This is a genomic window from Shewanella sp. c952, from assembly GCF_019654975.1.
Classification (GTDB): domain Bacteria; phylum Pseudomonadota; class Gammaproteobacteria; order Enterobacterales; family Shewanellaceae; genus Shewanella.
On record NZ_BPEW01000002.1, the window covers coordinates 1 to 57,671 of the forward strand.

The 57,671-nt window shown below is 43.9% G+C and carries 41 protein-coding genes and 1 pseudogene; 23 read left to right on the forward strand and 19 right to left on the reverse strand.

Annotation, left to right across the window (positions count from 1 at the left end; translation table 11 throughout):
• The 11 genes and pseudogenes from K5R16_RS01860 to K5R16_RS01910 form a co-directional block, all read left to right on the forward strand.
• Positions 1-208: pseudogene (locus K5R16_RS01860) on the forward strand (IS4 family transposase); the annotation flags it as partial.
• A gap of 171 nt (positions 209-379) precedes the next feature.
• Positions 380-1,318, forward strand: a complete 939-nt coding sequence (locus K5R16_RS01865; RefSeq protein WP_220735859.1) for a hypothetical protein — start codon at positions 380-382, stop codon at positions 1,316-1,318.
• 424 nt (positions 1,319-1,742) lie between these two features.
• Positions 1,743-2,861, forward strand: a complete 1,119-nt coding sequence (locus K5R16_RS01870) for an acyltransferase (RefSeq protein ID WP_220735860.1) — start codon at positions 1,743-1,745, stop codon at positions 2,859-2,861.
• A gap of 62 nt (positions 2,862-2,923) precedes the next feature.
• The gene (locus K5R16_RS01875) at positions 2,924-4,012 is read left to right on the forward strand and encodes a shewanella-like protein phosphatase (protein WP_220735861.1); all 1,089 of its coding nucleotides are present in this window, start codon (positions 2,924-2,926) and stop codon (positions 4,010-4,012) included.
• Between the two features lie 318 nt (positions 4,013-4,330).
• Positions 4,331-5,434, forward strand: coding sequence for an efflux RND transporter periplasmic adaptor subunit (locus K5R16_RS01880; protein WP_220735862.1), 1,104 nt, complete (start codon positions 4,331-4,333; stop codon positions 5,432-5,434).
• The gene (locus K5R16_RS01885) at positions 5,435-8,542 is read left to right on the forward strand and encodes a multidrug efflux RND transporter permease subunit (RefSeq protein WP_220735863.1); all 3,108 of its coding nucleotides are present in this window, start codon (positions 5,435-5,437) and stop codon (positions 8,540-8,542) included. It abuts the gene before it with no gap.
• Positions 8,543-8,744: 202 nt separating this feature from the next.
• Positions 8,745-9,230 carry a VOC family protein gene (locus K5R16_RS01890; RefSeq protein WP_220735864.1) on the forward strand — a complete coding sequence of 162 codons (486 nt, stop codon included), beginning with the start codon at positions 8,745-8,747 and terminating at the stop codon, positions 9,228-9,230.
• Between the two features lie 422 nt (positions 9,231-9,652).
• Entirely contained in the window at positions 9,653-10,198 is a 546-nt protein-coding gene (locus tag K5R16_RS01895; protein ID WP_220735865.1) for an MAPEG family protein, read from the forward strand.
• Between the two features lie 346 nt (positions 10,199-10,544).
• Positions 10,545-12,038: a hypothetical protein gene (locus K5R16_RS01900; protein WP_220735866.1), complete on the forward strand. Its 1,494-nt coding sequence runs from the start codon at positions 10,545-10,547 to the stop codon at positions 12,036-12,038.
• 284 nt (positions 12,039-12,322) lie between these two features.
• Positions 12,323-12,502: a hypothetical protein gene (locus K5R16_RS01905; protein ID WP_220735867.1), complete on the forward strand. Its 180-nt coding sequence runs from the start codon at positions 12,323-12,325 to the stop codon at positions 12,500-12,502.
• Between the two features lie 119 nt (positions 12,503-12,621).
• The gene (locus K5R16_RS01910) at positions 12,622-13,095 is read left to right on the forward strand and encodes an NYN domain-containing protein (protein WP_220735868.1); all 474 of its coding nucleotides are present in this window, start codon (positions 12,622-12,624) and stop codon (positions 13,093-13,095) included.
• A 344-nt stretch (positions 13,096-13,439) separates the two neighbouring features.
• Here the strand turns inward: K5R16_RS01910 and K5R16_RS01915 are convergent, their stop codons facing one another.
• The 6 genes from K5R16_RS01915 to malQ form a co-directional block, all read right to left on the reverse strand.
• On the reverse strand, positions 13,440-15,125 hold the full coding sequence (locus tag K5R16_RS01915; RefSeq protein ID WP_220735869.1) for a glycogen synthase: 1,686 nt from the start codon (positions 15,123-15,125) through the stop codon (positions 13,440-13,442).
• Between the two features lie 66 nt (positions 15,126-15,191).
• Positions 15,192-16,457: a glucose-1-phosphate adenylyltransferase gene (gene glgC / locus K5R16_RS01920; protein ID WP_220735870.1), complete on the reverse strand. Its 1,266-nt coding sequence runs from the start codon at positions 16,455-16,457 to the stop codon at positions 15,192-15,194.
• A gap of 55 nt (positions 16,458-16,512) precedes the next feature.
• Positions 16,513-19,041 (reverse strand): glycogen/starch/alpha-glucan phosphorylase, encoded by a 2,529-nt coding sequence (locus tag K5R16_RS01925; protein ID WP_220735871.1) that lies wholly within the window; start codon positions 19,039-19,041, stop codon positions 16,513-16,515.
• Positions 19,038-21,263: a glycogen debranching protein GlgX gene (gene glgX / locus K5R16_RS01930; RefSeq protein ID WP_220735872.1), complete on the reverse strand. Its 2,226-nt coding sequence runs from the start codon at positions 21,261-21,263 to the stop codon at positions 19,038-19,040. The genes K5R16_RS01925 and glgX overlap by 4 nt, the downstream gene beginning before the upstream one ends.
• 3 nt (positions 21,264-21,266) lie before the next feature.
• The gene (gene glgB, locus K5R16_RS01935; RefSeq protein ID WP_220735873.1) at positions 21,267-23,519 is read right to left on the reverse strand and encodes a 1,4-alpha-glucan branching protein GlgB; all 2,253 of its coding nucleotides are present in this window, start codon (positions 23,517-23,519) and stop codon (positions 21,267-21,269) included.
• Positions 23,512-25,890 (reverse strand): 4-alpha-glucanotransferase, encoded by a 2,379-nt coding sequence (gene malQ, locus K5R16_RS01940; RefSeq protein ID WP_220735874.1) that lies wholly within the window; start codon positions 25,888-25,890, stop codon positions 23,512-23,514. Before malQ ends, glgB begins: the two co-directional genes overlap by 8 nt.
• Before the next feature lie 447 nt (positions 25,891-26,337).
• Here malQ and yiaY point away from each other — a divergent pair, with 447 nt between their 5' ends.
• A complete protein-coding gene (gene yiaY / locus K5R16_RS01945) occupies positions 26,338-27,486 on the forward strand; it encodes an L-threonine dehydrogenase (protein WP_220735875.1) in 1,149 nt (382 codons plus the stop codon).
• A 1,118-nt stretch (positions 27,487-28,604) separates the two neighbouring features.
• On the opposite strand, the gene K5R16_RS01950 is transcribed toward yiaY, so the two are convergent.
• The 3 genes from K5R16_RS01950 to K5R16_RS01960 all read right to left on the reverse strand — a co-directional run bounded on the left by K5R16_RS01950 (position 28,605) and on the right by K5R16_RS01960 (position 30,576).
• The gene (locus tag K5R16_RS01950) at positions 28,605-29,516 is read right to left on the reverse strand and encodes an FRG domain-containing protein (RefSeq protein ID WP_220735876.1); all 912 of its coding nucleotides are present in this window, start codon (positions 29,514-29,516) and stop codon (positions 28,605-28,607) included.
• A 308-nt stretch (positions 29,517-29,824) separates the two neighbouring features.
• Entirely contained in the window at positions 29,825-30,184 is a 360-nt protein-coding gene (locus K5R16_RS01955; RefSeq protein WP_220735877.1) for a hypothetical protein, read from the reverse strand.
• Positions 30,185-30,216: 32 nt separating this feature from the next.
• Entirely contained in the window at positions 30,217-30,576 is a 360-nt protein-coding gene (locus K5R16_RS01960; RefSeq protein ID WP_220735878.1) for a hypothetical protein, read from the reverse strand.
• A gap of 554 nt (positions 30,577-31,130) precedes the next feature.
• Here K5R16_RS01960 and K5R16_RS01965 point away from each other — a divergent pair.
• Positions 31,131-33,515 (forward strand): DUF4238 domain-containing protein, encoded by a 2,385-nt coding sequence (locus K5R16_RS01965; RefSeq protein ID WP_220735879.1) that lies wholly within the window; start codon positions 31,131-31,133, stop codon positions 33,513-33,515.
• A gap of 837 nt (positions 33,516-34,352) precedes the next feature.
• Here K5R16_RS01965 and K5R16_RS22605 read toward each other — a convergent pair.
• From K5R16_RS22605 to K5R16_RS01980, 4 genes are all read right to left on the reverse strand, one after another.
• Entirely contained in the window at positions 34,353-34,652 is a 300-nt protein-coding gene (locus tag K5R16_RS22605) for a hypothetical protein (RefSeq protein WP_308440781.1), read from the reverse strand.
• Entirely contained in the window at positions 34,645-35,724 is a 1,080-nt protein-coding gene (locus tag K5R16_RS01970; RefSeq protein WP_308440782.1) for an endonuclease/exonuclease/phosphatase family protein, read from the reverse strand. Before K5R16_RS01970 ends, K5R16_RS22605 begins: the two co-directional genes overlap by 8 nt.
• A 767-nt stretch (positions 35,725-36,491) precedes the next feature.
• Entirely contained in the window at positions 36,492-39,614 is a 3,123-nt protein-coding gene (locus tag K5R16_RS01975; RefSeq protein ID WP_220735880.1) for an efflux RND transporter permease subunit, read from the reverse strand.
• Positions 39,615-39,623: 9 nt separating this feature from the next.
• Complete coding sequence (locus tag K5R16_RS01980; protein WP_220735881.1) at positions 39,624-40,784, reverse strand: efflux RND transporter periplasmic adaptor subunit; 1,161 nt, start codon at positions 40,782-40,784, stop codon at positions 39,624-39,626.
• Positions 40,785-41,334: 550 nt separating this feature from the next.
• On the opposite strand from K5R16_RS01980, the gene K5R16_RS01985 reads away from it, so the two are divergent.
• The 3 genes from K5R16_RS01985 (at position 41,335) to K5R16_RS01995 (ending at position 43,866) form a co-directional block, all read left to right on the forward strand.
• Positions 41,335-41,697: a cytoplasmic protein gene (locus K5R16_RS01985; protein ID WP_220735882.1), complete on the forward strand. Its 363-nt coding sequence runs from the start codon at positions 41,335-41,337 to the stop codon at positions 41,695-41,697.
• 408 nt (positions 41,698-42,105) lie between these two features.
• Positions 42,106-43,407: an NAD(P)/FAD-dependent oxidoreductase gene (locus K5R16_RS01990; RefSeq protein ID WP_220735883.1), complete on the forward strand. Its 1,302-nt coding sequence runs from the start codon at positions 42,106-42,108 to the stop codon at positions 43,405-43,407.
• 240 nt (positions 43,408-43,647) lie between these two features.
• Complete coding sequence (locus K5R16_RS01995) at positions 43,648-43,866, forward strand: hypothetical protein (protein WP_220735884.1); 219 nt, start codon at positions 43,648-43,650, stop codon at positions 43,864-43,866.
• Between the two features lie 12 nt (positions 43,867-43,878).
• Here K5R16_RS01995 and K5R16_RS02000 read toward each other — a convergent pair whose 3' ends face one another.
• Positions 43,879-44,247 carry an acyl-CoA thioesterase gene (locus K5R16_RS02000; protein ID WP_220735885.1) on the reverse strand — a complete coding sequence of 123 codons (369 nt, stop codon included), beginning with the start codon at positions 44,245-44,247 and terminating at the stop codon, positions 43,879-43,881.
• A 291-nt stretch (positions 44,248-44,538) separates the two neighbouring features.
• Between K5R16_RS02000 and K5R16_RS02005 the strand changes: the two genes are divergently transcribed.
• From K5R16_RS02005 to K5R16_RS02015, 3 genes are all read left to right on the forward strand, one after another.
• Positions 44,539-46,044, forward strand: coding sequence for an alkaline phosphatase (locus K5R16_RS02005; protein ID WP_220735886.1), 1,506 nt, complete (start codon positions 44,539-44,541; stop codon positions 46,042-46,044).
• Between the two features lie 77 nt (positions 46,045-46,121).
• Positions 46,122-47,756: an alkaline phosphatase gene (locus K5R16_RS02010; RefSeq protein ID WP_220735887.1), complete on the forward strand. Its 1,635-nt coding sequence runs from the start codon at positions 46,122-46,124 to the stop codon at positions 47,754-47,756.
• A 186-nt stretch (positions 47,757-47,942) separates the two neighbouring features.
• Positions 47,943-48,713 carry a hypothetical protein gene (locus tag K5R16_RS02015; RefSeq protein WP_220735888.1) on the forward strand — a complete coding sequence of 257 codons (771 nt, stop codon included), beginning with the start codon at positions 47,943-47,945 and terminating at the stop codon, positions 48,711-48,713.
• Between the two features lie 97 nt (positions 48,714-48,810).
• Here the strand turns inward: K5R16_RS02015 and ltaE are convergent, their stop codons facing one another.
• Positions 48,811-49,824, reverse strand: coding sequence for a low-specificity L-threonine aldolase (gene ltaE, locus K5R16_RS02020; protein WP_220735889.1), 1,014 nt, complete (start codon positions 49,822-49,824; stop codon positions 48,811-48,813).
• Between the two features lie 372 nt (positions 49,825-50,196).
• Between ltaE and K5R16_RS02025 the strand changes: the two genes are divergently transcribed.
• On the forward strand, positions 50,197-50,835 hold the full coding sequence (locus tag K5R16_RS02025; protein WP_220735890.1) for a trimeric intracellular cation channel family protein: 639 nt from the start codon (positions 50,197-50,199) through the stop codon (positions 50,833-50,835).
• A 55-nt stretch (positions 50,836-50,890) separates the two neighbouring features.
• Here the strand turns inward: K5R16_RS02025 and K5R16_RS02030 are convergent, their stop codons facing one another.
• The 3 genes from K5R16_RS02030 to K5R16_RS02040 all read right to left on the reverse strand — a co-directional run bounded on the left by K5R16_RS02030 (position 50,891) and on the right by K5R16_RS02040 (position 53,026).
• Positions 50,891-51,715 (reverse strand): mechanosensitive ion channel family protein, encoded by an 825-nt coding sequence (locus K5R16_RS02030; protein WP_220735891.1) that lies wholly within the window; start codon positions 51,713-51,715, stop codon positions 50,891-50,893.
• 31 nt (positions 51,716-51,746) lie between these two features.
• Entirely contained in the window at positions 51,747-52,310 is a 564-nt protein-coding gene (locus K5R16_RS02035; protein ID WP_220735892.1) for an OmpA family protein, read from the reverse strand.
• A gap of 260 nt (positions 52,311-52,570) precedes the next feature.
• A complete protein-coding gene (locus K5R16_RS02040) occupies positions 52,571-53,026 on the reverse strand; it encodes a YaiI/YqxD family protein (RefSeq protein ID WP_220735893.1) in 456 nt (151 codons plus the stop codon).
• Positions 53,027-53,247: 221 nt separating this feature from the next.
• On the opposite strand from K5R16_RS02040, the gene K5R16_RS02045 reads away from it, so the two are divergent.
• The 3 genes from K5R16_RS02045 (at position 53,248) to K5R16_RS02055 (ending at position 55,865) form a co-directional block, all read left to right on the forward strand.
• A complete protein-coding gene (locus K5R16_RS02045) occupies positions 53,248-53,919 on the forward strand; it encodes a DUF2461 domain-containing protein (RefSeq protein ID WP_220735894.1) in 672 nt (223 codons plus the stop codon).
• Positions 53,920-54,151: 232 nt separating this feature from the next.
• Positions 54,152-55,504 carry an RsmB/NOP family class I SAM-dependent RNA methyltransferase gene (locus K5R16_RS02050; protein WP_220735895.1) on the forward strand — a complete coding sequence of 451 codons (1,353 nt, stop codon included), beginning with the start codon at positions 54,152-54,154 and terminating at the stop codon, positions 55,502-55,504.
• A 175-nt stretch (positions 55,505-55,679) separates the two neighbouring features.
• Positions 55,680-55,865, forward strand: coding sequence for a hypothetical protein (locus tag K5R16_RS02055; protein ID WP_220735896.1), 186 nt, complete (start codon positions 55,680-55,682; stop codon positions 55,863-55,865).
• Between the two features lie 43 nt (positions 55,866-55,908).
• Here K5R16_RS02055 and K5R16_RS02060 read toward each other — a convergent pair whose 3' ends face one another.
• Positions 55,909-57,579: a 7TM diverse intracellular signaling domain-containing protein gene (locus tag K5R16_RS02060; protein WP_220735897.1), complete on the reverse strand. Its 1,671-nt coding sequence runs from the start codon at positions 57,577-57,579 to the stop codon at positions 55,909-55,911.
• Between the last annotated feature and the right edge of the window lie 92 nt (positions 57,580-57,671).

A 57,671-nucleotide genomic window follows, 5' to 3' on the forward strand; every position in this document is an offset into this window, starting at 1 on the left:
GCTTTATCTTTTAGGATTAGCGGTGAAAGCTGCTGGTAAACACTGGCAATATCAAGCTAACTCAATAAAGCACCGCAACGTACTCTCAAACCAATTCATAGGCTTGAGAGCATACAAAGATAGGAACATGAAGCTGTTGAAATTGCATTGGCAGGTAGCAATCAAAACACTACAAGGCTTAGTTCGGGAGCCACAAGCATGCTATTAAATTCGTGGGGATCCCTCAGACTCTGAGCTGATCTCTGTTAATGATAAATTTTCACAATTAAATAAGCGCTCCTACGATATTCAAGAATTAAAAGACAAAATTGCGCTTAACCAAGCACAATACCAAAAGCTTATTACTCAGCTACCCAACAAAATTTTAGCTAAAAGTAATATGAGTAATTTCTATGCCCAGATAGAAGACAATATCAATTCAACGGCTAACTTAACCCTAAAGACAGAAATAGATACTGCTGCATTAGAGCGCCAAAGCCTCACTATCCAAGAAGAATTCGAGACGGTTAATAAGCGTAGACTACAAAAGAACCAGCAACTTTTTGAACTCAAAACAGACATAATTAATCGATTAATCAGCGACCTATCAAAATCGACGAGTAGCCTGCCTATTAATATTAATGGCTCCACAAAATGTTCTAAGTTTCAATCTATCTCTGATTGTTTGAAAGAATCGAAGAGCCAAATTCTGTCGAGTACCCGCAACAAGTCACCATTTCTGAACGACAAAAGCGTTTTACTTTCTTATCAAGTTGTTGATGCGAATATGAACATGGCAGGCGATCTGCGCTATAACGTTGCAATGCATTTTAAGCCCTCTTATAACAGCAAAATAGATACCGTTTTAAATGAAAAGCTAGGATTGCGCTCGGCAATGGTGACACTCGTCAGTAACGTACCAGCAGATTGGTTTATCAATGGTAAAAAAATCGGCTCAGGAAAAGAGTTATTCCATGAAATTCCATTAGGAAAACATGGTATTTTGGCTTCATACCAAAATAACGATAAATCCAGCGTTGAGAAGATTGAAGGTAACGGTGTGTTTAGCTATAACTTCAAAGATCACAAGCAGACAAAAATACTCAAAGTAAGTAATAGTGTTGAGCGCTTACCTAGCGTTGAAGTCGCAAAAGGCAGTATTAAAGCTAAGAAAAAAGCCAAATTCACTCTGCTCGCCGATAACACCACAATACCAACACCAGAAAAACAAAAACAGGCAGACACTGAGTCTGAAAAAGGCTATGAGTATTTTATGGGGGTGGCACCGTCATCAAAGCAACAAAATATCGAATTTACCAACGAGCCTATTAATAAGTGACCTAGGTTAGTGGCCTGTTATTAGCCTAGCTTACTAGGGTCTGTTGATCTTTCATGGTTGTTTTTGCCGCCGATTAATGGCTATTTTGACAAGGCCAAGACTATGCGGTTTAGTCATTCTCTACAAATTGGCTTCAACGCAATAAAAATAGCCAAGAAGCACGGCCCTTCGGGTTCGTTTCAATGCTTTTATTACAGTGTTATTAGCTTTTCGCTTAGCGAGCTAAAGCCTTGTACTAAAAGCATTATTCCTTGCGGTAAAGAATCGAATAAAAACTAAGCTCGAAAGGTAAACTGACTCTAGACACAAAGTAAGTTAACTTAAGCTCTATTCACTTCATCGCTGCATTTTCACAACAAAATAACTCTAATTATGAGATGCTAAGCATTAAACCAGTGAATTAACAATAATAAGAGCCAATGCCATGGATGAAAAACTCACTCAAGCTCAAGACAGTCCCTCCTCCGCAACAACAGAGCCTGTAGCCACTGAAAAGAAGCCCAAAAAGTTCTTAAACAGCATTAACCACTTCCGTGGCATCGCTATTATTTTCATAGTAATGGCACACTGCTATAGGCCTGCGGGATGGGAAATTGAAACCTTCGCCGACAAAGCATGGTTTAACTTAATGATGAACGGCACCGTATTTTTTGTCTTCATTTCAGGGTTTCTGTTTCACCATGTGTTTTATCATCGCTGGGACTACAAAAAATATATGAAAAGCAAAACAAAATTTGTTTTTCTGCCCTATTTACTATTATCACTACCATGGATTGTTTGGCACTTAACTGTTGGCACTGAACCGGCATTTCATGTGCTATATGCTGATATTACAGCGCCAGCTCAGGCTGCTAGTTGGTATGTCATCACCGGCCGCACCTTAACCGCATACTGGTATATTCCTATGGGAATGATGCTATTTGCGCTATCTCCTTGGGTCATGTATTTGATCAAGAAGCAGCAGGTAATGTACTGGGCTTTGGCGCTACTTGTGGTTGCCATTCTGGTTCATCGCCCTATTTCAAACCTCAATGCTATCCAATCATTAGTCTATTTCTTACCATGCTATTTACTCGGGGTTTGGGGATCGGCTCATCGCGACAAACTGTTTCCATTCATCGATAAGTATTGGCTATTAATGCTGGTTGCTGCGATTGCATTAGCACTGATCCAAGCACAATTTTTTGGCGCTGGAGTGCTCAACAAAGCCCCGTTTGAAATGACCGTTCCCGATCTAATGTTGCCGCAAAAACTGTTGCTAACTTTAGTCATATTGGCACTACTCAATAAGTTTGAACATATCTCGATTGCTCCATTACAAAAACTGGCTGAAGTCAGCTTTGCAATTTACTTTATCCATCCGTGGCTCACCACCCCGTGGTGGATGATATATGACAGCCCAGATCTGTTTGGACTGGCTGGTAAAGGGAACATTTTTACCACGCTTATCGTCACTTTAGTCGTTGTCGCTATCTCATATATGATTGCGTTGCTGATTAAAAAGCTTATGAATAAACGCAGTCGCTACCTGATAGGTTGGTAGTGACCATCGTTAAGTGTATGCCAATTATCATTTTCAAATATAACAAGAAGAAGTCGTTAATAATGGATAATATCTTTCGTCTTTCGATACTCGTGCTTACTTTATTAAGCCCTATCGCTGCAGCAAATAGCCCGCTATCGACGGCAAATAGCACTGCTGAGTTTGATGGTCCTTATGTGATAACACCCACACCATCAAGCCAAAGTACTGCTTACTGGGTGTGTAACAACAAACTCAAGACCACCTCAGTCATAGCACAGCAGGTAAAGCGTCCACAAAGCTGTGGTCAACTACCACAAGCCACTATCTCAGCCGAGATAAAACAGATAATGCCTGATACATACTCTGGCATTAAAAAAGTTGTCGCCCTAAGCGATGTACATGGCCAATTTGATGTACTGATTACACTGCTGACCAACCAAAAAATTATCGATGATGACGGTAATTGGGCTTTTGGTGACGGTCATATGGTAATGACAGGCGATATCTTTGATCGTGGCCACCAAGTCAATGAAGTGCTGTGGTTTATGTATAAACTCGACCAACAAGCAAGAGATGCTGGCGGCATGGTGCACCTGTTAATGGGCAACCATGAGCAGATGGTACTCGGCGGTGACTTACGTTATGTACACCAACGCTATGATGTTGCGGCAAAACTGCTCGATCGCTCCTACGACAAACTTTATGGCGCCGATACAGAAATAGGCCAATGGCTCAGAAGTAAAAATACCATCATCAAGATCAATGATGTGCTTTATATGCATGGAGGGATCAGCAGCGAATGGATAAGCCGAAACCTTACATTAGCAAGAGCCAACAAGCTTTATAGACAACATGTGGACGCTTCAAAGCAATCACGTAAAGCCGATGAAGAGCTTAACTTTTTATTCTTTGGCAATGGTCCTACATGGTACAGAGGTTACTTTTCAGAAGAGTTTACCGAAACAGAACTCGACACCATCCTCAACCACTTTGATGTCAAACGAATTGTAGTTGGTCACACATCTCAAGATAGAGTGTTAGGGCTGTTTAATAATAAAGTGCTTGCTGTTGATACCAGCATCAAAAAAGGTCAATCAGGTGAACTGCTTCTGTTAGAAAACAAGCAGCTTACACGCGGCTTGTATAACGGTAGCCGTGAGGATCTATAACCAACACCTGTAACGACATAGCACCAGTGACCAAATTACAACTGAGTAACCCACTGGTGTAAAATTCAACTCAGCATAACGTCGCAAGGGCTAAACCTTATCGTTAGAAGCAAATTAAAGCACTTTGCACTTTAAATAAATCCAACAGATGAAAACAGAAAGATCATTCCACCACCTCAAATGTTAAAAGATAAACTTTTAAGTTAGCCACTTGTAAATTATTAAATGCTAATTTTCTTTACTTTACATTGCTTTACCCTACTCGCGCTGTTTTTTTCTTAAAATAGGCTCAACTTTGGCAGCGTTAAGTAATCACTCATGAAAGCATCATCTTTTGTTATACCTATCTTTCTCGTTTTAGCGAGTACGCTAACCTATAGCAGTCTATCTGAAGCAAAAAGGCCTGCGACAAAAGATCGTGCGGTGCGCACCGTTCCTGTTATCACTGGCATTGTCGACCAGCACGAGTTAGCTCAGTCTCTCTCTCTTGTTGGTAAACTTGATGCTGAAGAGTCAGTCTTCATCGCGCCGCAGATTGCTGGCAAGATCCGTTCAATTAACGTCAGCTCAGATCAAGATATCACTGCAGGGCAACTGCTAGTTCAACTCGATGATGCTAAAGCCCAAGCAGCGCTCGCTGAAGCAGCAAGCTACCTCGCCGATGAGAAGCGTAAACTGGCTGAGTTTTCAAAACTGATTAGTCGCAATGCCATTACTCAAACAGAAATTGATGCCCAAAAAGCCAGTGTTGATATCGCAGCCGCTAGACTCGCTGCAGCTCAAGCCGATCTTGACTATCACTACCTAAGTGCGCCCTTCTCTGGCACTGCTGGATTAATCGATTTCAGCCAAGGAAAAATGGTCACCGCTGGCGCAGAACTGCTTACACTCGATGATCTTTCAAGCATGCGCTTAGATCTACAAGTCCCCGAGCATTACCTTGCAATGCTGAGCCCAGGCATGAACGTGCTGGCCACTAGCAGAGCGTGGCCAGATACTCACTTTGCCGGCAAAGTGACTGCTATTGATTCGCGTGTTAACCAAGACACCTTAAACCTTCGAGTCAGAGTACAGTTTGACAACCCACAACATCACCTAAAACCTGGCATGATGATGTCAGCAACCCTGGTGTTTCCTAGTGTTTCAGAACCTGTTATTCCGGTGCAGGCACTTGAATATTCCGGCACTAACCGCTTTGTATATGTTGTCAGTGAAGACGGGCTAGCTAAGCGCACCAAAGTCACCCTCGGCGCACGTATAGACAACGAAGTGTTGATCACCGATGGTCTAGCCATTGGTGATAAGGTGGTAGTACAAGGGCTAGTTAATATGCGCGATGGCTTACGGGTTGAAGACCTCACTAATTCAGCGATTGCCAAAGATGCAGAACAACAGACAGAGCAAGCGCGAGGTAGCATCTAAATGTGGTTATCTGATGTATCCGTCAAGCGCCCTGTTGTTGCCATTGTTTTAAGCTTATTGCTGTGTGTCTTTGGCGCAGTCTCGTTCAGTAAACTCGCTGTTCGTGAAATGCCAGACGTTGAAAGCCCTGTTGTTACTGTGATGACAACCTATGACGGTGCTTCGGCTACCATCATGGAAAGCCAAATAACCACCGCATTAGAAGATGAGCTCACCGGTATTAGTGGCGTCGATCAAATCGAATCCGTCACCCGTAATGGTATGAGCCGCATTACTGTCACCTTCTTCTTAGGTTGGGATCTCACCGAAGGCGTCAGTGACGTTCGTGATGCAGTTGCGCGTGCGCAGCGTAGACTCCCCGATGAAGCTAACGATCCTATCGTGTCGAAAGATAACGGTACAGGTGAGCCATCGGTGTACGTGAACCTCAGCTCATCCATTATGGATAGAACCCAGCTTACCGATTACGCCCAGCGTGTACTCGAAGACCGTTTTAGCCTAATTAGTGGCGTTAGCAGTGTCGATATTTCTGGTGGTCTATACAAGGTGATGTACGTCCAGCTCAAACCTGAGCTAATGGCAGGCCGACAAGTTACCGCTAGCGACATTATTCAGGTACTCAACCAAGAGAACGTCGAAACGCCAGGCGGTGAAGTCAGAAACGACACCACTGTTATGGCAGTAAGAACCGCAAGGCTGTATCAGAACCCAGAAGACTTTGACTATTTAGTACTACGCCGCGCAAGCGACGGTACACCAGTCTATTTAAAGGATGTTGCCGATGTATTTATTGGCGCAGAAAATGAAAACTCGACCTTTAAAAGCGACGGCGTGGTTAACATCAGTTTAGGTGTTGTGCCGCAATCAGATGCTAACCCGTTAGAAGTTGCCCAAGATGTGCATAAAGAGGTCGACCGCATTCAACAATTCCTGCCAGAAGGCACCAAGCTTATTGTTGATTATGACTCTACCGTATTTATCGACCGCTCGATTGATGAAGTGTTTAACACCTTAGCCGTCACCGCACTACTAGTAATATTAGTGTTGTACATTTTCATCGGACAAGCACGCGCAACGCTTATTCCGGCTGTCACGGTGCCAGTTTCATTAATCTCAGCATTTATTGCAGCCAATAGCTTTGGCTTCTCAATTAACTTGTTGACCTTAATGGCACTTATCCTATCGATTGGCCTAGTGGTCGATGACGCTATTGTCGTCGTCGAGAACATATTCCATCACATCGAAAAAGGTGAGCCTCCTATTCTGGCAGCCTATAAAGGTACCCGTGAAGTTGGCTTTGCTGTTGTGGCAACCACTGCAGTGTTAGTGATGGTGTTTCTACCGATCTCATTTATGGAGGGGATGGTTGGCCTACTGTTTACAGAGTTCTCAGTCATGCTAGCGGTCTCAGTCATCTTCTCTTCAATTGTGGCGCTGACCCTAACCCCTGTACTGGGTAGTAAATTACTCAAAGCCAATGTAAAGCCAAGTCGTTTTAACCTGTGGGTTGAAGCTAAATTCGCCCGATTAGAGCAACTCTATCGACGAGTGGTCAGCAAAGCTGTGTCATTCAGATTGGCAGCGCCTTTAGTCATCATCGCCTGTATTGTCGGTAGTGGCTTGTTGATGAAACAAGTACCGGCTCAGCTAGCACCGCAAGAAGATAGAGGCGTAATATTTGCCTTTATCAAAGGCGCAGAAGGCACCAGTTACAACCGTATGGCCGCTAATATGGAGATAGCTGAGAAAAAGCTAATGCCACTTTTAGGCCAAGGGGTAGTCAAGTCTTTTAGCATTCAAGCACCGGCTTTTGGTGGCCGTGCCGGCGACCAAACTGGCTTTGTTATTATTCAGCTAGAAGACTGGAATGAACGAACTGTTAATGCCCAACAAGCACTGGGCGTTATCGCCCAAGCGTTAAAAGGGATCCCCGACGTGATGGTGCGCCCAATGCTACCAGGCTTTAGGGGTGGATCCAGCGAGCCGGTACAGTTTGTACTTGGTGGCTCTGACTATCAAGAGCTATTCAAATGGGCAACCGCATTAGAGGAAGAGGCACTGTATAGCCCAATCCTAGAAGGCCCTGAAATTGATTATAAAGAGACCACACCAGAGCTAGTGGTCACCGTTGACCGTGAACGTGCAGCCGAACTGGGAGTTAGCGTCGCAGAGGTGTCAGAAACACTTGAAGTGATGTTAGGTGGCCGCAGTGAAACCACTTTTGTGGAACGGGGTGAAGAATATGACGTGTATCTTCGTGGTGATGAAAATAGCTTTAATAGCGTGGCGGATCTAAGCCAGATCTACATGCGCTCAGCCAAAGGAGAGCTTATCACTCTAGATACCATCACCCATATTGAAGAGGTCGCGTCGGCGCAAAAACTGAGCCACAACAACAAGCAAAAGTCGATAACCCTTAAAGCCAACTTAGGTGAAGGCTATACCTTAGGTGAAGCGCTAGACTTTCTAGATCAAAAAGCCATTGAAATGCTACCAAGTGATATCTCCGTTGCTTACACCGGCGAATCTAAAGACTTTAAAGAAAATCAAAGCAGTATTTTCATGGTATTTGGCTTAGCCCTGCTGGTAGCTTATCTAGTGCTAGCCGCGCAATTTGAAAGTTTCATCAACCCATTAGTGGTGATGTTTACGGTACCAATGGGTGTCTTCGGCGGCTTCTTAGGACTCTACTTAACTGGGCAAGGACTAAACATCTATAGCCAAATTGGTATGATAATGCTGATTGGCATGGTGACCAAAAACGGCATTCTAATCGTCGAGTTTGCCAACCAACTAAGAGATAAAGGTTTAGCGATAGAACAAGCCATTATTGACGCCTCAGCGAGACGTCTACGCCCTATTCTGATGACAGCATTCACCACCTTAATTGGTGCGATACCGCTCATTATGTCTACCGGCGCAGGCTCTGAAAGCCGTATCGCAGTGGGTACCGTGGTGTTCTTCGGTATGGCATTCGCCACATTCGTCACCCTACTGATCATACCCGCCATGTACCGATTGATCTCTGGCGCAACCAAATCACCGGGGTACGTCGAAGCCCAGCTGGATAAAGCGATTGCTGAACAGGCACTAAAGCAACAGCAATAGCGACAGCACTAACAGCAGCATTGTCTAAAAGGGCTTATCATTACTGGTAAGCCCTTTTTTCATCTCAATTCTGCCGCACAAGATACATAACGTAAAATTATTGTTTTTATAAAATTTGATAATTTTTATAAATAATGAAGAACCCCTATAATTCTTCCATCGAAACAAACAAGCAATTACACAACAGAATTTGGGGTAAGTTATGAAAATGAATCATATAGGCATCATGGTTGGCAACATGGACCAAGCCGTTGAGTTTTACACTAAAGCACTTGGTCTTAAAGTCGTCATGGGAAATACTCAAGTTAAAGAAGAGCGCGAAACCGCAATCGGTAGAATGTGCGTAGCAGTATTTGGTGAAGGCTTTAAAGGTTTCAATATCGCTCACTTAGTGACTACCGACGGTATTGGCGTAGAGCTATTTGAAATGAAAGAGCGCCAAGAGCGCCATGAAGTCGACTTCTCACGTATTGGGATCTTCCACTTCTGTTTGCAAACAGATGACTTCCACGGTGTTATCGAACGCACTCAGCAGCTAGGCGGGAAAGTGCGCATGGACATCATGCGTTACCACCCTGAAGACGATAGCAAGCAAGCTAAAATGGTCTACCTAGAAGACCCATTTGGAAACCTGTTTGAACTGTACTCGCATACATACGAAGAAACCTACGCGTCTGATTACGAGTAAGTGGCATAACAGCTAGCGCTAAAAGCCGCTAGCGTTAGCGATGACTCACATAAAAACGTAGTAAACGGGCTGGCCACGTGTCAGCCCTTTTTATGTCTGATTGCGGCCCATTTTGACGATACTGAATAACAAACTTAGCGACCACAACCCGCACTTCACGGTTAATATTTTAATCGAACAACAAAAGTGATATTTGAGCTGCAGTATAGGCATCCAGATTGTGGCGATTGTGGCGATTGTGGCAAAGAAGAATGAGTCTACACTGAACCACCACACAAATTTACCTATCCACTAATAAACACCTACAGTAAAACACCAACAAATACTTGTTTACATAACCAAAGTGAGTTGCTAATTTTTGATGCGTTAACATAATAGATTGCTAGAATAAAGCCGCACTCAAGGTTTTTTTAGGAGGCTAAATGACATTATCAATCAAGCAAAAAGGTGTATTAAAAGGCATGGCCATGGCTATGTTAACCTCGGTGATTGTAATTGTTTATGCTATTAACGCCGATCCGTTCAGCTATGCTCAAAACAGCCAAGTATCAGACAGGCTATCAATCTTGGGCTTATCACTTATTCTGCCAATCCTATTATTAATCGCTTCAATAGGACGCTTAGCTAAGTATCGTTTTTTTAGCCCTGAAGACATTGACGGCAGCGGTTTAACATCAGCCACGAATACAGCGCTTATCCTACAAAGCCTACTACAAAACACCCTAGAGCAACTTGTGATTGCTATTGGCGTATACAGCGCATGGTGCATACTGATGCCCAGCGTTTGGCTATCTGCAGTGCCTTTATGTTCAGTGCTTTTCGTAATAGGTCGAATTTTGTTTTTCAAAGGTTACAACCAAGGTGCAGCTACAAGAGCATTTGGTTTTGCACTAACCTTTTACTCAACGATCATTATGTTTTTAGTGCTGCTAGGGTATCAATTAATGCATTGGATAAGCTCGTTCTGATCCAAATTGAAGCTTAGCATTAAGAGTATAACCACTCTCACCAAGTGCTTTTGGCGTCATTTTTCTGTCTTTAAGCAAAATGGGCAACTAAACCTTCAAAAGCAATAGCCATACAAACTGATACACTTAAAAAAATAAAGATTGTATTGTAAAACAACGCCCCTTCACACACCAAAATATAAAACATTAACCCTACCCAAACCTTAATCACAACAAATGTTTTTAAACAATAGCTTAACAAAAAAATGCTTTTACTATGTTTAGCAGTCAAGTTTGTAATATTGGCCAAGTATTTGCTAATAACAGTGCAATATAAAACATACGTAACTTTTTTAAGGTATAACTGGTGAAAAAACAACTCTCTTTAGCAGTATCAATCGCATTAGGCTTAGCAGCATGTGGCAGCAGTGATAGCTCATCTTCACCAGAACCAGCCCCTAAATACGACTGGCAAATAATCAACCTCTATGCAGCAAACCAAAGTGATGTCGCTAAAGGCTGTATCATTTACGACAATGCTATTGCTGAACCAGAGAAGGTCATTACTGCATCGATTGCATTTTATGGCTATAACATCCTATTTCATAACCGCGATGGTAGCGTGATCAGCAAGCACACGATTAAAGCAGCTGATGTGCCAAGCACTGGTATTGTTACCATTGATAGTGCAAATGTGCCTGACGGTGGCTACGTGTCACTGGAAGAGGTTGATGGCGGCATAGGCGGTAACGCCGACGTCTATATGTTCACTGTGCAAAAAGAGCTATTGTCTGATCTAGTACTCAATGTTCGTCAACCACAGATGGGAGCCAGCTGCTTTAAAGGTAGCCAAGACTTGCCTGTAGAGACCGTTAAGGGCGCTGCGGTATCCGTGCTACAAGAGAAAAACATTAGCTTTTATCAATCAAGCTATGGAGTGGATGTTGACGGCCACAGCATCTCTTCACATATCCCGGTTAAGTCTGAACTCCCCGCTAAAAAGCAGGTACTCGTCACCGCCTATGAAAATGATAATAGCGGCAATGCCACTATTATGAGTCATTACGGCTTAATCCAGTCTGGGTATATCTACGATAGTAATAATCCAGGCTCAATTGTCGCCAGACCGTTAACGAGTGAAAACTTAATCTACCAACCGTGGGCTTCAGAAAATAACCTCAGCATTAGCCGAGATAGCGCCATCTATATGGTTAGCAACCAAGAGACTTATCTATGGCAGTCAATTTTTGAAGATAACCAACAGTTTGCTATCGTCGATGGCAGTAGCACCATGCAGCAATGGTCAGCCTACTTTGCTGGGACTGAAACAAACTACCTCTGGGATTATCACTCTTACATGCCACTTGATGGCAGTAATAGTGCCATTGTAAATGTGCTGCCGGAATTGTATGACTTTAATGACATGGGGATTGTTAGCAGTTGTAGTGCAGAGACATCTGCAGACTTGTGCATCGATACGTCAAGTTTCAGCACTAATGACTTTGATCTACAGCGCACGCAAGTCCGTTCGACAGCAACCATTGGCGGCCGTAATTTCTACCAATCTATCTATGCTGTTCCGAGTGCTCAACAAGTGTTGATGAACAGCAGTGTAGCAATCATGAACCCTAGTGAAAACAATCGTGTAGAAGTAGGTCTAACAAAATCAGATAACCTACCACAAGCACTTAGCTATATGATGGCAGAATCAGTGAACATACAAACGGCAGCTAAAGACTCACCAATAGTGCCAAATTTCACTGACACAAACGGATCTATTTTGACCTTAGCTGAAAAGACCGCTGCCCAGCAGATTATCCTTGGAACAAACAGCACTATGGTGTCAAACAGCAAAAACTAACCTATCGCTTTAGTTAGCTCACTGCACTCAATAAAAAGGACGCTATGTAGCGTCCTTTTTTTGTCCGTTATCTACACCGATGTAAAACATTTAGGCGCTCGAATCACATAAAACAATTAATCAGTTAAAGGCTAACAACCCAGCATTTACATCTATAATCCAACCAGCATAAAGCTATAAAAACTAATCGTTCAGGCAGTATCTTCGCAACGGACTATAATTAACTACATTGATAGCAGGTTGAAACTAAGTCGTCTTTCACCTTACCAGCAAAGGATATGCAAATGATTAAGCCCCAAATGCCCTCAAGAGTGATTGAAACAATCAATGTCAATGGTCAGTTTTTAGCTGATAGACGCAGACCTGAACCCGAAGATATCACTGAAAAACCGCAACTTGCAGCATATGAGCGCCGCCAAGAAAATCTCGCTTACCTCGAAACAAGCATCGACGTTTGGGTTTAACTGCGGCTAATTTCAATCAAAGCCCTACGTCTTCCAACGACCAAATGGCTGCATAACACTTCACTCCACTCGCTAGCTCATGTATTGTCTTGAGGCTACTTGCCAACTATGGACACTCTGTGAAAAAAATCGCTCTGTTTGTTGATGTTCAAAACATTTACTACACCTGCCGCCAAGCCTATGGTCGCCAATTTAACTACCGAAAACTATGGCAACATCTAGGTTATGAAGGCGAAATAACAAACGCAACTGCGTATGCGATTCATCGAGGCGATGACGGTCAACTAAAGTTTCAAGATGCGCTAAAGCACATAGGTTTTGACGTCAAACTAAAACCCTTTATCCAACGCAGCGACGGTTCAGCAAAAGGTGATTGGGATGTCGGAATTACTATCGACATCATGGAAGCCGCCGGCGAAGTCGATTGCGTTATTTTGCTCTCAGGTGACGGTGACTTTGATCTATTGATGCTAAAAATCTATCAGAAGTACGGTGTCGAAACCCAAGTCTATGGCGTACCAGGCTTAACGGCTAAATCCTTGATCGATTCAGCCAGTCAGTACCATGAAATTGACGACAGCTTACTGCTCTAATCACTAGAGCTTAAAGCCGATTGCACACAGCCCCTAGTAATACCAATCAGTATAAGTAGTTGATCTACTCAGAGTGTTTTTGGCGAACTAATTCAAGGCGGGCTAATTCAAAGTGAGTAATGACACAATGGTTATTCCCTTATGAGTTTATTCAACGCAGAAGTAGGAAGCTAAACACACTCCTTACAGGCGAGTTTTAGAGGCTTTGATGCTGTGTTAATGAACTTGAATGTAGAATAACTATGTTCTTCATTCATTGCCTTACCTCAAAGCCGCTAAACTCTCGCTGAGCGATCAAATCTTTATACTGATTGGTATAAACTAGAAGCGGTGTGCCATATACATTAAAGACAGTAAAGCTGGTCTACATATTGCTTTGCTTGGCTATGCCAATCAAAGCGTTGCTGCTTTGCTAACAGCTCCATTGCACGCCATTTGTCACTAGCGTGAAGCGCTAGCGCCGCTTCAAAGCTTGTGATTAGCGCAGCTCCCTGCTCATACATGTCGCTTCCCTCAAAGACAAAGCCTGTTTCCATATGTTGCACCGTATCTTTAAGCCCACCAACATGATTGACCAAGCACAGCTGGCCTTCTCGCATAGCTAACATTTGACTAATACCGCACGGCTCAAACGAGCTTGGCATCAGAAATAGCGAGCCTGATTGATACAGCGAGGAGGAGAGCTGCTCATCATAGCCATCAAGAAACACAAAGTTGTTATGCTGAGCGGCTAGATCAGAGAACTCTCGCGCTATTTGTTTATCACCACTGCCGAGTAAAATAAATTGCCCATTTGGCTTTAACAAAGTTAACCGTTCAAGCATCACTTGCAGTACCGTCTTAGCACGAAAGCTTTCGTTGGCCGCTGCGCCTGGAAAGCGATAACGTAAAATCATCACTTTTTGATCGGTTAGCCTGCCAACAGAGGTCATTAAAAATGGCGCTTCATCTGCTAGAGCTGATTGCTGCTTCGCCAACTGTGCACTGTTTTGCCACTGCTGTAATCGAGACTGCGCCACAAAGTGTTGACTGCTCACCTGCTCTTTACCCACTTGCCAGCGTAACAACGCTGACTCAGCCTGCAGAAGCAATGCTTGCCAACCGCTTACTGAGCACTTCGCTCGCGCTGAAGGCTGGCAAGCTTGGCGGTCATCAATATCAGTGTCATACATACAACCATTTAAGATCCCGATAACCCTGCCCTGCTCAAGCTTTGCCTGCAGATCAACCTCTAACCCTTCACCACCAAAGAAACCTTGTTCGGGTATTGAAGGTTTTAACACTTCAGTCGCATAACTTGGTGAGACGAGATGTACTCGATCTGATAGCACGATGGCCGCTCTTAGAGGATTAACGCAATGGCGATAGCGTGGATCAACTATCGCGGCTAATTGCTGCTCATCGAGCTTGGCGGTCAATTGAGGAAACCATGCCGCCAACGATGACGCCTCATCTGCTAGCGGTCTTATCCCTTGCAGTGCTAAGTTGTGAATGCTGAACACGCAAGGCGTTGCAGCGAGTGCCTCAAAGCTAGGATCGAACGCCCGCAATATGGCGAAGAAACCACAATGCCAATCATGTAGATGGATGATATCTGGCGGTGGCATTATCACGCTGCCTGTTTCATTAGCGTCGATTGCCTGTGAATCAGCAGTTAATGCTGTCGCTACAGCTAAACTGAACAAAGCAAACTTGCTCGCATCGGTAGCAAAAGGGCGAGATGCATCGCCTTGAGAGTAGATCTCACCGCCAGCATTAAACAGAGGGTGTGAGAATAGGTAACAATAGCAATCATCAAGACTTGGATGAGCCGCCTTATAAACGCTGATTTGCTCCTCTCGCCCCGCAAAGTTAACTCTAAGCTTACTGATCAGCTTTGCAGCGATAGTATCTTGCAAAAATCCATAGCTGGGCATGGCCACATCCACCGCCACATTATGCTGCGCCAATGCTAAAGGTAGATCGCGCACAACATCAGCCATACCGCCAACTTTTGCGCCAGCAATAGCACCATTTTCTGCCGCTAGCATTAATACTCGTGGCCTATTTTGCTTGACGCTCGTCTGTATTTGCACTTGGTATTTGCCCGCCATTTTCTACTCATACCCCACAGGTAATCCCAACATGTCACGAGTCACCAGTACCACTCCTTTCTCGGACACCCTATAACCCTTAGCGCGGTCGTGGTCATGGTTATAGCCAATAACACTTCCTTCGGGAATGATGCAGCCGCGGTCGATAATGGCATTTTTAATCTTACAATTTCGTAGCACGACTACGTCAGGCAAAATCACCGAATCTTCAACCGATGAGTAAGAGCACACTCTCACCTCGTTAAATAGCACGCTACGGCGCACTGTCGCGCCAGAGATGATGCAGCCTCCAGAGATAATAGAGTCGAGAGCCATACCGCGCCTATCGTCATCATCGAACACGAACTTTGCTGGCGGAAGTTGCTCTTGGTAAGTCCATATGGGCCATTTGGCATCATAGAGATTTAGCGCCGGGGTTGGCGACAACAACTCCATATTGGATTGCCAAAAAGAGTCTAAAGTCCCCACATCACGCCAGTAAGCTTCCTCGTTAGGAAAGACACTTCTAAAGCGGTGTGCGTAGACTTGATGATCTTCAATTATCGACGGAATAATATCTTTACCAAAATCTCTGTCTGAGTCTTCATTTTGCGCATCACGCTTAAGTTGCTCGAACAAAAACTCGGTGTTAAACACATAGTTTCCCATCGAGGCGAGGCACTTTTCAGGGTCTTCTGGCAGGTGTTTAGGTAATTCAGGTTTCTCTTCAAATCCCAATATTTTGCCAGTATCATCGACCTCAACCACCCCAAATGCTCCCGCAGCTTCAGGCGTTGGCACCTCTAAGCAAGAAACGGTCATATCAGCACCAGATTCCGCATGGGTTGCCAGTAAGCCCGCATAATCCATACGGTAAACATGATCACCCGATAAGATCATCACGTACTTAGGCAGCTCATGGCGAATGATATCGATATTTTGAAATACCGCATCGGCGGTGCCTTGATACCAATTTTCAGAATAACGCTGAGAGGCTGGCAAAATCTCAACCGATTCACCCAGTTCTTTTTTAAAATGTCCCCAGCCGCGCATAACGTGGCGTATAAGCGAGTGAGATTTATACTGAGTCACCACGCCAATACGACGGATCCCCGAGTTAATACAGTTCGACAATGGGAAGTCTATAATCCTAAATTTGCCACCAAAATAGAGTGAAGGCTTAGCACGCCAGTCCGTGAGTTCATGCAACCTAGAACCGCGTCCACCGGCTAAAATAATCGCATAGGTATCGCGGGTTAAATTACTGATGTAGCGAGGGTTATTACTCATGTAAGTTCTCTCCTTGAACGTGCGTTAACAACATGCTTTTTCAACAGAATGCGCATCATGCTCTCCAAATTTCGTCACGGTAACCAGCAATCGTCATATCACTCGAAAAACGACCGCTCGCGGCGGTGTTTCTAATACTCATTTGTGTCCAACTCATTTGATCTTTATAGGCGTTTGCAGCATCAACTTGGGCTTGACGATAGGATTCAAAATCGGCGGCAGTCATCCAGGGATCATTAGGGCTTTTAATGCTGGCGATAATTGAGTCGAAAATCTCAGGTTCTTGCAGATTAAAATGTCCGCTCTCTAATAGCTCCATCACCTCAGACAGTGCGCTCAACGGCGGCATAAATGAGTCAGGTTGATAGTTCAATCTAAGGGACGCCACCTCATTAGCATTAAGGCCAAACAGGAAAAAGTTCTCATGGCCGACCTCTTCTAACATCTCAACGTTGGCGCCATCTAAGGTGCCAATTGTCAGCGCGCCATTCATCATGAACTTCATATTACCTGTGCCTGATGCCTCTTTGCCTGCGGTTGAAATCTGCTCAGACAAGTCCGTTGCGGGGCAGATTTTTTCCATCGCGCTGACGTTATAATTAGGCAAAAAAGCAAATCGGAGGTATTGACTCACCACCGCATCAGAATTGACCATGTGAGCAACATTATTAGCCAGTTTTATCAATAGCTTTGCCATGGCATAACCGGGGGCTGCTTTGCCGCCTATTAACACACAACGCGGCACTAAATCATCGGTATTGCCTAGGCGGATCTGCTGATATAGATGGATAACATGTAAGATATTGAGCAGCTGCCGCTTATACTCATGAATGCGCTTAACCTGAACGTCAAACATCATTTCAGCATCGAACTCGACGCCACACTCGCGACTTATCAACAGTTGTAACTCAGCTTTGTTAGCCTGCTTGACTGCGGCCCATTCTTTGATGAATCCGACATCATCAGTAAAGGCATTTAGCGCATTTAGGTGGCTAAGATCCGTTATCCACTCATCACCTAAGCGCTTACTCAGCAATGCACTTAACTTAGGGTTACACTGAGCAAGCCAACGCCTAGGCGTCACACCATTGGTGCGGTTATTGAACTTATGTGGCCACAGTTGATAAAAATGACGAAACAGTCCTGAAGTCAAAAGTTGGGTATGTAACCCTGCGACGCCGTTAATTGAGAAACTGGCAACAATGGCCAGATAGGCCATACGTACATGAGGCTCGCAGCCCTCTTCAATAATCGACATATCGGCAAGTTTGCTGGCATCTCCCGGCCACTGATGGGCAACATGTTCAAGGTAACGGGCATTGATCTCAAAGATTATCTCCATGATGCGCGGCAGCATATGTTGCATCATTCTTACAGGCCAGCGCTCTAATGCCTCAGGCAGCAAGGTATGGTTGGTGTAAGCCATAGTTTGATTCACTACCTGCCAAGCCTCATCCCACTCAAGAAAGTACTGATCCACCAGCAAGCGCATCAACTCGGGGATGGCGATAGCGGGGTGGGTATCATTTAGCTGCATCACATTAAACTTGGCGAAATCACTAAAGTCGTTGCCATGTTGATTAACCCAAGTATTGAGCAAATCTTGTAAGCTGGCAGATGAGAGGAAGTACTGCTGCCGTAGTCGCAGCTCCTTGCCATTCTCGCTAGCATCATTGGGGTAGAGCACCATAGTGATCTGCTCAGCCATATTTTTACGTGCAACCGCTTCGCTGTAATCCCCTTGATTAAACTCTGTTAAATCAAAATCATCGGTGGCTTCCGCTTTCCACAGCCTTAAGGTGTTGATACGACCATTTTTATAGCCCGGAACTGGCATGTCGTAAGCTACGGCCAGTACATCTTGGGTATCTGACCAAGTGACATTATTACGTCCGTCGCGGTCGATATAACTGCTAGTACGGCCAAAGAATGGCACTTTAACGTTGTGATTGGCGGCTCTCACTTCCCATGGATTGCCCTCTCTGAGCCAACGGTCAGGGCGCTCTACTTGAAAACCATCCACCAGCTTTTGAGCAAACATACCGTACTCATAACGAATACCGTAACCAGTCACCGCCAGATCCATAGTGGCGCAACTATCTAAGAAACAAGCAGCTAAACGCCCTAAACCACCATTGCCCAGCCCAGCATCGTGCTCTTGCTGTTCAATATCCTCTATGGTGACCGCATATTCTTGTAATGCATCACGGGTGGTTTGCTCTATATCAAGATTGAGCAACGCATTGCCGAGAGAGCGTCCCATTAAGAACTCAAGTGATAAGTAAGCAACCTGCTTACGCCCTTGCGAGAGATCATCAATACGAGTTTGACGCCAATCCGTGAGCATCTGCTCCTTGACTGTTGTGGCCAACGCTTGAAACAGATCTTGTTTATCTCGTTCATCTCGAGTCAGGCCATTGCTAACATGCCGCCCCATCACCAGATGGAACGCATCACAGGGCTCACACTGGTGCTTAGCTGCAGATCCGCTATTGTTCACAGCATCCTTCTTCGGCACTTTCTTGGCCGATGTCGCTTGCTTAGATTTCGCTTTAGGCTGAGTCGGTTTTACCGGTGTCGTCATGGGGTTGATCCTTTTAGCTGGGCGGAAAACAACATTAAACTGCGATCTTTTAGCGGGTAAGTTGGGCTGGCGTTATGGGCAGCAGATGAAGCTGAAACCACAGCAGATAGTGGCAACTCACTTTGTACTATTGGCTCAACTTGCCAGCTTTCAACGTCTATTGATTGAGCGCTTTCAGCGTCGATTGATTGGGTATGCAGCAGACATTGCCAAGATTCAAATCCTTCAATATCAGGTGCAGTAAAAACAAGCGCTTGTTCATCCGCATTAAGCATCAACAGCAACGCTTGTTGCTGCGAAGGCTCTGATGGATTGCCGCCAGTAAGCACCAAACTTAAACTACGGGTATGAGCGTCACTCCAAAGCACTTTAGTCATAGGCTCGCCATTTCGGCAAAACCAACTGAGGCCAGCGCCGTAGCTTGATGCTGGCTGATGAATAAATTGCTGAGTGTACAGCGCGGAGAATCGTTTACGGATGGCAATAAGCCGCTGTACAAAACCAAGCAAGCTTTGCTGCTCAGCGGTATCGTTCCAGTCACGCCAGTTGATTGAATTATCTTGGCAATAGGCGTTGTTATTTCCCTTTAAACTATGCCCGACTTCATCGCCAGCAAGTAGCATAGGAACGCCTTGGGACAGCAGTAAAGTGGTGAGCATGTTACGCACCTGGCGTTGCCGCAATGCGTTCAGCGCAGCATTGCCACTTTCGCCCTCCTCACCATAATTGTGACTGTAGTTTTCTTGATGGCCATCGCGGCTTTGCTCGCCATTTAGATCATTGTGCCTTTGGCTATATCTGACGATGTCATGCAAGCTAAACCCATCATGGCTGGTGATAAAGTTAATTGTAGAGTCAGCATCCCTATCAGCATGTTCAAACAAGTCACTGGAGCCATGAAGCCTGCGGGCAAGTTCAGGTAGCATGCCAAAGTCACCGCGCCAAAAGCGCCGTACTGTATCTCGAAAACGGTCGTTCCACTCGCTCCAACCCTGAGGATAACCTCCAAGCTGATAGCCACCAGGACCGATATCCCAAGGTTCTGCAATCAGCTTGACCCGACTAAGCACAGGATCTTGCAACAAAGCATCAAAGAAACCTGCACCCTTATCAAAACCGTGTGCTTCACGCCCTAAGCAGCTAGCTAAATCGAATCTAAAGCCATCCACGCCCATCACTTCAACCCAGTAGCGTAATGAGTCCATCACCAGCTGTAACACTCTGGGCTGATTGATATTAAGGGTATTGCCACAACCAGTATCATTGATATAAAAACGCTTATCGCTTGGGTGTAAGCGGTAATAACTGAGGTTATCGATGCCCTTAAAGCAAAGCGTTGGCCCAAGGCGGTTCCCCTCAGCAGTATGGTTATAGACCACATCTAAAAGCACTTCGATGCCAGCTTGGTGCAGTGAATTCACCATGGTTCTGAACTGAGTAATATCATCGGGCGCAGATACCGCATGACTTGTATATTGCCCGTGAGGTACAAAAAAGCTCAGGCTGTTATAGCCCCAATAATTGCTCAGCGCTTTATCTTGTAAAAATGCTTCACTGATAAAACCATGAACCGGCAAGAGTTCGACACAAGTCACCCCAAGAGCGACTAAATAATCCAATACCTTTGGCTCAGCCAAGCCCAAATATGTCCCACGCTTGGCGCTATCAATATCAGCACATTGCTGAGTAAACCCCTTTACGTGCATTTCATAGATGACATGACCATTAAGATCATTCGTTGCAATAGGTTGAGAGTCTGCCGCCTTAACAACTGGCGCTATAGGCGCTAAAACAGAGGTATCAACCACCTGACATTTAGGCATATAGGCTGCGTTATCAGTGTCATCAAAGGAGAGATCTTCTAGGGCGTGATCGACGCTATAACCATAATGGCTTTGATGCTCAATAAACTGACCGACCCAGCGCTTAGCATAAGGATCAAGTAGCAACTTATTGGCATTAAAGCGATGGCCAGAATGAGGCGCAAATGGACCATCAACCCGATAACCATAAACCAGCGCTTTATCAGCTGTTGCCAAATGCAGATGCCAAATCTGCTGACTCTTTTGCAGCATGGGATAGCGAGCAATCTCATGAGTGCCGCTGGCATCAAATATACACAAAGTGACTGAAGTGGCATGGGCGGAAAACAGCGCAAAATTAACACCAAGTTCATCGACACTCGCACCAAGTGGATAAGGTTTGCCAGCAGTATTAAGCATCAATTAGCCCTTACCAATAACAAGGCAAGCTAGCGGCGGCACAGTGATCAACGCACTATAGGGCGAGCCTTGATATGCGTAACTCTCTGCATTGATAACCCCTTGGTTACCCACATCGCTACCACCATAAAATGCGCTATCACTGTTAAGTTTTTCGCGATATTCACCAGCCTGAGGCAGACCAACTCTAAAGCCGTGATGCACCTCAGGGGTCATGTTGACGATGAAAATCAATTCATCACAAACGTCCGCCAATGGTGCATCACCGTAGCGGATAAAACTGAAAATACTCGAGTCAGCATTGTCACAATCTAACCAGCTAAAACCGCTCGGTTCATTGTCCTTTAACCACAGTGCTGAGGACGCTTTATATAGCTTATTTAAATCTTTTACCCACGCTTGCATGCCTAAATGCGGCGGGTATTGCAGTAGATGCCAGTCTAAGCTTGCATCGTGATCCCATTCGTCACGCTGGGCAAACTCGCCGCCCATGAACAATAACTTCTTGCCCGGATGCCCCCACATAAAGCCGTAATATGCCCGTAAATTCGCAAACTTTTGCCAGTCGTCGCCGGGCACTTTGTGTAGCAGAGAACCTTTACCGTGCACCACTTCGTCATGACTTAATGCCAAGATAAACTGCTCGGTATATTGATAAACAAGGCTAAAGCTAAATTCATGGTGATGATGGCGACGATGAATAGGGTCGCGGCTTAAATAGCCTAAACTGTCATTCATCCAACCCATGTTCCATTTAAAACCAAAACCAAGGTTTTGCTGTGTTTGCCCGCTTTCTGGTGCCTGCAAAGGCTTATCAATGATATGAGTCACCCCCGGCCAAGCCGTTGATTCCTCGGCAATCATGCAGATCCCAGGAAAGCTTTGATACAAGCGTTGATTAAGGTTTTGTAAAAAGCTAATCGCGGCTAGGTTCTCGCGGCCACCGTACGCATTGGGTAACCACTGCCCCGCTTCGCGGCTGTAATCTAAGTAAAGCATCGACGACACAGCATCAAGCCTTAAGCCATCAAAATGGAACTCCTTTAACCAGTAACAAGCGTTGCTCAACAGGTAACTTTGCACCTCACCGCGCTCATAGTTATAAATGAGAGTGTCCCAATCAGGGTGTTCGCCTTGGCGAGGATCATCATGTTCATAAAGACTCGTACCGTCGAACTGCTTTAAACCATGTGGGTCTTTAGGGAAGTGAGCCGGCACCCAATCAAGTAATACCGCAATTCCAGCTTGATGGCAGGCATCAATAAAGGCTTTCAATCCGTTAGCATCACCAAAACGGTAGGTAGGAGCATAAAGCCCTACAGGCTGATAACCCCAAGAACCATCAAATGGATATTCGCTTAACGGCATAAGCTGTATATGGGTAAAGCCCATTTCTAACACATAGGGAACAAGCTGCTTGATTAGCTCTGAATAATCTAAGTAATCAGCGCCACTTTCACCTTGTCGGCGCCAAGAACCTAAGTGCACTTCGTAGGTCGACATCGCCGCCTGATGCCACACTTTGTCACACCGCTGTTTCAACCATTGCTTATCTTGCCAAACATATTGAGCTTGTTCGGGCACTACCGAGGCATTTCCAGGAGCACTCTGCATCGCTTTAGCATAGGGGTCAGCTCGCTCGATGCATTGTCCATTCACATCAATTATCTCAAACTTGTAATAAGCCCCCGCACTCACTTGGGGAATAAAAATCTCCCACAGTCCATTAGCAAGGTGTTGGCGCATCACATTCACAGCGCCATCCCAGTGATTAAAGTCACCGATCAGTGATACTCGCTGAGCATTCGGCGCCCAGACACAAAACTGCACCCCAGTAACACCTTGATTGACCTGCCAGTTAGCCCCTAGAAACTGATAACTTTGCTGTTGCTGACCTTCACCAAAAAGATAAAGGTCATCGGCATCAAGCAGGCTCGAAAATTGATACGGATCGATGATCTCTTGTATATCTAACGGATACCTAATCCGCAATTTGTAGAGAAATGGTTTTACCCTGCGGCCCATTTTTCCACTAAAAAGTCCTTGGTCATTACACTTGTCTAAACTGGCAACTTTGCGCGATGTTTTCATACAGATAACATCTACGCCCAAGGCTCCACGCAAAAAGCAACGCACAACCAGCGACTTGCCGTCATCACTGCCATGCATTCCTAAAAGTGCAAACACATCGACATATTCACCGTTAAGCAGGGCGACATCGATACCATGTTGAAATTCGGGCGCGTTGTTAGTCATAGCGGTTTAATCCATTTGGTTGTAGTGACGAAGTTGCATGAGACGGTGTTGAATTCGTGCGATTGGGATGAGCATTGGTACTAGTATTGGTTTTTGTGCAGGCTTGTGTCCTTGCATGAGTGCCAATTGCCCGATCACTCACCACACCTTGCTGACGAGAGTTTTGTAACTGTTGTAGCAATCCTTGCACTTGTTTATCAACTGCTAATTCGGTTAAAGACACTGCTAATCGGCGCTGCCAATTAGGATATTGCAACCAGGTACCAGGGATATTAATAGGTTGATTATCAGAGACTAAATCACAAAGTTGCACGCTAAAAAGATGCGCATTACCCGCAGCGGTGACCGCTAACCATGCCTTAAGTAATTCAGGGTAATGAATGCTAGTTACATCACGACCGTCAAACTGACCCTGCGTTTGCAGTAATTTCAATAACTGTTGTTTATCGAACTCACGCTGTGACATCAGCGATTGCAGCAATTCATCATTATCGATAAGGCCAATACTGCGCCTAAGCTGCAGATCATCAGCTTGCCACCAGGCTAATAACGGTGGAACATCGTGATTAGCCAACATCATTAAGCTGTGTGCTGGATAGTTTGCAGGCACGGTGAAACCGTCACCATCTTTGCTAAAGTAGAATAAGTCGTTAGATAACACGCCCGCTGCCGAGAGTTTGCTAACAATTTCAGGAGGAATTAAACCTAAGTCTTCACCAATAATTAAGCACTGAGCACGTTGGCTTTCAATACACAAAATAGCCAATAACGCATCAAGTGGATAATAAACATAGGCGCCGTGACCTAAGTCTTCCGACCTTGGCCACCACCACAAACGCAGTAGCGACATAACGTGGTCGATTCGTAGGGCACCGCAAGATTGCATATTACTGCGCAGTAACTGGATAAAATGCTGATAGCCGTCGTGTTTTAGCGCAATAGGGTCATAGGGTGTTAAGCCCCAATTTTGCCCTTGTGGAGCAAAGGGGTCCGGCGGCGCACCAATACTGGCATGTTGGCAAAAAGGGCTGTTATCTGCTCGAACCTCAACACTATTGGAAGCCACCCCAACCGCCATATCGCGTACCAGTCCAATTGCCATCCCCAATTGCTTTGCTTGGCTCTGGCATTGGCTTAATTGCTGCTCAGCGACAAACTGCAGGTAAGCAAAAAAGCGACAATCTAACCCAGAAAACTCGCTCAGCTCGGCGGTATCATTAAGCTGCTGCTCACAAAACTGCCGCAAGCTATCGCCATTATCAGTAATAAACTGACTAAATCGCTGTCCTCTTGCGCTATTGGGCTCAACATGAGCCACTATAAACTGCCGATAAAGCAGTTTAAAAACCCGATATTTATGGAGACTTACCAGCTGATAATCGAGCCAATCTGCACTATTAACCTGCTGTTTGATTGCTTTAAATTCAATCGCCACCTCAGATGCTGTTCCATCGGCAGCGTAAAGCTCCGCTTCACAAAATAACTGGGAATACTCCGGCACCATTTCGAAGTTAATATATAGCGGGTTAAGCCTGCGCCTATCAGAGGGACTATAGGGACTACACGCTTGAGGGTTAGCAATATCCAGAGCATGTAACGGGTTGAGTTGAATAAAGCTGCCGCCCTCTTTAGCCACCAGCTCAATAAGCGCTGCTAGATCGGCAAAATCACCAATGCCCCATTGCGTATCGCTGCGAAGGCTAAACAGTTGAATACTGAGGCCCCATAATCGGTTATTGCTGAGTGAGCGAGTATTGCCGCTGTGGTAACTCGTCACGGGAGCAACCAGCCATTGCCCTTCAACAAACTTGCTGCAGACTGAACCAAACTCAACTTCATCACTGATCCGCACCCGATGATAGCCAAGGCCTATATAAGGTAAAACTGACATTTGTAATGCACTGCAACAGATATCAGACGCGAACAATGCTTGAGTGATTAACAGTCGATAGTGCAAATAGTCGCAATCATCGACATGGTAATGGCCTGTAATTTTGGCGATATGAGGATTCGCTGCAAACTTGGCAGTATCGATAAACAATTGAAACTGCTCACCGCCCTCTAACTGCACCTCAATCGTCAACCGGCAGTCACTGTTACTAGGGATGAACATACTCAACTCGGGATTATCTATCGTTGTATGTTGAAACAAAGGCAACCGTTGAGTCCACGGCATCGCATCAAGTTGATATATTTTTTCAGCTATCTGCTCCGCTGACATCACAGGCTCACATCCCTCTTGAGCTGCGCTAGCTAGCATACAGCGCAAAATGCCAATACGATCTTGCTCTGGGGTAACGATGTTATCGCCATTACAACTGACAAACTCAGCACCAACGCCTTGCAAATACAGTAACTTTTTTAACCCCATGCTTCTCATCCTTGAATTTAGCAATGCACTCTCTAGATGGAGCAGTAACCATGCCAATAACAAGTAACAGCTTGAAGACAGTTTTATTTCATTGGGGTGACAATTCGCATTCGATGAAAATCAGCAGCTTAAATAAAAATATAGATTTCCTCCTTATCAGTAAAAAGCAGACAAATAGCGTTAAGCTACTTTGTGATTGCACGATAAACGCGCAGAAATTGCATCAATAAGGCACATTCACTTAGCGGAAATAGTGCTTGTACCAGCGAGCCACACTCGCAGGTGTCGTAAAATTACAGAATTAGCTACCTAGATCTAGTTTTGAAGTCATTTACACTACATTTGAGGCTAATTTAGAGCCAGATCACACCTTTACCCCACAAGTGTTGGTACTTTAATTACCAGAAAAGATAACAAACTTTAACATTAAGCTTATAGGTGGATTTTATGGCTGCTAAATTTTTCATCCCTTCTGTCAATGTCTTAGGTAAAGATGCGGTTACTGAAGCGATTGGTGATATCAAAACTCTGGGCTTTAAAAATGCCTTAATTGTTACAGACAAGCCGTTAGTTGAAATTGGGTTAGTAGCTCAAGTGACTGACAAGCTTGCAAGCAATGATATTGCTTCAGTTGTGTTCGACGGTGTTCAACCAAACCCAACCACTGGTAACGTTGTTGCAGGTCTTGAATTGCTTAAAGCAAACAACTGTGACTTTGTTATCTCTCTTGGCGGTGGCTCTCCTCATGACTGTGCTAAAGGTATTGCATTAGTTGCAACCAACGGCGGCAGCATTAAAGATTACGAAGGGCTAGATGTGTCTACTAAGCCACAACTGCCACTTGTTGCTATCAACACCACAGCGGGTACCGCGAGTGAAATGACTCGTTTCTGTATTATCACCGATGAAGCACGCCACATAAAAATGGCCATCGTTGACAAAAACACCACACCGCTGCTTTCTGTGAATGACCCAGAGTTAATGCTACTTAAGCCTGCAGGCCTAACAGCAGCAACCGGTATGGATGCACTGACTCACGCAATTGAAGCTTATGTTTCAATCGCTGCAAACCCAATTACAGATGCCTGTGCAATCAAAGCGATTGAGCTCATCAAGGGTAACCTAGTTGAAGCAGTAGAAAACGGTCAGAGCATCGAAGCACGTGACCAAATGGCTTATGCACAGTTCCTAGCAGGTATGGCATTTAACAATGCCAGCTTAGGATATGTACACGCGATGGCGCATCAGTTAGGTGGATTCTACGACCTACCACACGGTGTATGTAATGCTTTGCTACTACCACATGTACAAGCTTACAACGCACAAGTGGTACCAGAGCGCTTAAAAGATGTTGCTAAGGCAATGGGTGTTGAAGTGAGCGCCATGAGCGACGCCGAAGGCGCAAGCGCTGCACTAGAAGCAATTAAAGCACTTTCAGTTGCAGTGAAGATCCCAGAGAACCTCACTAAACTAGGTGTTAAAGCTGAAGATATCCCAACACTTGCAGATAATGCACTTAAAGATGCTTGTGGATTCACGAACCCTAAGCAAGCGACTCATGAAGAGATCTGCCAGATCTTTACTAACGCTTTGTAATTAGACACTGACAAAGCCTGTTTAGTAAAAGGTGAACGGATAGCAAGCGTATCATCGCTCCCTTGATGTTGCTTGCTATCTTTCATTGCTAAAGGCTACTTTAGCGCAATTAAAAGACAAGAATACCGTCAGTTTTACCGAGGTATTTGATCCGAAGCGTTTTAGAGCTTGAACAAATTGATACATTTGTGTGACAAACCTTCAAAAATATCAGTCAAAAGCCCATAAACAGGCTGTTTCTGGTAGTAATACTGGATACAAATTACTGCAATTGCGATATAATTAAAGTGTTCGCTTTTTCCCTGCAAAAGTTAAAGCAAGCTTTAAAGCCCACTCTTCGGAGTGGGTTTTTCCTTTCTGATAGCCCTCTCTTATCGCATCGAGCCCTAACATTTACCATTCAACTTATGTAGTCCCCCTCAGCAAAGTATCAGCTTATTTATCCATGATTTTAGCTATTGCTTTAATACAGTCAGTCTACTGCTGGCAGTGAATAACATCACTCTGATTGATACCGCGCCGCGTGTAAGAAGAACATGCTAACAGCAAGATAGTTAGGATAGGTTTGGACAAAAGTTTGTTTGTGCTTGAGCACTTCGACATCTAAAAGCCAAACCAATCAAACTTCGTTTGATATAAGATCGTGGCGCTTCGCCCACACCCGAGCCAAGGGGCAAAGCGCTTGCGCCCCTTAACAATCCCTCAGCGCCCCAAACGAAGTTGTCTTCCTCATACTTATTCGAAATAGCCTAACGCTTCCGATGGGACATCCTGTCCCGCGAAAGCTATGCCCACGTCCGTGTGGGCATTACGGCTATTTCTTCAACGTACTTCGGCAACTTCGATGGGGAGTGTGTGTATTAGGTGAGTCTGTAATGGCTGTTAGTCACTAGGTATCTGCCCAACGGGGAAGCTAATTATTGGACAAAAGACTGTTAGTGTTAAAGCTCAGGAAGTGATAATTGTCATTAGTGAAAGTATGGCAACTAGGTATTTGCTAACGTCGTATTAAGAGGGGGAACGCCTCCACTAAACCATTGCACGACAAACACGAAACCCAACCTTGGGCTGCAAATGCGAAGTGTTGGGGATCACTCTTATTACCCTTCGCTACAGTACTACTCAAACAGTTTATGAATAAAATCTTTTGTGTTTTCCACAGCCTTTTTCAGCACATCAAGATTGATGTCGATTTCACTGTTTGGATAGATAAACTCTTTGTTGATACCATACTTTGACTCCAAAACATCCAGGATTTCGGACTTAAGAATAGATGGTATTTTGTATACATTACGACCTGGGTGAACAGTCATTTCTGAGATATTAAACATTGAAATATCGTAAGGCAGTAAACCACCATTATAAACAAATACACCTTCTTGATGCTGAATTCGCTTATTGTACTTAACATTATCTACTTCCAGTATCGGTGTAACCAAATTTAAGCCAGTTGGGGAAATGGTAGTTTTTAGATCTATAACCCATTGCTTTAGCTCCTCCGCACTCATTTTTATATAACCCGCTCTTCCTGAAAGATAGATATCGAGTAACGTTTCGATATGCTCATTTATATTAGATTCATACACCACACAGTCTTTATCAGGATTCGCTTCACATGCAAAATACAAAGCAATTTTTGCATTAAGAGTGAAATCAATAACATTTGTAGGTAAGCCATAATGTTGAGCCAAATAGATAAGTGTATTAGTTGGCAAGTCGATAGCACCAAGCTTTTCTAACTCCTCATTAAATTTTTCAATAACTTTAAATGACTTATCTATATAGTCTTCTTGAACAATATCAGGAAAACTTTGACTTCTGGCAGGGTCAATAACCACATCATGCCACTCTAAGCCTTTTTTATTCCAAACATAGTGTCGATAGAAACTAGAAATGCAGATATAGCTACTATCAGACATTCCTCTATAGTAATACCCGGATGAAGTTTCAGGCATCAATCTGCCGATAACGTCTTCAATTGTAGATAGCTCTTTCGTATACCAAGCTCGATAGGGAAAATCAGGTAGCATAATCGTTCATCCTAAAAGTAAGAAATAACAGAGTAAACACATCGCAAATAGTTTAATCCGATGATTTATATAATAATTTCAGCATCTGCAACAGCTTGTTATATATCTGTTTGATTATGTTCTGATTAAAATCAGACTTAATAAAAACACCTAATTAACTGTTTAATAAGGTGTTTAATATCAAACCTGGACACTTGAACAACTTGTTGTTGAGGTATCTACAAGCAATAAGTTTCAAATGCTTACAGAGTTTACTGGGAAGAGCATTAACGATGAACAGCCCCATTCTTCCTGGCATCATCCAGTATTTAGGCTTTCAAAAAGTAATAGTAACCACCTAAATTATTAGAGTGCCCACCAGATGTACTCGTAAATGCCCAATCTCGTTCGTCAGTTGCGAAGAAACTCCAAATCGTCATCCCTATAAGACTGCCTAACTGATCCGGGTGATACAGATTAATAACTTCTGGCCTTTCACTAGACAGTTTCGTCAAGATTTCTTTACCAGCTTGAGATGATTGCAAAGGTTTTCCATCTTCTACCTTTTGATCAACTTCATTGATAAACAGTTTATGAAGAACGCTACTTTCAAATTCAACAAATTCGTTCCAGTAGCTATTCTTTCCAATAGCTGACTGTAATTTTCCTTCAATACTGGATAGACTCATATAATTCACCTTATTCATATTAGTGTTGCAAATTAAACAGAAATAAAAACATTAAATCCACGGTTCTTCAGTTCTTCTAATAATTCCTTATCAGAGAATAATCCAATATCAGTTGTCGTCAAAATAGACTCTGAACTTCTAGGGCTCGCAAGATCTCGATTGTATCTAGAGGTCAGCTTTATCAGAGCTTCTTCGCCTCTTTTAGATATTCCGTTGGCTCCAGCAACGTAGTTTTTCAAAGCGCTGCGACTCACGTTAGCAATATCTTTTATCTGACCAGCAGAGTATTTTTCTAAAATTCTATTAGTACCTGTCATTCCAAATTCAGACAGAACTACAACACCTTCCCCATTTTTTGAAAAAAACAAATCTACTTCTAATTCAGTATTCATAAATCTCCTTTGTAACATTCAGCAACTAACCAGCTTTCAACTCACTCCGATATCTTTTGATATCTTTTGATATCTTTTGATATCTTTTGATATCTTTTGATATCTTTTGATAGGCAAACCTTAGCTTAAAGTTGGCTTTCGCGCAACAACTATTGAAATCTTTCCGCATCTTTCGGTAGATGAGACCTGTATGTGTGATATTAGTCCTGCTTTGGGGCACTCAACTAGATTGTTCCTGCATATTTACCACAGGGATCTGGCCATTCTATTGGAGGTGGCATTACATTTTTGAGGGGAAATGCAACTGGCTTTACCTCAAGAGATATCAATCTTAAACTCATTTTTGGGCATAAGCGATTTACGACCTCGAACCCATTACTGGACATAAACGCTTTATATCATTGAGTCGAATAAGCCTGACATAGACTAGAAAAGTATCTTAGTTAATCTAAAACCCCTAATTCGTTCTGACCTCATTGTTGCACTTTCGGTGAATAACTTATTGATATACGCTATCCATATTCATAAAGCCTATTTAGATTTGGTAGCAGTAAATGACAAAAACTAGGGATAACCATTATGTGCCACAATGGCATCAGAAGGGCTTTATAGATGAGCGAGATAATCAACTCTGTCATTTGACTCGCCGAATCATCGATCTAAAGAATGGTCAAACCAAGGTTGTCAACTCTAAAAAATGGTATACATCTACTCAGCAGTTTTACAAAAAAGACCTTTATTCGACATTCTTTGGTACGAAAATTAATGATGATATTGAACAGAAACTCTTTGGCCCGATTGACGATAATGGTTCTAAAGCGATCCGTGCATTTTTAACTGATGACCAATCTCAATGGCATCACAATTTTCAAGATCTTTTTACTTACCTTGATGCTCAAAAGCTACGAACACCTAAGGGTTTGGACTGGATTCAGACAAAATACCTAGAACTAACCCAATTGCAGCTAATGACGGAAATGCAGTCTCTACGCTCTATCCATTGTACCTTTTGGGCTGAAGGAGTTAGAGAATTGGTGTCTGCTGAAAATTCTGATGTGAAGTTTATTGTATCTGACCATCCAGTAACGATTTACAACCATGCCTGTCCTCCTGACTCTGAGTTATGTCGTTACCCGAATGACCCTGATATAGCGTTAAAGGGGTCACAAACGATATTTCCACTAGATAAAAATCGTTGTCTGATTTTGACGAATCTAGAGTACGCTCAGGACCCTGAAAACTCCAATCCACTTGAGCAACGAGCTAATGCCACTCGCTTACGCCATAGCATGGTTAGCACTATTGAATTTATCAAAACACGCAAGTTGACGGTTGCTGAAGTTACACAGATTAACCACGTTATCAAAAGTAGATCTCAAGTGTCAGTTGCTGCGGGGAAAGAGGATTGGCTATACCCTGAAAATGATGTGACTTGTGAATGGGGTGACTTGCGACATGTGCTGTTACCGCCCAAAAATGAAATAAATAGTTACACTGATATGTATGCAAAATTTGAGGATGGCTCCATTCATTATCAAGATGCATATGGTCGAACTGCGCCGCAAAACCAATATTTGAATAAGTATACTGATGAAGCTAAGTTAGGCGTTAATGACCCTTGTGGTTGTGGTAGTGGTAGTGGCAAAAAATATAAAAAATGTTGCCGTACAGTTTCTTCTGCCTTACGTACTACATGGGATGTGGCCAGTATTCGTGAGCGAAATCTGGCATTTTGCAAATGCATTCGCGACAAGCTTGGCCTGGATCGCGGTAAAACATGGTTGGACGTCAGACGAGAGCTATCTGATGTACAAATATCGGAAATTTACGGCTTCTACTCAGTGCTTTGGCCTCTTGATACTGACATTTACTCGCTTCTGCCCAAGTCAGATGGGAAGTTTCGAGGATTATATACAGGCTCACTAGATGTACGGACTATCAGTAAACTTGCTCTGCCTATGGCATCGGTATTTGATGAGTTCTTGATTGAGACTCCTATTACAAATCCGAATAATGTAAAGCCAGAATTTAGTCCAGTAAAATCACCAAGTAAATATAAGTATCAAGCGTTGAAAGATTTTATGTTCATGTTGGAGCTAGAGCCATTTATTGGTCTCGGTTTAGTAAATCTCATCCCTGATCCCAGTGAGTTTGACCTCGAACTAATGAGAAATATGATGGATATGGCACGAGATCGAAGCTCGTCTGGAAAGTATCTGTGCGAGCAGGACCGTAAATTACATTTTCATATGATGATTGAAGATTTTTTGAACTCAATATCAATGATGCCTAAAGATGCGAAAATCCGAATGCTGATGCATCAATTCGAAATGGATGAAAAAGTCGCTGGTGAAACTATTGACGTATTAGAACTTAATGCTGAAGCTTCGCCATTAATGATGTTGCAAAAAGTGAATTTTGGCGAAGGGGGTCAATTTTACCAGCTTCGTATGGGACCTAACTACGAAATGACAATGCTAATTGCACAAGTCACAGGTTCTGTGGTGGTTACTGATAGCGGTTCTAGATGGCAGGAAATGATATTAGCACAACATAGAAATCAAGGCATTGTCACTTACCCATGGAGTGAAACTGTTTGCCAGCTAAATACACTGCCGATTGATTATCAACTCCTAAAAACGTTACGTAAATCTCATGGTTATTTTGCAACGGCCAGAGATCTACTTAAGAGCTCTGATCGCTTAGTCTTAAATGATAATCGTAATGAAGCCCAATTAGCTAGGCTATCCGCTCAGATATCCAATTTTGTCTGTGAGATTGGAAAGGGTGAAGAGCCATCAGTCATGAGTAACCTGAAGATCTTGAGTCCTGATGGTGGTTTCCACGATGCTATGGTTCAGCGGTTACTGGCTAAATCAAACTGCCCTAAATATGATAATAAAGTGAGGTCTGTTTATGGAGTTGGAATTCCTGATTAACCCATTCTCCACAAAAACTCACTGACGGCGTAGAAACAAAATCGCCAACGTCGTCAACTGAAAAGACGGGACAGCCATAACTTCTAGATTGTGCAAAAACCTTTCAGATTAGTTTTTTTATAGCCAAAGCTATACTAGCCCTATTTAGCTTTTGAACTACGAAACTAACTTTGGGGCAAAATTGAGTTACAAAACTAACAGAAAACACCTATCCCCCATCGGAGTTGCTGAAGTACGTTGAAGAAATAGCCGTAATGCCCACACGGACGTGGGCATAGCTTTCGCGGGACAGGATGTTCCATCGGAAGTGTTAGGCTATTTCGAATAAGTGCGAGGGAGACAACTTCGTCTGGGGCGCTGAGGGATTGTTAAGGGGCGCAAGCGCTTTGCCCCTTGGCTCGGGTGTGGGCGAAGCGCCACGACTTTAATCAGACGTAGTCTTATGCATTAGAGGTTTTGCAGGTCGCTGGCGATTAAATACACCTTCATTCGAAGGCTAACCAACTTTGGGGCAAAACCAAGTTACAGAACTAGCAGAAAACACCAACTCCCCACCGGAGTTGCCGAGGTACGATGGAGATACCTTCGCCGGGGGCACTGCGGGGTTGACTCTTATTAAATCAAGAGCGAGGCGCCACGACTTTAATCAGATGCAATCTGATACATTGGAGAACTGCCCACAGCAGACGATTAGATACACCTTTTATTCAAAGATAACCACGTTTTGAGGCAAAATGAACCAACACTCTAGCGCGGGATAAAGGAGTCTCCTCCTTTAATCACAAAAAAGCCCCGAATAATCGGGGCTTTATCTGTTCAACTAGAACTTAGTTCTGATTAAAACTTAGCTTTAATCCAAACCATACGATGGTCTGAAGATACGTCTTTACCTGTACCCCATTGTCCAATACGAGCATCGTTAAATAGCATACGACCTTCTTGGTAACTGGCTTGCCAGTATACACCTGAGTCGACAATATTTAGCGAAGCTGATGGAATAGCGTGGTCAGCATTAATACCGCCGAACGCAGTGTGGAATTCAGCAGTAATGCGGTTCGGGTATGGATGCTCAGAGCTTCTGTCAGCGGCATATTCTGCTGTGCCGAAGCTTGTTGGGTACAAATCGCCGTTAGTCACATTTTGTGTTTACGACAGGGTCAGCATGTAGTGCTGCCATGACTTCGGTAAAACCATCACCCGCGCCAACTGCAGCATCTAAGTTTTGGTCACCTACGATAACAAAATGAACACCTTCTTTTAGGGCACCAGTGTTACCAGCATCAAAATAAAAGTCTTGTGAGTTTGTGACATAGTTATGCCAAAACTCAACTTCTGCAGCGTTTTGAAGTTTGTTCTTGCCAGTATCAAACACTGGAGGTGTTGGATGAGACATAAGAATGTGGATAGTCTCAGTGCCATCTTTAGTCGGAACTAAAATCGGTACGTCGACGTGGTTTTTAGAGGATAAAGTCATTTGCTGCCACTCTTCATAGGTATACCAATTTTCGCCATCGAGTAATGGGTTTTCAGCACTGTCTAGATCTTTCCATTTGAAGTCTTGGAAAGTACGAGTATTTTTAGCATCAATTTCGTATTTAGACATTAACGCAAAAGCGTACTGTCCGTGATACTTACCAAAACCCCAAGCATCGCCAGCGTACTCGTTAGTACCAACATCTTTAGCCGTCGCGATGTAGCCATCGTTATTTAAGTCGAATCCGCTTAGCAGACCAGTGTTAGTGCCATAGCTTTCAGCGAATGGGTATTCAATAGGCTCTAGATCAGCTTCACCACCTGCTCCCTCAATACTTTGGGCGACAGATAGATAGTTTGCTTGGAAGCCTTCGAGTGCAGATAAACCTTCACCTGTGCCATCATTGTTATATTCACCCATCATTAGTACATCTGGGCGAGTCTTTTGAATGATTGCCGCTACGTTACGAATTTGAATAACTTTCTCTGCAGCTGTTTTGTCTGCTGGGTCCATCGCATCACGATCTGCAAGGTAGGCGTCTACCAGCGTCTTTTGCTCTGCTGAGGTAATAGCCATCTCTGCAACTAAGTCAGCAAAAATCGCACGATAAAAAGAAAGGTTATAAGCAGCAATTTTAACTTCAGTATGATCAACATACTTGACGTCGTCATCATTACAGCCTGTAAGCAGTGCAACACCAACAGCTAAGGCTGCGGCAGTTTTTAGTATTTTCATGTTTTGACCAATCAATTGTAACTATAATAACGAGCTCATTTAGTTGAGCTCGTTATTATTCAATACAGCAGTAGATTGCATGAAAATGTATCTAGGTTAAGGTTACGTTCAAGTGTTGCATTAACCACCACTATTAACCAAGTCGTTCCACAACTGTTGCCAAGGTGTTTATTTACGGGTTGTTGTTACTTAATTGATTAGCGCTAGCTTAAGTTATTTTGCAGTTGAATAGGACTTGATCGTGTTATGAGTTGTCTGAGAATTAGGTGACGTCTCTATACCTACTCCATTAAAGAGTTGCTCATGCAGCGGGAATTAAGATTACTTTAGACGAGTAGTGGGGTTTGAGCTAATCGTTATTCTCGGCTCTGGCATCCTGCTCCGCTCTCGATAATTGCTCCTGCATTATTCTACCTTCGACGATCCTTGGTCTCGCACCTCCTAAATCTGACTGCCAAGGAGGGCCGGAATGTCTTATTTTGTATGGAACAAAATAGACCATTTAGTGGTATCTCGAACGCCACATGCGCTGCATTAAGTGATTTGCCCATGCCTTAAATATCAGCCGCACGTTGTCAGCGTTTAAGGACTTTCATTGCTACGTTGCATTGTCCCAAAAGGGAATAACCCTTTCTTCCACAATGCGCCTTGAATTGTAAGCCCTGAACTGAGTATATCTTTAATGGAATTGGTATTACTTAAAAAGCCGGCATAAAAAGGCCCGCTCAAAGCAGGCCTTAATCTTATTTAACTTGCTAAGCTAGCGCTTAGCTCTCTACTTTAGCCTCGCCTTTAAACTTTTCGCGCAGTGTTTGCATCATCACGTAGAAAACAGGTACTAGCAGTGTTCCTACTATTGTTGCTGCTAACATGCCGCCAAATACCGAGTAACCCAACGCACGGCGACTACCCGCACCAGCACCAGTGGCGATGACCAAAGGTAATACCCCGAGTAAGAACGAGAAAGCGGTCATCAATACCGCACGGAAACGTAATCTTGCTGCCGTTTCTCCTGCATCGAGAATGCTCTTGCCCTCTTCTCTGAGCTGCTTAGCAAACTCTACAATCAAGATAGCATTCTTACAGGCGAGTCCTATCAATAGCACCAAACCAATCTGTGCGTACAGATTAAGCTCTGCGCCCACCAGCCAGATATTGAGGAACGCTCCCAGTATCGCAATCGGCACAGCTAACATCACCGCAAACGGAATGGTCCAGCTCTCGTATTGCGCCACCAAGAATAGGTAGGTAAATACCAATGCTAAAGCGAAGATTAATGGCGCTAAGTTACCCGCTTTAATCTCTTGGTAAGTTTGCCCTGTCCACTCATAGCTGTAACCTGTCGGTAAAGTCTCTGCCGCCGCTCGTTCCATGGCACGAATAGCATCACCAGAGCTAAAGCCTGGCGCAGGGAAACCGTTAATCGTGGTTGAACTAAACATGTTGTATGAGTTCATCACATCAGGCCCGAGGATCGGTGTCACTGTCACTAAGGTACTCAGTGGTACCATCTCACCGGTCGAGGATCTTACGTAGAAACGGGCAATATCCATATCGGAGTTACGGAAATCAGCTTCTGCTTGCAAGATGACTCTGAAGACCTTACCAAAGCGGTTGAAGTCATTGACATACATCGAACCAAGCATGGTCTGCATGGTAGTGAAGATCTCGTTTAGCGGTATCCCCAATGCTTTAGCTTTGTCACGGTCAACATCAACAAACATCTGCGGTACATCGGCGCGGAAATTACTAAACGACATGGCAATTTCTGGCTGCTCATTGGCTTTCATAATGAGCGCACGCATCACCGATGCTAACTCCTGTGGACTACGACCCTGCGTGTCTTGCAACACAAATTCAAAGCCACCCACACTACCGACACCAGGAATAGGCGGCAACGAGAATGCCATCGCTTTCACTGACGGATTGGCAGCGTATTTGGCCTGCAGCTTTGCCACAATAGCATGTTCTGCCATATCTGGCGTATCACGCTCAGACCAAGTCGACAGCGTCACAATCATCAAACCTCCGTTTGATGCAACTGAGCCAGTTAGGATACTAAAGCCACTGGCATGGATGACATTTTCAACGCCCGGTTCAGCTAACGTTAACTCAACTAGATCACGCATCACATCTTCTGTACGGTTTAATGACGCACCATCAGGAAGTTGAATATCTACCATAAAGGCTTTTTTATCTTCCATAGGCACAAAACCTGATGGCAAGATTTTAGCTAAGCCACCCGTTGCGACTAGCAGAGCAATAAAGACCACCAGCACTAGCATTAGCTTACGAGTCAGCACATGGACTAATTTGGTGTATTTTCCTGTAAAGACATTAAAGTGCTTGTTGAATTTGGCATGAAAACCTTGAGTATGCTCTTTAGGTGGACGCAATACCGAGGCGCACAATGCCGGACTTAAGGTTAATGCATTAACCGATGAGATAAGTACCGAGATACAGATGGTCACAGAGAACTGCGCATACATCTGCCCGGTGATCCCTGGCATCACAGCCGTTGGCGCAAACACGGCAAGCAATACCAATGTGGTCGCAATAATTGGGCCGGTAACCTCTTGCATCGCTTTAGAGGTTGCTTCTTTAGGCGATAAGCCCTCATCTTGCATTAGACGTGTGACGTTCTCGACCACCACGATAGCATCATCGACCACAATACCAATGGCTAAGATAAGTGCGAATAACGAGACGGTATTAATGCTCATGCCAGACAGTAGCAAGAAGGCAAAGGTACCAATCAAAGATACCGGAATCGCGATACCTGGGATAAGTGTAGAACGTACATCTTGCAGGAAGATAAACACTACAAAAATCACCAACGCGACAGAGATAAACAGCGTCTGCACCACTTCTTTGATAGAGGTTTCAACAAACTCTGTAGTGTCGTAGAGCACTTCATACTCTAAGTCTTTAGGGAAGTTTGCCGACAAGGCTTCCATCTGCGCACGAATACCTTTAGCCACGTCTAACGCATTGGCATCGGGTGATTGATAGATAGAGATAATCGCAGACGGTTTGTTATTGAGCTTACCTTGAGCGTCATAGGTTTGTGAGCCAAGCTCAACCCGTGCCACGTCGCCAACAATGATTTTAGAGCCATCGTCATTGGCTCGTACAACAACATTTGCAAACTCTTTCGGGTTCTTCAAACGCCCTTTTGTTTGCAAGGTATATTGAAACTGCTGATCGGGATCAACCGGTGCGGCACCAATTCGCCCTGCTGCCACTTGAATGTTTTGCTCTTGCAGCGCGCCGATGACATCGGTTGCCGTAATCGAAAAGCTGGCCATCTTATCGGGATCAAGCCAGATCCGCATGGCGTAATCTAACGCACCAATAATCTGTACTTTTGACACACCATTTTGACGTGCTAACGCATCTTTAACGTTGAGTCCGGCATAGTTGGTAATAAACAGTGAATCGAAGGTTTCATTAGGCGAAACCAGGTTGACCACCATCAATATGTTCGGGCTTTGCTTTTCAACTTTTACGCCCTGCCTTTTTACCTCTTCAGGTAGCCGCGGCATTGCTTGTTGCACCCGGTTCTGCACTTTGACCTGTGCCATGTCAGGGTCAGTGCCTACCTCAAATGTCACGTTGAGCGAGTAGCTGCCGTCATTGGCGCTCTTTGACTCCATATACAGCATGCCTTCAACGCCGTTCACTTCCGCTTCTAAAGGCTGGGCAATAGTGTCTTTTACAATATCGGCACTCGCACCAGAGTAGCTGGTCGATACGCTGACTTGTGGTGGTGCTATTTCTGGAAACTCTGCCACTGACAAGATAGGGATAGAGATAAGCCCAACCAAGGTCAGTACGGTAGAGATCACAAAGGCAAATTTAGGCCTATTGATGAAGAATTGACTAATCATAGCAATCCCCTACTTAGTTTGGTTAGCTTCTTGAAAAGGAACAATCTCTTGCTCCACAGCATTCACTTCAATACCGGGTCGGATCTTTTGCAGGCCGTCGACCACTATACGATCGCCGCCTTCAAGACCACTCAGAACTCGCCATTCAATACCGAAACGCTCGCCCAGTTCAACAATACGTTTTTCAACTAGGTTTTTATCATTCAACACCATCACAAAGCGACCTTGTTGGTCCTCTTGCACCGAGGCTTGTGGGATCAATAACGCTTGCTCTTTGACTGGCGACTCAATGATGAGTGTCACAAACATGCCCGGTAGCATAAAGTTATCGGCATTTTCGAAGGTTGCTCGAAGTGGCAAAGTACCGGTTGAAGGGTCAACTTTGTTACTAATAAAGTCGATATAACCAGTCTCCTTATGCATTGTGGCATTTGGCAGACGTAAATTAATCACGATATCTTGGATTTTAATATCTCGCGATAGCGCTTTAGAGAAGTTTTGCTGTGCAGTAATTAACGACCTTTCAGCCACTTGGAAGTTAACCCACATAGGCTGTAACTGTACTAAATTGGCCATATCTGATTGTGGACTGATGATGTCACCAGTACTGACCTTCGAGTTACTAATTCGTCCTGAGATTGGCGCATAAACCTTGGTATAGCTAAGTTGTAGCTCTGCGGCACTCACCGAGGCTTCAGCTTGAACAACCCCAGCAGCGGTAGTTAGTTTACGTGAAGTCAACTCATCCATGTCTTGGGCGCTAATCATGCCATCAGGTAATAGACGGCGACCACGTTCCCAGTTCATCACGGCCACATCTCGAGAAGCAATCGCTTGCTTTAACACCGCTTTTTGCTGAGCGAGTTCTGCCACGTAAGTAGCGGGGTCGATTTCAAACAGTAAATCCCCTTGCTTTACATCATCACCTTCAACGAATGTACGTTTAAGTAACTGCCCCTGAATTTGTGATTTAATCATCACATCTTCCGACGCCCGTGTTCGGCCAACAATCTCACTTTTTGATTGGATCTCTTGCTGATGAGCAGTGCTCACTATCACACTCGGTAACATGGGAGCTTGCGGTGCTGGAGCTTCACCGCAACCAGTAGCAATCACACTAATACACACCATGGCGAGCAGTTTTAATTTAGAAACTGTTGAACAGGCCATTAAAGCCTCCTGAGGGGATTAATAAGAGATTATTTTTATCTTGAAATTATAAGCACATACTCATCATTATATAAACCTTTTTACATGTTTGTTTCATTATCTTTACAGCCAATCACGACTGGGTTTTATTATTGACTCCTGCTAGGGCCAGAGCCTGTTACAAATCCGTTGAGTTAAATTAACTGATGCTTTATTAGCCAAAGTAGCCCTATGTCGAAGTTGCTGGGGCAAAAGTGAGAGCTAGGGCAAGTTTATTGGCGGCTATGTCATGGTAAAAAATACTCAGAGCAACTAAGTTTTAGCTAGGCTTCCAAGTTAGCAAGCTTGTTAGTTTCAATCATTAGCCAATAGTGTTACAAATGAATTAGCTCTTTTCGTTATTTATCTAACAGCATGACAAAGCAGCTGTTATTAGTTTAGATAACCAAAGTTAAAACTTAATTGTTAACGTTAGACACATACAGTACGCACAGGCCAACATAATGATGTTGACCATTATAAAAAACAGTGCCCGATACGGCATCCGTTACAGCGAACAGGTAGGTAATTTATGACAGCAATTTCTCACGTTTATAACTATACAGTCCGATGCCCTCATATAAAGGATCCTTCTCACCCAACCAGCTGGTTAAACCACATTGAAATTAACCGTTCATGTGAAATCGCTCTAGACAGAATCACTAAATGGCATGGCCATTCAGGCACTCGACTGTTTGAACATGAGGGTTGTGTTGTCAGAGAGGCGGAGCAAGAGCAAGCTTACTTTTCGATGAAGAATGACCGCCTAAAGGATGACATTCACGTACTGGTAACCTTCAAAGTCTTTATGGACAACAAAACCAAAGACACCTCAGTACAAGAGATCATGGAACATATCATTGACGATTATAAATCACGCTTAAGCAAACTTTAGTCATTAGCAGGCATGCTCTACTTTGGGGCATGCCGCTAACCACCTCTGATACAAACTACTATCGAGTTCACACTTCTAAACATTCATTTAGCCCCAAGTTCACAGTTTTCTCCCCCAAAAACCAGCAAATCACGCCTATAAAATCCCATACAGATTAAATAAAAGTGCTATTAATCAATAGAATAAAAACTTTAAAACCACTTTTAGCCAAAATTTTGCTAGAGAAAGAGCAAATTGCTGCTTTCATTACTCACTGCTACAATAACCTTATACAATGTGTTGTTACTTTTTTATTTTAAGGATAATTTAAGGTAAAAGTAAAATAACAAAAACAATAAGTTACAACCACCACCAATTCAACAACCTATTTTTCGATTATCACTATATTTAATTAAGGATTGTACACTTATGCATGAAATGGCAAATATTGTCATCGTCGGTGGTGGCGCTGGTGGAATGGAGATAGCCACCAAACTGGGTCATAAACTCGGTCGCAAAGGCAAGGCGAGAGTCACACTGATAGATTGTGCTGACAGCCATGTTTGGAAACCTTTATTGCACGAAGTAGCAACTGGCGCACTTGATATCGGCATTGACGCGATAAGCTATCGTGGTCATGCCGCTGCCCATGGTTATCACTTCCAACAAGGCGCGATGACAGATATCGATAGAGAGACTAAACAGGTTATTCTGGCCCCTATAACTGATGACAACGGTGAAGAGTTATTGCCTGCACGTCGTATTGATTACGATTATCTTGTTATTGCCATTGGTAGTATTGCCAATGACTTTAATATTGATGGTGTACGTGACAACTGCGTCTTTTTAGACAGCACAGAACAAGCAATGGAGATCCGCACCATTTTGCTAAACAAGTTCATGCGCTATGCAAGCCATCACCAACTGGATGAAAAAATTAAGATTGCAGTCGTGGGCGCTGGCGCAACGGGCGTTGAAATGTCAGCAGAGATGCACCACGCCGTTGACCAACTGCGAGGCTTTGGTTACAAAATTGATAGCACTCTCCTTGAGATCACCTTAATTGAAGCAGACAAACGTATTCTGCCAAAAGTAGAAAAAGCTGAGATATCAGAATCTGTCGCCAAAGAGTTAACCGCAATTGGGGTTAAGGTGATGACTGATACTCGGATTAATCAAGTGACCAGTGAAGGCTTACACACTTCTGAAGATGAATTCATTCCATCAGATATGGTGATTTGGTCTACCGGTGTAAAAGCGCCTGATTTTTTAAAAGAGATTGGTGGACTAGAGAGCAACCATATCAATCAAGTGATGGTGCAGCAGAACATGCAGACTACCCGCGATCCGGCTATTTTTGCTATTGGTGATTGTGCAGCTTGTCCGCAGGAAGATGGCAGCTGGGTGCCGCCAAGAGGCCAATCCGCTAGGCAAATGGCCTTGATGACCGCAGACAACATCATGTTGCTGCTTAATGGCAAAGCTGCATCAAATAACTATGTCTATAAAGACTTAGGCGCATTAGTTAACCTATCTAAATTCCACACTGTAGGTAACTTAATGTCATTTATTGGCGGTGGCGTGATGGTAGAGGGCAAGATTGCTCGCTTCGTTTACACCTCACTTTATAGAAGACACTTAATAGAGCTACATGGCCCAGTGAAAGGTACGCTTTTGATGTTTGCTAAAGGCATTAGCCGTATCATCCACCCACACCTCAAGCTGCACTAATCCGCCGTGGCATACTAGATCAAATTGAAAATTGCTGGCATAGTGCCAGCAATTATTTTTCAAGATGGTATTATACCAATCGTAGTAAATAACTGCTCAACCTAGCTTGTTAAAACACTCGATAACGTTGTTAGACATTTTGTTTGTAGAATAACTATTTATCGAAAATTACCGCCTAGTTCTCAAGCGTTTTTCCTGCGCTATCTCTGAACTCTTACTTACTGTGATTGGTATTAAGCTATGAAACGATCAACGCTTGCAATGACGATTATTGCAATTAGCATGCTCAGCGCCTGTGCAGAACTCAAAGACGCTGGTAATCAAATCGGTGCAACCACCAAAGAAGTCACCACCGAAATTGGTCATGCTAGCCGTGATGCCACTCGTGCAATAGGTCATGCATCCCGCGATGCGGTTAATTCAGTAAAAAATGACCTTAGCGAAGACGATACGCTATAAATAACCCTCAAATTAAGCCGCATTAGCACGCATACCATGCGGTACGGGCAACCCTTGCTCATTAACATGAACGAACACCATTTTGTCGATACTGACAATGGGGGCATGGGTGAGTTTATTACGCACTCTGCAAGATACTGTGATTGAGCTTGAACCATAACTTAATAAAGATAAGCCAAATTCGATCACATCCCCCTGCCTTGCTGGCGTCATAAAGTTCACCTCAGAAATCAACTTAGTCACATGACTTTGGCTCTGCATTTGGCAACCCGCAAAAATAGCGGCCTCTTCATCAATCCAACTCAAAAGCTGACCACCAAATAGGGAATTGGCAGGATTAAGATGTTCTGGCTTTATAAACCGTCGACTGTAAAACTTCATTTCTTTTACCTCAGCAACTGTAACGTTAAATACCTACAAAGTAGTAGCAATTAGTAAGCCAAAAATTAAAACCCTTAATTTCAATAACTAAGCAAAATAAGCTACTCCCCAAGTTATTCGTTTTGCACACTGCTGATGCAGCAGTGCACCAAAGTAGGTGAAAGGTATTAGGCGCGCCTCTAGTTAATCAGCAATAAAACTGACACAAAATCATCGCCATATCGTCATGCTTGTGCCCGACAATCACTGCGCCACAAACAAACCTCCTTTAAATAATACAAATTGACGGTGATGATAGTGATTAATATCAAAAAGATAGCGGCAATGGCCTCTTGCAGTCTGGTAACAATCGCAGCCAATGCTGCTGTACTGCCCAGCAATCAAACTGATAGCCAATGGTATAAAGACAGCGCAAAGTTAGTTAGCGATAAAACCCAACAAACAACAGCTAAAAAAGCTAAAAATGTGATTTTATTTGTCGGTGACGGCATGGGTGTTTCAACCTTAACTGCTGCGCGGATTTTTGAAGGGCAACAGCAAACAGGCAATCAAGGTGGCGAAGAGAACTTTTTAAGTTTTGAGCAGTTTCCAAAAACAGCATTGGTTAAAACCTACAACACTAACCAACAAACCCCAGACTCAGCTGGCACCATGACAGCGATTGTCACTGGCGTTAAATCTAAAGCAGGCGTGTTATCAGTATCAGACAATAGCCTGCGTGCGAACTGTCTATCTTCAAAAGGTAACGAGCTGATTACTTTAGTTGATCTGGCTAATGCCAAAGGTCTATCAACAGGGGTTGTCAGTACCGCCCGCATCACCCATGCAACGCCAGCCGCCGCTTACGCGACATCTCCTGAGCGTAATTGGGAAGCAGACTCTAATCTTCCAGCAGAAGCTATCGCGAATGAATGTAAAGACATCGCCTACCAACTAGTGATGCGCGATGAAGCGGATGCTTTAAGTGTGGCACTGGGCGGTGGTCGTCGTAACTTCATTCCAAACGATGTCACCGATGGCGAGAACAAAAGCGGTCGCCGCACCGATGGGGTGGATTTAACTGCAGCTTGGACTGACAACTTAAGCAACTCCGCCTACGTTTGGGATAAAGCCGGTTTTGATGCCATTGACGTAAGCACTACCGATCACCTATTGGGTTTATTTAACTCCTCTCATATGGAGTATGAGGCTGATAGAGCTGATGACACCGCCGGTGAACCGTCTCTGACTGAGATGACAAGTAAATCGATTGAGCTACTCAATAAGAACGAAGATGGCTATCTGCTTATCGTTGAATCAGGCCGAATCGATCATGCTCACCATTCAGGCAATGCTTATCGCGCCATGATGGACACGGTAGAGCTATCGAATGCAGTAAAAGCAGCTGTTGAAGCAACCGATCCAGAAGAAACACTCATTATGGTTACCGCTGACCATAGCCATGTATTTACTATCGCAGGCTACCCTAAGCGTGGTAATCCAATACTTGGTTTAGTCCACAATGTTGGTGGCGACTTGGCTATCGCACAAGATGGCAAACCCTACACGACTGTAGGTTACACCAACGGGCCTGGCGCAGTAGTTGGTATGCGTGATGATTTAAGTTCAGTAGATACCAAAGATAAAGATTTTATGCAGCAATCACTAGTGCCAATGAGCAGTGAAACCCATGCCGGCGAAGATATTACTTTGCATGCAACCGGTCCAGGCTCAGATCTTATCCAAGGCGTAATCGAGCAGAACGTTATCTTCCACATCATCAATCAAGCACAAACGCTAGGCGGTACTAAGTATTAATACCTAATAGGTCATTAATCAATTTCTGCTGACGCATTAAGTAAGTCAGCGATAGTACCCAACAATTGGAGTTAAAAATGAACAAGAAATTACTCGTACTTTCGATTGCAGCAATGCTTGGTTTAGCGGCTTGTGGCAGCGATGGGGATAACGGCGCAGATGGTAGTAACGGAAATGATGGCAGCAATGGTGGAAATGGTAGCAACGGCCAAGACTGGACCGCGGTTAATCAGTGGTTTATCGACGGCCAAGCTAGAGTCGCAAAAGCCGATGGCTTAACCGTTGAAAATCAAGCCGGGGCAGCTAAAAATATTATCCTATTTGTCGGCGATGGTATGGGCGTATCAACCGTCACGGCAGCGCGTATTTTAGAAGGACAATTGCAAGGACAAACCGGTGAAGAAAACTCACTATCGTTTGAGACCTTGCCTTACTTAGGCCTAGCTAAGACCTATAACGTCGATGGTCAAACCCCCGATTCAGCGGGCACCATGACGGCAATGGTTACTGGTGTAAAAACTGATGTTGGCGTGCTTTCGCAAGCAGAAGGTGTCAGCCGTGGCAACTGCGCTTCAACCGCAGGCCAAAATCTTGTCACCTCGCTTGAACTTGCGGCAATGGCTGGGTTATCTACGGGGGTGGTCTCTACAGCGCGCATCACTCATGCAACCCCTGCAGCAACTTATGCCCACGCCCCAGAGCGCAACTGGGAGAGCGATGCAGATCTACCCGCCGAGGCAGTAACAAATGGCTGTAAGGATATCGCTTCACAACTGCTCGATTTTGACTTTGGTAACGGACTTAATGTGGTCATGGGTGGAGGTCGACGCGCGTTTATTCCAAACACAATGACAGATCCCGAAGGAAAGTCTGGTAAACGCCTCGATAACCGAAACCTAACTGATGAGTGGTTAGCAAAGTACAACAACGCGGCTTACGTGACTGACAGAGACAGCTTCCTAACACTTGACCCAAGCAGCACAGATCATGCATTAGGTTTGTTTAACTCATCACATATGGAGTATGACTTTGATCGCACCACAAACGGCGTTACAGGCGAACCATCACTTGCTGAAATGACCGCCAAATCAATTGATATTTTGCAAAAGAATGACAAAGGATTTGTGCTTATCATTGAAGCGGGTCGTATCGACCACGCCCACCATGCGGGTAATGCAGCCCGTGCGTTACATGACACTATCGCACTGTCTGAAGCAGTGCGTATTGCGATGGAGAAAACCTCGAATAAAGATACATTGCTGATGGTCACGGCAGATCACAGCCACGTATTTACCATTGCGGGTTATCCAACTCGCGGCAACCCAATTCTAGGACTGGTAAAAGGCAACGGTGCAGACGGTCAACCTGCCATCACTAATGCTACAGACTCTAATGGCTTACCATACACGACTGTTGGCTACGCTAACGGCTTAGGCTATGCCAGCTTAGCAACGGGTGGCGATGAGCGATACGGCTACGCCGCGGCACCTGGTCGCTTCGATTTGAACTACGTTGACACCCAACATGCAGGTTTCCATCAAGAGGCACTTGTGCCACTAGGCAGCGAAACTCATGCAGGTGAAGATGTTGGCATATTCGCCAGCGGTCCTGGCTCACACCTTGTTCAAGGCACGGTAGAGCAAAACCACATCTTTCATGTAATGAACCACGCAGCAAGCTTAGTCGAAAAAGCTGAAGCGATGCAGCCGTAACTAAGCGTTCTTTAACAGAGATGATGTTACAAGCCACTGAACTCAGTCAGTAGTCAGTGGCTTTTTCACATAACTAAAATCATCTAAGCACGAGTACTAGATGCTCTAGGCTCGAGTATTAGCGGCCTTAGGCACAAGTAATACACAACAGTGTAAATCAGGATTCAGCCCCTTTAAGGAGTGAGCATGCAGTACCCATTAGGCTCTATACCATTATCGACACGCACTGCACTACTATTAGCTGGTGGCTTAATTAGTCAACTTTTCAGCTCAGCAGCTTATGCGACGCAATGCCAATCAGTAGAAACCACAATCGATGCGTCACATCTCAGTGCGCGCTATGCTGTTAGCAACAGTCATGGCGACAGTCGTGAAGTAACCTTGATACGTAATAAGCAACAGGTTATCTATCAACACAATCCACAAAGCTTCGAGTTGTGGGATAGCCGCGGAGAATATGTTCGCTATTTTCCTAATGAGCGTCGCTCTGTGAGTTACCGAAAAGGCGATCTGCTCTCGCTTAATATGCACTTCAATTTCGAGCAGTTAAACCACCTTATCTCTCCGGCGACGATTGAAGGCTTGCAGCAAACAGCGTTCAGTAACACAGACATGTCAGATACCTGTATCACCCAGCAATACACTGGAGAGCAATCAGGTCAAAAGCTCGTTGTAAGCTGGATTGATAAACTAGACCTACCGCGCTCTTTTGTGGTTAGTAATGCTAACGGCAGCATGCAGTATCAGCTGCTTGAGTTAACAGCTTTTCCAAGCAATGAGTTTAGCGCGCTGATCTCAGGCTACCAAGATATAGATTTTGCCGATGTCGGCGACAATGAGTCAGATCCGTTCATCGCTAAAATGATCCATCAGGGCTTTATCCAACATGGTAGTAGCGGTTTTTACGACAGCGAAGGCAACAAGCTTTCAGGCGGAGAAAGTGGCCATAAGCATTAATCTTTCGGGAAACTGCGAGGTAATCGACAAATAAAAAGCCCCTAGCTGTTAGGGGCTTTGTAATTATTCGAGCAGCACGTTAAGCAACGGGCATTAACTAACGCTGTAATATCACTTTAAGTTCGCGAATAAAGCTATCGATATCTGTACGAGATATATCAGCATGAGTGACTAAACGTAACGTTTGCCCGGCACTAATGAGTATGCCTTTCTGCTTAAGCTCGTTAGCAACAGCATTAATATCCATCTCGCCAACAACGGCAGCAAATACCATATTGGTCTGCACTAACGACAAATCAACATCAAAACAGCTAATTGCAGACAACTGCGACGCTAAGTAGCTAGCGTTATCATGATCTTCTGCTAATCGCTCAACTTGATCGGTCAATGCTAACTGTGCTGCAGCGGCCAAAATCCCTGCTTGGCGCATACCGCCACCTAATACTTTTCGCCAGCGACGGGCTTTTTTGATCAAGCGCTCATCGGCTAACAGTATTGAGCCAACAGGTGCACATAGCCCCTTTGATAAACAAATAGAAACAGAGTCGAAATATTGGGTAATATCAGTAATGGGCAAATTCTGTGCAACCGCAGCATTAGCCACTCGAGCGCCATCAAGGTGGATTTTTAGCCCCTTTTCAAACGCCAAACTCTGCGCTTGAGCTAAATAGCTTTGTGGCACAACTTTGCCACCAATTGTGTTTTCCAAACTCAATAATCGAGTACGAGCAAAATGGATGTCATCAGGTTTAATAGCAGCTTCAATATCAGTGAGCAAAATACTGCCATCAGCTTGGTTAGTTAATGGTTGCGGCTGAATGCTACCTAATACAGCTGCGCCACCACCTTCAAATTTATAGTTGTGCGCTTGTTGACCACACAGGTATTCGTCGCCGCGCTCACAATGACCCATTAAGGCTAATAAGTTGGCTTGAGTCCCTGATGAAGTAAATAATGCACCATCAAAACCGAACATTTCTGCAGCCATATCTTCAAGGTAATTTACGCTTGGATCATCACCATATACATCGTCTCCGACCTCAGCAACGCCAATAGCCGCGCGCATTGCCGCGGTAGGTTTAGTGACGGTATCACTGCGAAAATCTATCATTACTTACCTCATTCTCGATATTGTTTTTCGAACTCAATGGCCAATACTACTGTGCCTATGGCGCTAGCACCAGCACCAAATCAATAGATAGTTCAACAAATAAACAGCCCTTACAGCATGACAACTAAACTGTCTTTAACTTACACCAAGCAGAAAACACCTTACAGATAGCCATAATTGAGCATCATTAATATCATTCAACAAGTAAAGCCAAGGCAAAAAATTGCCACACACCCTATACGAGCCATTATTAATGACAAGTGACAAAATTCGAGCATTAGTTTTTGTAATGACAAAAAATAAATTTAATCACTATCTTTATTGGCCAAACAGGAGCAAAATCCGCTTCCTTTTAGTTAGCTAGTGCATCTTATGTTAGAAGTAAAAGTAATTAGTGCTTTGTGGCTCATCGGTATCTTAGCGGAAGCAATGACTGGTGCCCTAGCCGCCGGTAAAAAGCAGATGGATCTTTTTGGGGTAGTCATTATAGGCTGCGTCACCGCAATTGGTGGTGGTACGTTGCGCGATATGCTCCTGGGTAATTATCCGATTATATGGATTGAGAATGCCCACTATCTACTCGCGATTGCAGCTGCGTCGCTACTAACCGTGATGATCGCGCCTTTAATGCGTTATCTATCGCGATTATTTCTGGCGATCGATGCCGTTGGTCTAGCTGTATTTTCAATCGTAGGCGCACAAAAAACCTTAATGCTAGGTTACAGCGCAGAAATCGCGATCGTGATGGGCGTTGTTACAGGTGTATTTGGTGGCGTAATTCGAGATATTTTGTGTAATCAGGTACCACTTATTTTTAAGAAAGAGCTGTATGCATTGGTCGCATTACTGACAGCGGCACTCTATGTGGGAATGAAGCTCAATGGGATCACTGAATGGTTAAGCTTGACGATTGCGGTGCTGTTTGGCTTTAGCTTTAGAATGCTAGCGATTCGTTACCACTGGTCAATGCCCAAATTTGACTATCAATATCAGTCTGACAGCTCTCACTAGTATTCCCCCACAAAAAAGGCCAGCAATTGCTGGCCTTTCTTAACACAAACTACGATTAACTGGCAGGCGTCTCTTTCACATACAGATCCATCTGTGGGTATGGAATGCCAATTCCCGCTTCATCAAGTGCCACTTTAATTTGCTCAAGGATTTCGAAATGAGCAGGCCAGTAGTCACTGCCTTTAACCCATGGGCGAACGACAAAGTTTACCGATGAATCAGCAAGCTCAGCAACCGCTACGGTATAAGCAGGATCTTTAAGCACATACTGACTGTTATCTAATATTGAAGTCAGCACCTTCTTGGTTTCGGCAAGATTAGCGTCATACGACACACCAATCACTAAATCTAAACGGCGAGTTTCCATTGCCGAATAATTAACAATAGTGCCGTCCATCATTGCCGAGTTTGGTGCAATAATAACTTTATTATCTGGGGTAAGCAGTTTAGTTGAGAAGATAGTTATCTCGCTTACTGTGCCTGCAATTCCTGCTGCCTCTACATAGTCACCGACTCTGCAAGGACGGAACAACACCATCAATACGCCTGCTGCAAAGTTAGATAGCGAACCTTGTAGCGCTAAACCGACCGCTAAGCCCGCGGCACCAATGACTGCGACAAGAGACGCAGTTTGCACACCAATCTGTCCTAGCGTGGCAACAATGGTAAATACCAACACCAACGACCAAGCGATATTGCTAACAAATGAAGTCACAGTTTCATCAACTTTGCGTTTCTTAAGCAGTTTGGTGGTAAGCTTTTTTGCTACTCCAGCTAAAAATTTACCAATCACAAAAATAATTACTGCAAATAATATTTTCATGCCATAGGTGACTATCAGCTCTGGTGCTTGATCCATCAGACCTTGCAAGTTATCCATGTATATACTCCCTTAACTTTTAGTTTATATTTTAAAAAACAACGAAAAATTCAACTCTTCTATTTAGTGCACGACCACTCATGCTCTTGTTATCAGCAATAGGCTCGACACTGCCAACCCCTTTTACGTCAAATCGTGATGGCGCAAAATTAAATTCATCCACTAAAACTTGTTTAACATTGCTCGCTCGCATTAACGACAATGGCCGATTAAATGCCTCGTCTCCAACAGAGTCTGTATGACCCACTAACATTAAGCGCGCAGGAACACTCTCTAGCCATTCAGATATACGCTCAATAACAACTCTTTGACTAAATAAAATATCTGCTCTCGCAAAATCAAACTTAACCTGGTTGGACGATATTTGCGTACAGCTTTCAGGAAAGAAGCCACCGTTCAATGTCCGCAAGCACAAGTTAGTCATTGCAGCTTTTCGGGCGCAACCACTAGCATCGACTCTCAGCCCCGCTCTAGAATACTGGCAAGCATCTTTTTTATCGGGAACACCGTCGGCATCGCTATCGGGCCAGTTTTGGCAAACTGCATCATTAGCAGTCAATATATAAAACCCAACCAGCAAAACTAACCATCGCATATTGATAACCTTTGGCGGTAACCTAATAGCCGAGTTAACTAAGGTATATGTTAACTAACAAAAAACAAAAATACAGTTAAAAAACCAACATAATCACTACAATAATAGTCATTTTTTGTTATTTCACCCAACATAACACCTTTTAAACGCTGCGATGGTTTCCAGCGATTAGCCTAGCAATGCAAAATCCTACTTATGTGAGAAAATCGATGGGCTTATTGGATTAAGCATATTCATTGAAAGAGATGAATGGTTGCGGTCTATTTTCGTTGTTTAAATTTAGTGATAAGGCGATCTAGCTGATTTGCAAAGGCTTGACGCTCGCTTTGACTCATCGCAGCAGGGCCGCCGGTCTGCACACCACTGGCGCGCATGGTATCCATAAAATCACGCATATTTAAAATCGATTTGATATTTTGCTCGGTGTACAGTTCACCACGTGGATTTAGCGCTAAGCCACCTTTTTCTATTACTTCAGCTGCTAATGGTATATCCGCTGTAATTACCAAATCTCCAGCACTAAGTCGCTTAACAATCTCATCATCAGCAACATCAAAGCCTGATGAAACAGTCACCATCTTTATAAATCGTGAAGGTGGGATCCTAACGCTATGATTGGCGATCAGTATGGTTTCAATTTCGGCTCTATCAGCGGCGCGAAAAAGCGTTTCTTTAGTTACACCGGGACAAGCATCAGCATCAACCCAAACTTTCATAATATTCCTCAATTTAACACGCCGCAGCGGGCGAAAAACACCGCATCTATCAGTGAGGCCTCTAGTCCCCATCGCGAGTGCAGCACAAAATACTGCGTATTATAGCGCTAAACGACTCACTCCCCATAGCGGCTTATCGACCAAACAAGCTAATAGTGCATGCCATCATGTCGCTATTTTGGTATGTTAATCAGCAATTAAATCACCTTGAGAACTGAGTAATGTTTTCACCTGCAAGTTTTGATTTCCTAAATGAACTGTCAGTTAACAATGATCGTGAATGGTTTAAAGCAAACCAAACACGCTATGAGCTGCAAGTACGAACGCCAGCATTACAATTTATTGAAGCGATGCAGCCATCGATATTAGCGCTTTCACCTAGGTTGACCGCAGTGCCTAAAAAGGTCGGCGGCAGTATGATGCGCCCCCAACGAGACAGTCGTTTTAGCAAAGATAAAACACCTTATAAAACCAATGTCGGTATTCAGTTTCGTCATTTTCAGGGCAAAGATGTGCATGCCCCAGGTCTTTATTTGCATATAGCCAACGACGGCTGCTTTCTTGGCGCAGGTATTTGGCATCCAGAATCTAAAGCACTAAACGCGATACGCAGCTGTATTGATGAAAACCCTAATGGCTATAAAAAGGCTTTGAAAGCTTTAACTCAAGCTGGATTTAATATGGAGGGCAGTCAACTGATAAGGCCGCCAAAGGGCTACGATAAAAGCCATCCTATGTTAGAGGAGCTCAAGCGCAAGGATTTTATTGCTATTAAACCTATCTCAATAGAGCAAGTCTGCGCCGCAGACTTTGGCGAAATGTGCATAACTGAATTTGAACATTGTCAGCAGCTAATGCGTTACTTGTGCTTCTCGCTAGATTTAGATTATTGAGCTGTTACCTATTTGATCTCTCGACCACCGTTTTTTGCATTAAGCTGGTAGTTATTTTTATCAAAAAGCTAAGGTTATAACTCAGGCAAGAAGAGCAAAGCAGGCAAAATCGCTAACTCCCATCATACCATTGGCTAGCGATGCTAGATGGAGGCGTTTAACTTAATACTCTGCTACAATTGCGCCACTTTTTCTATGAGCCCTTTCAGGCTTCTGCGTCAGGCACATCTACATGGTCGAATCATCCACATCTTCAGCTAATGCATTTCAAGCACAGAGCAGTGCTCAGAAACGCGCATTGAGCTACAGCAATACAATTCATCAGCTATTTAATAGTGTCTTTGAGCAAGAAATGCCTGCTGACCGTATTGTTGGCGAATACTTTCGAGCTAATAAAAAGCATGGTTCTAAAGACCGACGTGTAATTAGAGAGAGCTTATTTGCCCTATTTCGCTGGTGGGGTTGGCTTAGAAAAGTGCATACCAGCACCGAGCAAGATGAAAGTTGGTTTGCCGCACTGGCCATGGTTGCCGAGTTAGAACAGCACAGCTGGAGTCAATTTAGTGAAGCTTGGCGAGAGTTCGCTAACCAATCTAACCAGTTCAGTATTGTTAGCAGTACAACAGCTATGCCGACGGTGGTAGATAAATGCCAATATGTACAGCAATCATTTACTGACATGGCATTTAACCCGCGGGATCTACTGCCATTATGGTTTTGGGACATTACCGATATTAATGCTATCGATGAACTGGCACTGATTGAAGCGATGAGCTCTCGCCCTCCAATATGGGGACGCGCACAGAACTGCACCGCTCAGCAACTGTGTACGCAACTGCAAAGCGAGAGTATCGAGGCTTCAACCAGCGAGTTTTTTAGTGATACGGTCAATCTCGGGCATAAAAGCATTAACCTCAATGGAATAAAAGCTTATCTTAATGGGCAGCTTGAGATCCAAGACTTGGGCTCGCAAGTGATTGGACAGATCTGTGCACCACAGTCTGATGATAATTGGTGGGACACCTGCAGTGGTGCTGGCGGTAAATCGCTACAACTACGTTCACTCATGCTTACTCAAGACGATAAAGGCTTAGGCTCTATAACGGCTTCTGATATCCGAAGAAAACCATTAGAAGAGCTTGGGAAGCGAGCAAAACGTGCAGGATTTAATGGTATATCAACCTCACCTTGGAAAGATGAATCTCTGCCTGTTGCAGCAGAAAGCTTTGATGGTGTGCTGGTTGATGCGCCTTGCAGTTGCACTGGAACTTGGCGACGCAACCCTGATATGCGTTGGCTCGATGATGTATCCGTGGTTAACGATAAACAAGCATTGCAGCTAGATATTCTCAGCCGTAGCGCAAAAGCTGTAAAACTCGATGGTCAATTGGTGTATGCCACCTGCTCGCTCTCCCCAGTCGAAAACGAACAGGTTGTTAAGCAGTTTCTTTCCCTGCACCCTCAATTTACTATCCAGCAGCTGAGCCATCCCTTTACCGGACGCGCTGCAACAATGCTAACCGTTTGGCCTCAAGATGCAGATACAGACGGTATGTTTGTCGCCAAAATGCGCCGAGTAAGCTAACGCATATCACAATAAGTCACACTAAAAAAACCGTGCAATGCACGGTTTTTTTATATCCCGCCCCAAAAGCGCTAGCTGTTGTCATTGCAGTGTCATATTCACTTTCTAATATCTATTTATCAGCAAAGCTCATGTGCAGCATGCACATGCAACCGTAAACGTTAGGGTTAAGTCGATGAGAAACACCTATGAGTTTGACCAGCAAGCCGAGTGGCACAATGACTTCGATGATAGTTTTATTGATGACAGTAAAAGCAAACGCTTAAAGCAGCGTAAAAAAGAGCAACGTAGCAATAATAAACGTTCGCCAATAGAAGCATTTTCTGAAGAGCATTTCATTAGCGAAAGTAGGCGCCGGTAAAAATGGCATTTTGAGGCTGAACTTGCTCAGCCTCAAGCTTACCTTACATATCCATATCAAGGGTGCTGCTTATGCGCTTGGCATATAGCTGACGCCGTTTGATGCTCTTATTGGCATACAAGTTCTGATCGGCATTACGCAACCATTCATGATTATTAACCACTTCAGTATTCAAGCAACGTCCAACATGTAAGCTGGCATCATTAAACCCTTCAGCACTAAAGTGCGATTCAATCCTGCTTGTGGCCTGCTCAACCTCAACAAAATCATCTTTATCAATGAACAACACAAAGTCATTCACACCCACCCTATAAATATACTCTTGGTTGCGGCTTTCAATACGACTTTCCAATTGGTTAGCAACAAAGCAAATCAACTTATCGCCCTCGCCCAGCCCTAATCTTTTATTGACCAGCGAAAGGCCTTCGATAGTGATTAACACTAAATAACATTCGACATTAGCTGAAGGACCTATTGATTGTTCCTGCCGCATAAATTCATCGAAGGCAAATCGATTCGCTGTTTTTGTTAGTTCATCAATACGAGCATTTTTCCATGCGACGTCTAGCGTTTCGATATAGCGCTCTTTTTCATCAGACAACATCCTGATTTTGTGAGCCAATGCTAGTGATAACAGCAGCGCGTCAGCCGTGCCACCGATAAGAGTCGCTAACTCAGCATTGTCGAAGAAGTCTGGGGTAATCCCCATATTCCCAGGCAAAATAAGTACTGCAGGCAGCAATAAACAAGTAAATGCGAATATGAAATATCGAGCAGGATAAAAGCCTTTTAATAAACAAACATTGCCACAGGTTATCGCCAAAGCTATCCATAACATGATCAATATTGATGCAATAATCGCCGTGTATGAGATTAAATAAATACTAGTCGGTAAGGCAATGATACAGGCCCACATCAGATACTTACTGAGCTGCCATAACTTTGGAGAAAGCTCTGGCAATTGCAAAAAATGTTTATAAAAAAGAATGTTAAAAATTGGCAATCCAATAAAAAACAGATGGTGTAACTGCAAAGCATGCAGATCAAAAAGGTGTGCAGGAATATGGAAGGTTAACGCCCAACCAGTGAAATAAGTTAACACATAAAAACCGTAATATAAAAATGCCTTATCTCTAATTGATGCATAGATAAGTAAGTTATAAAAAGCGATTGAAGCTAGCGCCCCTAAACAGAGCACAATAAACATTGCACTTAAATCAGACTTGAGTCGATGCTGCTGGTAAGGCTCAAGCTGCAATTTAGGTTGTGATGAATAGTAGCGGCTACTAATTCGAGTCACCAACCAATAGTTAGTCTCCCTTTTTAATTCGACCTTACGTGCATAATCAAATAGAAACTCATAAGGAGCATAATAACCGCTGTGAAAATATTGCTTGGAGCCATCTTCACCAATAATCCAGTAGTCCACAGACTCAATGATGGCATTTTTGACATTGACGCTCCACTCCCCTTCGTTGCCTACAATAACAAAGGCGCTTGCCATCCAGTAATCTCCCCCAGCCAATGAGACCTTACTCTGCAACGAATGTGACTTAATCCAAGGCATTATCGCCATAAAATCTTGTGGGTTAGTATCCCCTTCTACCGCTTCAAAGAGGTATTTTTGATCGAAAACGGCACTAGCATGCGCACTTTCATTGCCGCCCATAATGGACAGCATAAGCAAAATGAATGTTATTATTTTTATGTGCATGGAAGATAAATCCGTTTTTAAAAGCCACACTAAATTGAAGCTAGCGTGATAAAGGTCACGTATATGACAATAATTTGACTTAAGTTTACATG

What these genes read in the sequence shown, in the direction of transcription:
- K5R16_RS01865 (WP_220735859.1), top strand. Translation starts at nt 380, where the DNA reads ATGAGTAATTTCTATGCCCAGATAGAAGACAATATCAATTCAACGGCT.
- K5R16_RS01870 (WP_220735860.1), top strand. Translation starts at nt 1,743, where the DNA reads ATGGATGAAAAACTCACTCAAGCTCAAGACAGTCCCTCCTCCGCAACA.
- K5R16_RS01875 (WP_220735861.1), top strand. Translation starts at nt 2,924, where the DNA reads ATGGATAATATCTTTCGTCTTTCGATACTCGTGCTTACTTTATTAAGC.
- K5R16_RS01880 (WP_220735862.1), top strand. Translation starts at nt 4,331, where the DNA reads ATGAAAGCATCATCTTTTGTTATACCTATCTTTCTCGTTTTAGCGAGT.
- K5R16_RS01885 (WP_220735863.1), top strand. Translation starts at nt 5,435, where the DNA reads ATGTGGTTATCTGATGTATCCGTCAAGCGCCCTGTTGTTGCCATTGTT.
- K5R16_RS01890 (WP_220735864.1), top strand. Translation starts at nt 8,745, where the DNA reads ATGAAAATGAATCATATAGGCATCATGGTTGGCAACATGGACCAAGCC.
- K5R16_RS01895 (WP_220735865.1), top strand. Translation starts at nt 9,653, where the DNA reads ATGACATTATCAATCAAGCAAAAAGGTGTATTAAAAGGCATGGCCATG.
- K5R16_RS01905 (WP_220735867.1), top strand. Translation starts at nt 12,323, where the DNA reads ATGATTAAGCCCCAAATGCCCTCAAGAGTGATTGAAACAATCAATGTC.
- K5R16_RS01915 (WP_220735869.1), bottom strand. Translation starts at nt 15,125, where the DNA reads ATGCTAGCGGCAGAAAATGGTGCTATTGCTGGCGCAAAAGTTGGCGGT.
- glgC (WP_220735870.1), bottom strand. Translation starts at nt 16,457, where the DNA reads ATGAGTAATAACCCTCGCTACATCAGTAATTTAACCCGCGATACCTAT.
- K5R16_RS01925 (WP_220735871.1), bottom strand. Translation starts at nt 19,041, where the DNA reads ATGACGACACCGGTAAAACCGACTCAGCCTAAAGCGAAATCTAAGCAA.
- glgX (WP_220735872.1), bottom strand. Translation starts at nt 21,263, where the DNA reads ATGCTTAATACTGCTGGCAAACCTTATCCACTTGGTGCGAGTGTCGAT.
- glgB (WP_220735873.1), bottom strand. Translation starts at nt 23,519, where the DNA reads ATGACTAACAACGCGCCCGAATTTCAACATGGTATCGATGTCGCCCTG.
- malQ (WP_220735874.1), bottom strand. Translation starts at nt 25,890, where the DNA reads ATGGGGTTAAAAAAGTTACTGTATTTGCAAGGCGTTGGTGCTGAGTTT.
- yiaY (WP_220735875.1), top strand. Translation starts at nt 26,338, where the DNA reads ATGGCTGCTAAATTTTTCATCCCTTCTGTCAATGTCTTAGGTAAAGAT.
- K5R16_RS01950 (WP_220735876.1), bottom strand. Translation starts at nt 29,516, where the DNA reads ATGCTACCTGATTTTCCCTATCGAGCTTGGTATACGAAAGAGCTATCT.
- K5R16_RS01955 (WP_220735877.1), bottom strand. Translation starts at nt 30,184, where the DNA reads ATGAGTCTATCCAGTATTGAAGGAAAATTACAGTCAGCTATTGGAAAG.
- K5R16_RS01960 (WP_220735878.1), bottom strand. Translation starts at nt 30,576, where the DNA reads ATGAATACTGAATTAGAAGTAGATTTGTTTTTTTCAAAAAATGGGGAA.
- K5R16_RS01965 (WP_220735879.1), top strand. Translation starts at nt 31,131, where the DNA reads ATGACAAAAACTAGGGATAACCATTATGTGCCACAATGGCATCAGAAG.
- K5R16_RS01970 (WP_308440782.1), bottom strand. Translation starts at nt 35,724, where the DNA reads ATGAAAATACTAAAAACTGCCGCAGCCTTAGCTGTTGGTGTTGCACTG.
- K5R16_RS01975 (WP_220735880.1), bottom strand. Translation starts at nt 39,614, where the DNA reads ATGATTAGTCAATTCTTCATCAATAGGCCTAAATTTGCCTTTGTGATC.
- K5R16_RS01980 (WP_220735881.1), bottom strand. Translation starts at nt 40,784, where the DNA reads ATGGCCTGTTCAACAGTTTCTAAATTAAAACTGCTCGCCATGGTGTGT.
- K5R16_RS01985 (WP_220735882.1), top strand. Translation starts at nt 41,335, where the DNA reads ATGACAGCAATTTCTCACGTTTATAACTATACAGTCCGATGCCCTCAT.
- K5R16_RS01990 (WP_220735883.1), top strand. Translation starts at nt 42,106, where the DNA reads ATGCATGAAATGGCAAATATTGTCATCGTCGGTGGTGGCGCTGGTGGA.
- K5R16_RS01995 (WP_220735884.1), top strand. Translation starts at nt 43,648, where the DNA reads ATGAAACGATCAACGCTTGCAATGACGATTATTGCAATTAGCATGCTC.
- K5R16_RS02000 (WP_220735885.1), bottom strand. Translation starts at nt 44,247, where the DNA reads ATGAAGTTTTACAGTCGACGGTTTATAAAGCCAGAACATCTTAATCCT.
- K5R16_RS02005 (WP_220735886.1), top strand. Translation starts at nt 44,539, where the DNA reads ATGATAGTGATTAATATCAAAAAGATAGCGGCAATGGCCTCTTGCAGT.
- K5R16_RS02010 (WP_220735887.1), top strand. Translation starts at nt 46,122, where the DNA reads ATGAACAAGAAATTACTCGTACTTTCGATTGCAGCAATGCTTGGTTTA.
- K5R16_RS02015 (WP_220735888.1), top strand. Translation starts at nt 47,943, where the DNA reads ATGCAGTACCCATTAGGCTCTATACCATTATCGACACGCACTGCACTA.
- ltaE (WP_220735889.1), bottom strand. Translation starts at nt 49,824, where the DNA reads ATGATAGATTTTCGCAGTGATACCGTCACTAAACCTACCGCGGCAATG.
- K5R16_RS02025 (WP_220735890.1), top strand. Translation starts at nt 50,197, where the DNA reads ATGTTAGAAGTAAAAGTAATTAGTGCTTTGTGGCTCATCGGTATCTTA.
- K5R16_RS02030 (WP_220735891.1), bottom strand. Translation starts at nt 51,715, where the DNA reads ATGGATAACTTGCAAGGTCTGATGGATCAAGCACCAGAGCTGATAGTC.
- K5R16_RS02035 (WP_220735892.1), bottom strand. Translation starts at nt 52,310, where the DNA reads ATGCGATGGTTAGTTTTGCTGGTTGGGTTTTATATATTGACTGCTAAT.
- K5R16_RS02040 (WP_220735893.1), bottom strand. Translation starts at nt 53,026, where the DNA reads ATGAAAGTTTGGGTTGATGCTGATGCTTGTCCCGGTGTAACTAAAGAA.
- K5R16_RS02045 (WP_220735894.1), top strand. Translation starts at nt 53,248, where the DNA reads ATGTTTTCACCTGCAAGTTTTGATTTCCTAAATGAACTGTCAGTTAAC.
- K5R16_RS02050 (WP_220735895.1), top strand. Translation starts at nt 54,152, where the DNA reads ATGGTCGAATCATCCACATCTTCAGCTAATGCATTTCAAGCACAGAGC.
- K5R16_RS02055 (WP_220735896.1), top strand. Translation starts at nt 55,680, where the DNA reads ATGAGAAACACCTATGAGTTTGACCAGCAAGCCGAGTGGCACAATGAC.
- K5R16_RS02060 (WP_220735897.1), bottom strand. Translation starts at nt 57,579, where the DNA reads ATGCACATAAAAATAATAACATTCATTTTGCTTATGCTGTCCATTATG.